General features: G+C 37.9%; 55 protein-coding genes and 1 pseudogene (2 of these 56 only partly in view). 32 read left to right on the forward strand and 24 right to left on the reverse strand.

Features of this window, described 5'->3' with window-relative positions; translation table 11 throughout:
• Together aroC and J690_RS07010 are read left to right on the forward strand one after the other, a co-directional pair.
• On the forward strand, positions 1-521 hold the 3' end of the coding sequence (gene aroC / locus J690_RS07005) for a chorismate synthase (protein ID WP_032034983.1). 571 nt of this gene lie to the left of the window's left edge; only the last 521 of its 1,092 coding nucleotides appear in the window; its start codon lies off the left edge, out of view; the stop codon is at positions 519-521.
• Positions 522-851: 330 nt separating this feature from the next.
• Positions 852-1,568 carry a hypothetical protein gene (locus tag J690_RS07010; RefSeq protein ID WP_025468409.1) on the forward strand — a complete coding sequence of 239 codons (717 nt, stop codon included), beginning with the start codon at positions 852-854 and terminating at the stop codon, positions 1,566-1,568.
• A 243-nt stretch (positions 1,569-1,811) separates the two neighbouring features.
• Here J690_RS07010 and J690_RS07015 read toward each other — a convergent pair whose 3' ends face one another.
• Positions 1,812-3,041 (reverse strand): GGDEF domain-containing protein, encoded by a 1,230-nt coding sequence (locus J690_RS07015; protein WP_017386898.1) that lies wholly within the window; start codon positions 3,039-3,041, stop codon positions 1,812-1,814.
• Positions 3,042-3,361: 320 nt separating this feature from the next.
• On the opposite strand from J690_RS07015, the gene J690_RS07020 reads away from it, so the two are divergent.
• A complete protein-coding gene (locus tag J690_RS07020; RefSeq protein WP_032034985.1) occupies positions 3,362-4,114 on the forward strand; it encodes an iron-containing redox enzyme family protein in 753 nt (250 codons plus the stop codon).
• Between the two features lie 48 nt (positions 4,115-4,162).
• Here the strand turns inward: J690_RS07020 and J690_RS07025 are convergent, their stop codons facing one another.
• Together J690_RS07025 and lipA are read right to left on the reverse strand one after the other, a co-directional pair.
• Positions 4,163-5,302: a hypothetical protein gene (locus J690_RS07025; RefSeq protein WP_017481196.1), complete on the reverse strand. Its 1,140-nt coding sequence runs from the start codon at positions 5,300-5,302 to the stop codon at positions 4,163-4,165.
• Positions 5,303-5,458: 156 nt separating this feature from the next.
• Positions 5,459-6,445 carry a lipoyl synthase gene (gene lipA, locus J690_RS07030; RefSeq protein WP_032034987.1) on the reverse strand — a complete coding sequence of 329 codons (987 nt, stop codon included), beginning with the start codon at positions 6,443-6,445 and terminating at the stop codon, positions 5,459-5,461.
• A 362-nt stretch (positions 6,446-6,807) separates the two neighbouring features.
• On the opposite strand from lipA, the gene J690_RS07035 reads away from it, so the two are divergent.
• The 6 genes from J690_RS07035 to J690_RS07060 are packed head-to-tail and all read left to right on the forward strand — an operon-like array spanning position 6,808 to position 13,654.
• The gene (locus tag J690_RS07035; protein ID WP_032034990.1) at positions 6,808-7,770 is read left to right on the forward strand and encodes a thiamine pyrophosphate-dependent dehydrogenase E1 component subunit alpha; all 963 of its coding nucleotides are present in this window, start codon (positions 6,808-6,810) and stop codon (positions 7,768-7,770) included.
• A gap of 13 nt (positions 7,771-7,783) precedes the next feature.
• Entirely contained in the window at positions 7,784-8,803 is a 1,020-nt protein-coding gene (locus J690_RS07040; protein WP_032034993.1) for an alpha-ketoacid dehydrogenase subunit beta, read from the forward strand.
• Position 8,804: 1 nt separating this feature from the next.
• Entirely contained in the window at positions 8,805-10,340 is a 1,536-nt protein-coding gene (locus J690_RS07045; RefSeq protein ID WP_032034995.1) for a 2-oxo acid dehydrogenase subunit E2, read from the forward strand.
• Between the two features lie 10 nt (positions 10,341-10,350).
• The gene (gene lpdA / locus J690_RS07050; protein ID WP_032034998.1) at positions 10,351-11,754 is read left to right on the forward strand and encodes a dihydrolipoyl dehydrogenase; all 1,404 of its coding nucleotides are present in this window, start codon (positions 10,351-10,353) and stop codon (positions 11,752-11,754) included.
• 26 nt (positions 11,755-11,780) lie between these two features.
• Entirely contained in the window at positions 11,781-12,566 is a 786-nt protein-coding gene (locus J690_RS07055; RefSeq protein WP_032035000.1) for an acetoin reductase, read from the forward strand.
• A gap of 29 nt (positions 12,567-12,595) precedes the next feature.
• The gene (locus tag J690_RS07060) at positions 12,596-13,654 is read left to right on the forward strand and encodes a 2,3-butanediol dehydrogenase (protein ID WP_032035002.1); all 1,059 of its coding nucleotides are present in this window, start codon (positions 12,596-12,598) and stop codon (positions 13,652-13,654) included.
• Positions 13,655-13,701: 47 nt separating this feature from the next.
• On the opposite strand, the gene J690_RS07065 is transcribed toward J690_RS07060, so the two are convergent.
• Positions 13,702-14,613 (reverse strand): bestrophin family protein, encoded by a 912-nt coding sequence (locus J690_RS07065; RefSeq protein WP_032035005.1) that lies wholly within the window; start codon positions 14,611-14,613, stop codon positions 13,702-13,704.
• A gap of 69 nt (positions 14,614-14,682) precedes the next feature.
• Entirely contained in the window at positions 14,683-15,954 is a 1,272-nt protein-coding gene (locus tag J690_RS07070; protein ID WP_032035008.1) for a sigma-54 interaction domain-containing protein, read from the reverse strand.
• A 191-nt stretch (positions 15,955-16,145) separates the two neighbouring features.
• Here J690_RS07070 and J690_RS07075 point away from each other — a divergent pair, with 191 nt between their 5' ends.
• The 4 genes from J690_RS07075 to J690_RS07090 all read left to right on the forward strand — a co-directional run bounded on the left by J690_RS07075 (position 16,146) and on the right by J690_RS07090 (position 20,587).
• A complete protein-coding gene (locus J690_RS07075; RefSeq protein ID WP_032035010.1) occupies positions 16,146-16,841 on the forward strand; it encodes an MBL fold metallo-hydrolase in 696 nt (231 codons plus the stop codon).
• 9 nt (positions 16,842-16,850) lie between these two features.
• Positions 16,851-18,506, forward strand: a complete 1,656-nt coding sequence (locus tag J690_RS07080; protein ID WP_032035012.1) for a bifunctional protein tyrosine phosphatase family protein/NAD(P)/FAD-dependent oxidoreductase — start codon at positions 16,851-16,853, stop codon at positions 18,504-18,506.
• 175 nt (positions 18,507-18,681) lie between these two features.
• Entirely contained in the window at positions 18,682-19,473 is a 792-nt protein-coding gene (locus tag J690_RS07085) for a sulfite exporter TauE/SafE family protein (RefSeq protein WP_032035014.1), read from the forward strand.
• A 109-nt stretch (positions 19,474-19,582) separates the two neighbouring features.
• A complete protein-coding gene (locus tag J690_RS07090) occupies positions 19,583-20,587 on the forward strand; it encodes a homoserine dehydrogenase (protein ID WP_032035016.1) in 1,005 nt (334 codons plus the stop codon).
• A gap of 32 nt (positions 20,588-20,619) precedes the next feature.
• On the opposite strand, the gene J690_RS07095 is transcribed toward J690_RS07090, so the two are convergent.
• Positions 20,620-21,537 (reverse strand): DMT family transporter, encoded by a 918-nt coding sequence (locus J690_RS07095; protein ID WP_032035017.1) that lies wholly within the window; start codon positions 21,535-21,537, stop codon positions 20,620-20,622.
• Between the two features lie 166 nt (positions 21,538-21,703).
• Between J690_RS07095 and J690_RS07100 the strand changes: the two genes are divergently transcribed.
• Entirely contained in the window at positions 21,704-22,558 is an 855-nt protein-coding gene (locus J690_RS07100; protein WP_032035018.1) for a helix-turn-helix domain-containing protein, read from the forward strand.
• Here the strand turns inward: J690_RS07100 and J690_RS23645 are convergent.
• Positions 22,555-22,950: a winged helix-turn-helix transcriptional regulator gene (locus J690_RS23645; RefSeq protein WP_005069321.1), complete on the reverse strand. Its 396-nt coding sequence runs from the start codon at positions 22,948-22,950 to the stop codon at positions 22,555-22,557. The two genes, J690_RS07100 and J690_RS23645, sit on opposite strands and share 4 nt — an antisense overlap.
• Before the next feature lie 95 nt (positions 22,951-23,045).
• On the opposite strand from J690_RS23645, the gene J690_RS07105 reads away from it, so the two are divergent.
• Positions 23,046-23,654, forward strand: a complete 609-nt coding sequence (locus J690_RS07105; RefSeq protein WP_032035021.1) for an FMN-dependent NADH-azoreductase — start codon at positions 23,046-23,048, stop codon at positions 23,652-23,654.
• Between the two features lie 77 nt (positions 23,655-23,731).
• Here the strand turns inward: J690_RS07105 and chrA are convergent, their stop codons facing one another.
• Together chrA and J690_RS07115 are read right to left on the reverse strand one after the other, a co-directional pair.
• Positions 23,732-25,078 (reverse strand): chromate efflux transporter, encoded by a 1,347-nt coding sequence (chrA, locus tag J690_RS07110; protein WP_032035023.1) that lies wholly within the window; start codon positions 25,076-25,078, stop codon positions 23,732-23,734.
• 183 nt (positions 25,079-25,261) lie between these two features.
• A complete protein-coding gene (locus J690_RS07115; RefSeq protein ID WP_002113740.1) occupies positions 25,262-26,548 on the reverse strand; it encodes an MFS transporter in 1,287 nt (428 codons plus the stop codon).
• Between the two features lie 516 nt (positions 26,549-27,064).
• On the opposite strand from J690_RS07115, the gene J690_RS07120 reads away from it, so the two are divergent.
• Entirely contained in the window at positions 27,065-29,281 is a 2,217-nt protein-coding gene (locus J690_RS07120) for a TonB-dependent siderophore receptor (protein WP_032035026.1), read from the forward strand.
• Positions 29,282-29,336: 55 nt separating this feature from the next.
• On the opposite strand, the gene J690_RS07125 is transcribed toward J690_RS07120, so the two are convergent.
• Positions 29,337-30,755 (reverse strand): aspartate ammonia-lyase, encoded by a 1,419-nt coding sequence (locus tag J690_RS07125; RefSeq protein ID WP_017399577.1) that lies wholly within the window; start codon positions 30,753-30,755, stop codon positions 29,337-29,339.
• 404 nt (positions 30,756-31,159) lie between these two features.
• Here J690_RS07125 and J690_RS23650 point away from each other — a divergent pair, with 404 nt between their 5' ends.
• From J690_RS23650 to J690_RS07140, 4 genes are all read left to right on the forward strand, one after another.
• Entirely contained in the window at positions 31,160-31,342 is a 183-nt protein-coding gene (locus tag J690_RS23650) for a hypothetical protein (protein ID WP_002113649.1), read from the forward strand.
• 110 nt (positions 31,343-31,452) lie between these two features.
• Positions 31,453-31,674 carry a hypothetical protein gene (locus J690_RS0104020; RefSeq protein ID WP_014206692.1) on the forward strand — a complete coding sequence of 74 codons (222 nt, stop codon included), beginning with the start codon at positions 31,453-31,455 and terminating at the stop codon, positions 31,672-31,674.
• Positions 31,675-32,221: 547 nt separating this feature from the next.
• Positions 32,222-33,115, forward strand: coding sequence for a LysR substrate-binding domain-containing protein (locus J690_RS07135; protein ID WP_002113716.1), 894 nt, complete (start codon positions 32,222-32,224; stop codon positions 33,113-33,115).
• Between the two features lie 233 nt (positions 33,116-33,348).
• Positions 33,349-34,242 (forward strand): LysR family transcriptional regulator, encoded by an 894-nt coding sequence (locus tag J690_RS07140; protein WP_003651675.1) that lies wholly within the window; start codon positions 33,349-33,351, stop codon positions 34,240-34,242.
• A gap of 49 nt (positions 34,243-34,291) precedes the next feature.
• On the opposite strand, the gene J690_RS07145 is transcribed toward J690_RS07140, so the two are convergent.
• The 6 genes from J690_RS07145 to J690_RS24450 all read right to left on the reverse strand — a co-directional run bounded on the left by J690_RS07145 (position 34,292) and on the right by J690_RS24450 (position 40,033).
• On the reverse strand, positions 34,292-35,464 hold the full coding sequence (locus J690_RS07145) for a thiolase family protein (protein WP_032035027.1): 1,173 nt from the start codon (positions 35,462-35,464) through the stop codon (positions 34,292-34,294).
• Between the two features lie 65 nt (positions 35,465-35,529).
• Positions 35,530-36,939 carry a short-chain fatty acid transporter gene (locus J690_RS07150; protein ID WP_032035030.1) on the reverse strand — a complete coding sequence of 470 codons (1,410 nt, stop codon included), beginning with the start codon at positions 36,937-36,939 and terminating at the stop codon, positions 35,530-35,532.
• Positions 36,940-37,054: 115 nt separating this feature from the next.
• Positions 37,055-37,696 (reverse strand): 3-oxoacid CoA-transferase subunit B, encoded by a 642-nt coding sequence (locus J690_RS07155; protein WP_014206696.1) that lies wholly within the window; start codon positions 37,694-37,696, stop codon positions 37,055-37,057.
• Position 37,697: 1 nt separating this feature from the next.
• Positions 37,698-38,402, reverse strand: coding sequence for a CoA transferase subunit A (locus J690_RS07160; RefSeq protein ID WP_002113873.1), 705 nt, complete (start codon positions 38,400-38,402; stop codon positions 37,698-37,700).
• A 245-nt stretch (positions 38,403-38,647) separates the two neighbouring features.
• A complete protein-coding gene (locus J690_RS07165; protein ID WP_002113536.1) occupies positions 38,648-39,529 on the reverse strand; it encodes a LysR family transcriptional regulator in 882 nt (293 codons plus the stop codon).
• A 114-nt stretch (positions 39,530-39,643) separates the two neighbouring features.
• Positions 39,644-40,033: a hypothetical protein gene (locus tag J690_RS24450; protein WP_025468408.1), complete on the reverse strand. Its 390-nt coding sequence runs from the start codon at positions 40,031-40,033 to the stop codon at positions 39,644-39,646.
• Between the two features lie 489 nt (positions 40,034-40,522).
• On the opposite strand from J690_RS24450, the gene J690_RS07170 reads away from it, so the two are divergent.
• From J690_RS07170 to J690_RS24705, 3 genes are all read left to right on the forward strand, one after another.
• Entirely contained in the window at positions 40,523-40,876 is a 354-nt protein-coding gene (locus J690_RS07170; RefSeq protein WP_078225433.1) for a hypothetical protein, read from the forward strand.
• A gap of 97 nt (positions 40,877-40,973) precedes the next feature.
• Positions 40,974-41,087, forward strand: a complete 114-nt coding sequence (locus J690_RS24245) for a hypothetical protein (RefSeq protein WP_107908721.1) — start codon at positions 40,974-40,976, stop codon at positions 41,085-41,087.
• A 56-nt stretch (positions 41,088-41,143) separates the two neighbouring features.
• Entirely contained in the window at positions 41,144-41,545 is a 402-nt protein-coding gene (locus J690_RS24705; protein ID WP_017403212.1) for a J517_1871 family lipoprotein, read from the forward strand.
• Here J690_RS24705 and J690_RS07175 read toward each other — a convergent pair.
• Entirely contained in the window at positions 41,522-41,797 is a 276-nt protein-coding gene (locus J690_RS07175) for a hypothetical protein (protein ID WP_017386926.1), read from the reverse strand. The genes J690_RS24705 and J690_RS07175 overlap by 24 nt on opposite strands.
• Before the next feature lie 16 nt (positions 41,798-41,813).
• Complete coding sequence (locus tag J690_RS07180; RefSeq protein WP_017481173.1) at positions 41,814-42,242, reverse strand: hypothetical protein; 429 nt, start codon at positions 42,240-42,242, stop codon at positions 41,814-41,816.
• An 81-nt stretch (positions 42,243-42,323) separates the two neighbouring features.
• Between J690_RS07180 and J690_RS23665 the strand changes: the two are divergent.
• From J690_RS23665 to J690_RS07195, 4 genes and pseudogenes are all read left to right on the forward strand, one after another.
• Positions 42,324-42,456: pseudogene (locus J690_RS23665) on the forward strand (hypothetical protein).
• Between the two features lie 397 nt (positions 42,457-42,853).
• Positions 42,854-44,275, forward strand: a complete 1,422-nt coding sequence (locus J690_RS07185; RefSeq protein WP_017481172.1) for a GntP family permease — start codon at positions 42,854-42,856, stop codon at positions 44,273-44,275.
• A 33-nt stretch (positions 44,276-44,308) separates the two neighbouring features.
• Positions 44,309-45,094 carry a 3-hydroxybutyrate dehydrogenase gene (locus tag J690_RS07190; protein WP_032003616.1) on the forward strand — a complete coding sequence of 262 codons (786 nt, stop codon included), beginning with the start codon at positions 44,309-44,311 and terminating at the stop codon, positions 45,092-45,094.
• A 327-nt stretch (positions 45,095-45,421) separates the two neighbouring features.
• A complete protein-coding gene (locus J690_RS07195; RefSeq protein ID WP_017481170.1) occupies positions 45,422-46,408 on the forward strand; it encodes an AraC family transcriptional regulator in 987 nt (328 codons plus the stop codon).
• 68 nt (positions 46,409-46,476) lie between these two features.
• Here the strand turns inward: J690_RS07195 and J690_RS07200 are convergent, their stop codons facing one another.
• Both J690_RS07200 and J690_RS07205 read right to left on the reverse strand, forming a co-directional pair.
• The gene (locus J690_RS07200; protein WP_032035035.1) at positions 46,477-47,820 is read right to left on the reverse strand and encodes an MFS transporter; all 1,344 of its coding nucleotides are present in this window, start codon (positions 47,818-47,820) and stop codon (positions 46,477-46,479) included.
• A gap of 16 nt (positions 47,821-47,836) precedes the next feature.
• Positions 47,837-49,048: an OprD family outer membrane porin gene (locus J690_RS07205; protein ID WP_228132994.1), complete on the reverse strand. Its 1,212-nt coding sequence runs from the start codon at positions 49,046-49,048 to the stop codon at positions 47,837-47,839.
• A 368-nt stretch (positions 49,049-49,416) separates the two neighbouring features.
• Here J690_RS07205 and J690_RS07210 point away from each other — a divergent pair, with 368 nt between their 5' ends.
• From J690_RS07210 to J690_RS07230, 5 genes are read left to right on the forward strand one after another with little or no spacing between them, the layout of a single operon-like run.
• Entirely contained in the window at positions 49,417-50,667 is a 1,251-nt protein-coding gene (locus J690_RS07210) for a dienelactone hydrolase family protein (protein WP_032035040.1), read from the forward strand.
• 12 nt (positions 50,668-50,679) lie between these two features.
• Positions 50,680-51,465 carry an SDR family oxidoreductase gene (locus J690_RS07215; protein ID WP_032035042.1) on the forward strand — a complete coding sequence of 262 codons (786 nt, stop codon included), beginning with the start codon at positions 50,680-50,682 and terminating at the stop codon, positions 51,463-51,465.
• Between the two features lie 43 nt (positions 51,466-51,508).
• Positions 51,509-52,747, forward strand: coding sequence for a styrene monooxygenase/indole monooxygenase family protein (locus J690_RS07220; RefSeq protein ID WP_032035043.1), 1,239 nt, complete (start codon positions 51,509-51,511; stop codon positions 52,745-52,747).
• A 26-nt stretch (positions 52,748-52,773) separates the two neighbouring features.
• On the forward strand, positions 52,774-53,304 hold the full coding sequence (locus J690_RS07225; protein WP_014206712.1) for a flavin reductase family protein: 531 nt from the start codon (positions 52,774-52,776) through the stop codon (positions 53,302-53,304).
• A 52-nt stretch (positions 53,305-53,356) separates the two neighbouring features.
• On the forward strand, positions 53,357-54,304 hold the full coding sequence (locus J690_RS07230; protein ID WP_032035044.1) for a SphA family protein: 948 nt from the start codon (positions 53,357-53,359) through the stop codon (positions 54,302-54,304).
• A gap of 56 nt (positions 54,305-54,360) precedes the next feature.
• On the opposite strand, the gene J690_RS07235 is transcribed toward J690_RS07230, so the two are convergent.
• The 4 genes from J690_RS07235 to antA form a co-directional block, all read right to left on the reverse strand.
• The gene (locus J690_RS07235) at positions 54,361-55,419 is read right to left on the reverse strand and encodes an AraC family transcriptional regulator (protein WP_032035046.1); all 1,059 of its coding nucleotides are present in this window, start codon (positions 55,417-55,419) and stop codon (positions 54,361-54,363) included.
• Positions 55,420-55,868: 449 nt separating this feature from the next.
• On the reverse strand, positions 55,869-56,903 hold the full coding sequence (gene antC / locus J690_RS07240) for an anthranilate 1,2-dioxygenase electron transfer component AntC (RefSeq protein WP_081405085.1): 1,035 nt from the start codon (positions 56,901-56,903) through the stop codon (positions 55,869-55,871).
• A gap of 5 nt (positions 56,904-56,908) precedes the next feature.
• A complete protein-coding gene (gene antB, locus J690_RS07245) occupies positions 56,909-57,400 on the reverse strand; it encodes an anthranilate 1,2-dioxygenase small subunit (protein ID WP_000076809.1) in 492 nt (163 codons plus the stop codon).
• Positions 57,401-57,402: 2 nt separating this feature from the next.
• Positions 57,403-57,671 carry the final stretch of an anthranilate 1,2-dioxygenase large subunit gene (gene antA, locus J690_RS07250; RefSeq protein WP_032035053.1) on the reverse strand. The gene runs 1,147 nt beyond the window's last position, so 269 of the gene's 1,416 nt are visible here — the last part of the coding sequence; its start codon lies beyond the right edge, outside the window — the gene reads right to left on this strand; it ends in the stop codon at positions 57,403-57,405.

Consider the following 57,671-nt stretch of genomic DNA (forward strand, 5'->3'; position numbering starts at 1 on the left):
CATTGGTTACGTCTTTACGTGAACAAGGCACAAGCTGCGGGGCTAAGCTAGAAATTTTAGCTGAAAAAGTTCCTGTAGGTTGGGGTGAACCTGTTTTTGACCGGCTAGATGCTGACATTGCTCATGCCATGATGAGCATTAATGCGGTTAAAGGTGTTGAAATCGGGGATGGTTTCGCAGTTGCTGGGCAGTTTGGTCATGAAACACGTGATGAGTTGACGAGTAATGGCTTCTTAGCGAACCATGCAGGTGGTATTTTAGGCGGTATTTCGAGTGGTCAGACGATTCGAGTTGCCATTGCATTAAAACCTACTGCAAGTATTACAACACTAGGTAAAACGATTAATTTAAGCCGTGAAGATACTGATGTGTTAACTAAAGGTCGTCATGACCCATGTGTAGGTGTACGAGCAACTCCAATTGCAGAAGCAATGTTGGCTATTGTCCTAATGGATCACTTCCTACGCCATCGTGCACAAAATGCAGATGTTGTTCCACCGTTTGCACCAATTGAACCATAGTCATAATTTTGACTATAGTAAATTAAGCCCCCATATTTAACTTAAACTTGGGGGCTTTAATTTTTTTATCATATTCGGCTCTATTAAATTTTAAATTATTTCCTTGTCTTATAATCTCTATATAAATATAATACCCGCGATTTATTTCTGAATATATTTATCTGCTTAAGTAAGAAATTAAAGTCTTATTAATTTTATACTTACTCAAGATATTTATATCTTAAAACTAATTTTATTCAGATTAGTTTTATATAAGTTTATTACATATTTAAATTTTATTACTTTAAACAAATAATTTTCAAAGTCATCATTGAAATTGGGGAAATATCAATGAATCAATGTACATATAGAATTGGCTGTATGTCAAAGGATAAACTATTGCCTAAAAACTTAGAGGCAATGATAAAAGTTATTCATGACTTATCTTTATCCTCTCAGCTATCTGAAAACTGGATATATAGTGATGATAATCCAGATATATATATTATTGATTTAGACAGTGGCTATACAAATATTCTTATTCCTAAAAAAATTAAAATTGTATTAAGTAATAATCCTGAGCTTTTAAAAGGTTATCAATATGGGTTAAAGAGGCCCTTAAGGTATCAGGAACTATTAAAAATTTTATTAGAAATTGAAAATAATGAATATTTTAAAAAATCTTATCGAGAACGAATAGAAAATATAACTGCTACAGATCCATTTGAGACAAAAATTCTATATAAACTTGTTTGTTATCCAAACTTTAAAAATATTCATGCAGAGCAGATTGTTAATGTCACTAGAGTTTGTGCTTTATTATCTATTGAATCAAAGACAGTCCAAGAAATTAAAAAATTCTTGAACTTATCTGTAGATGAAATACAAAAAATTATAGAGATTATTAAAAAAGAGGCTCATCCGAACTATGAAACGATACATGAGAATATTGTCTCGATATTGCCGTTTTCAAATGAAGTTGTTCAGACAACACCTCCAAGGATGGAGCAAAACTTATTGCTCTATCTTATAAATAAACTTTGGAAGAAGTTAAAAGGAGAATTCTGATGAACTGGAATTTTTTAGGTTAGAGCAGGTATGTATTAATCTTAACTAAACCATTCTTAATTTAATATTAAGAACTAAACAACAATATTTAGTACATATTAAATCTAGATTACATTTTAGCTTTACCACGGATGGAAAAGCTAAATAGAGAATTCTTTCATTATTTTAATTCAAAATGATAATATCAAAAACAAATAATGTAATCACTAGCCAAAAGTTATCCTCAATTGTTATTTGACATTATTAAGTTAAATCTACAATTTGTTCTTCGTTTACAGCAATCTTATATTGATTACGTCCATTGGTTTTTGCTTTATATAATGCATGATCAGCTCGTGCCACAAAAGCAGAAATAGAATCGTTTAGACGTGGAATTGTGGTTGCGACTCCTACACTAATAGTGACATGTGGTGAAACATCACTACATGGGTGTTTAATCGCAATTTTATTAATCGCATTCATTAAACGTTCGACTTGTATCAAAGCTTGCTGAGAATTTGTCATTGGGAATAGTAGTAAAAACTCTTCACCACCATAACGAGCAACTAAATCTCCACTACGAGCAGCAATAGAAGAAATAGCAATAGCGATTTCCTTTAAACATTCATCACCTTTGAGATGTCCTAGCGTATCATTGTAGGCTTTAAAATAATCGATATCGACCATCATAATAGTGAGTGGGGTTTCATGTCGTAATGCACGGCGCCATTCATTATCCAAAGTTTCATCTAGATAACGTCGATTGGCTAAACCAGTAAGTGCATCTTGCTGAGAAAGTAAGGATAACTGCTGCGCTTGTTGCATGAGCTCAATACGGTTCAGCTCAATCATACAGTTTTGTAGATAGTTTTCTCGATGTTGACGGTCCGTTGCATAGGCGAGGGTCATTCCCAAAAAACTACTAAAAGTGTAAGTTCGGTTTAAGAACGTCCAGTCGATCACACCATTTAAGTAGTTACTTACTAAAATTCCAACTAGTCCTCCCATCCATCCAGCAAATATGGCTGTATAGAAGCGCATACCAACAGCACCATAAATAATAACGATTGCATACATCATCGCAGCATGAAAAAGAACATTATCTTGTCCATTCTCAATAACGTTAATTAAAATAAAAGTAATTGCTACCGCTAAAGCCGAGCCAACTCCTACATAATAATCAAAATACTGATTTAATTTTTTAATAAATGATAAAATCCAAGCGATAAGAACAATTACACCAACCCAAGAATAATAGCTAAACCAGGATAAAACTTGTTCACTTGGTAAAACTTGATATATACCAAAGCTTAAAAATATATATAATATTAAAATAATAGGCGCTCTATAGCGGAACTCATAGGCAGCACCATTTTGGTATTGAAAACGATAAATCGTTTCAAGCTGCTTTGGAAACCATACAAAGTTTAATCCTCGTGTGGTTAATAAATCTATTTGTTCCTGTCCCAATATATTGGAACCCTGCAACTTCATAATTAATGCTCTCTATATTGGAAGTTGTCATAAAATGAGACTTATTTTAAGTAAAGTTCCATCTAAAAATATTGATTATATAATGTGTGGTTTATTCAAAATAATAATACAGATTTTTTAAAAAAGTAATGATTTTTATCTATGTTAAATGTGATAAAAATCACGACATTTCAATGATTAGCCTAATAATTATCTAAAGTTCCCCAATCCATCGAAAAAAGTTACAAATGGTCGATTAACGATTGTATCTTTATCATTTTCGGATAGACTTATAGCGTGAAATACAGATGATTGCTGTCATATAAATAGGAAAATTAGCAATGACTGCTCTAAATCAATATGGAATGAATTTAGAAATTACGCCGCATAATGGATGGTCACAACGGTTCTGGGACGACCTGTTACCAGCTAAAGAACGGGTGAGTAAACATCCGTTTTTTACGGAAATGGCCAATGGGGGATTGAGCCTAGATAGTTTCCGTTATGCTCTACTTAATTTCTATCCATTAGTCGCCCATTTCCCGTCATATATGGCTGGAGCATTGGGGAAAGCGACTGGGTTTTCTGAACCGGGAGTTACTGAAGCGCGAGATTGGTTAATCCAAAATATCAAGGTAGAAGAGCGGCACTTAAAATGGTATCGCGATTGGGCTGGAGGTTTTGGTTTAACTGTCGATGAGCTTGATCATGTACGTCCACCAGCTGCAATGAATGCGGTAAACCATTTTCTATGGAATATGAGTTATCGTGGAAATTTGGCAGAATGTCTTGCTGCAACAAATTTGGCAATTGAATGGGCAACCGGAGATTGGTCAATTCAGGTGTATAAAGGGATTCATACTTATACAGATCATCCTGAAGTTACGATTGATAAACGTTCTTTAGCTTGGTTACGCGCGCATGCACATTATGATGATCTTCATCCATATGAAGCTATGGAGTTGATTAAGCGCTTATGTAATGACCGTCCTGACTGGCAGCAAAAAGCATTTCATGCTGCTGAAGAAGGGCTGCGATATTATGAATTAGCTTTGGACGACTGCTATAGGGTACAGCTTCAAGCTACTGCTTGATCTAGCCTTAAAAAGGGAGAATATCGTATGGATATTCTCCCTTTTATTTTATTCGAGCAACTTTAAGAGTTTAGTTCGATAAGGTGTTTCTTCGGGTAATAATTCAAGTAAACGTTCAACAGCATCTACACGGTCTGGTACACGACTGACTACTCGCAATAATTGATCAATATCTTCAATTTGATAAATCACATGACTCAAACGAGCGTCAAAACAATCTCTCCATGCGCATAAAAAAGGACTTTCTGATTTAGCTAAGAAACTTCCTCTATAGAGTGTAAGTGTAGTTGATGTAAAACCTAGGTTTAAGGCTTGTTCGGCCATTAAAAAATCACATTGAATTTCGCAGTTAAGTCTATATGGTCGTGACTCGATAACGTCGGGGATTAAGTTTCTGAGTTGAGAAAGTTCTGCTTTTAAAGTGGTGGTACTTACAGGCCGATCACCATATAAAGCATAGTGAAGTTCTTCAAGATTAATCCCTTCGGGACAAAGAGTTAAAATACACAGAATCTCAATTTGACGTTGAGTCAATGTAAGGCTGTGTTGGTTATATTGAACTTTAGGAGTGCCGAAAGCTTTAATATATAGGATATTTTTCTGATGAAGTTGAATTGCTTGTTTAACAATGTCAGCACAACGCTCTACTGCTAAAACTCCCAGTGAATTATGTTTTTGATATTTAGTCGATAAATTCATAATTCCATAAAACTGACCTGTATTTGCATCAGTTATTGGGGCAGCATAACAGACCCAGTCTCTGACACTATTCATTTGGTTTTCATGTGAGTAAACACAGCTTGCAGAATGTGTATTTAATGCTAAACCAATGGCATTTTGGCCTACAGCCTGAGTAGACCACTGGCCACCTTCGACAAAGTGTACTTGCTCTGCCGATGAGCGCATAGGGTGACTACTCCATGTCCAAAGTAGAGTACCATGAGGATCAGTCACACCAATGGCCATATCGGCATCTTCGGCAATATGCATTAAGTTGCGATGGCACTCGTGAATCGAACGACCAAATAATGAGTGTTCCCATTCCTCACCCAGATCAAACAAAGGTGCTGCTTCAAGGTCAAGTGACGGCTTTTTTCCTAATTGTTTAGAATGAGATGAGGATTCCGGCCGAAATAAGGACGGACTAGTGTCTATTAAAGGCGATGATAATTGTTCTGACATATCCATATCGAAATTCCTTTATCATTGAAATGGCGTATCCGTAGCCGCTTAACAGTTATAACTTTCTTATTGTGACTATTTCCTAGTTATCTCCTTACCTTAAATAATTTTATAAGTCTTGACCATTATCCTATTGGATAAGTTTTGTTAATTGCCTAATTATTAAGATAAGACATCTTGTCGGCTGAAAGGCTTTGGCACTTCTTCTCCAAAATATTGTCGATCAGCAAAATAGCTAGAACGAACCATAGGTGCACTCCAAATATTTTTAAAACCTAATCGCTTACCGTGTCGGGTATATCGTTCAAATTCTTGTAAATTTACAAACCGATGAATAGGCGCATGTGATTTTGAAGGCTGAAGATATTGACCAATCGTGACAAGATCTACTTGATAGTCTTTTAAATCGTTGAGTAGGGCAAGCACTTCGGCCTCAATTTCTCCTAATCCAACCATCAGGCCAGACTTGGTTTTGATATCGGGACAATATGCTTTAAAACGTTTAAGTAACTCTAGTGAATGTTGATAATCTGAACCGGGGCGCATCGCTTTATATAAACGAGGAACCGTCTCAATATTATGATTAAACACATCTGGAGGAGATAAACTCAAAGTCGAAAGCGCTGTCTCTAAACGACCGCGAAAATCTGGTACTAAAATCTCAATCAATGTTTCTGGACAACGTTTCCTAATTTCTTCAATACACTTTACAAAATGTGCAGCACCGCCATCATGTAGATCGTCGCGGTCTACAGAGGTAATCACGACATACTTTAAGTTTAGATTTGCGACTGTTTCTGCCAAATGCTTAGGTTCATCTTCATCTAGCGGTTTTGGGCGACCATGAGCGACATCACAAAATGGGCAGCGACGAGTACAAATATCGCCCATAATCATAAATGTTGCCGTACCTCCACCAAAACATTCCGGTAAATTGGGACACGCCGCTTCTTCGCAAACACTGTGTAACTTCTGTTGGCGTAGCAAATTTTTTATACGGTTAATTTCTTCAAAATCGGTTATTTTGGCTCTAATCCAGTCAGGTTTAGTCGGTAACTCTTCTGTAGGTAAAATTTTAATCGGAATGCGAGCAACTTTATCCGCTCCTCTTAATTTAATACCAGTTTCTATTTGCCTTTTTAAGTCCATATATAAAATTCCATTTTATATTAAATAATATTTAACTAGACTCTATATAATAAAAATCCTTATAATTTAAATAAAGGACATAGAGTTTATTAATAAGCGTAGTACACAGCCAACATTATAAATTAATAAAGGTTGGTTAAAGGTTTGTTTCACAAGTCAATGAAATGTATTAAAATTTTTTAATTTTATTTTTGCTATACAAGTTTTTGAAAAATAAAAAATAATATCCATAAAAACCATTTAAAACTTTTTAGTCTAATAGCATATTAAATTAAATTGAGCTTTATTATTTATAGCGAAATATATAACTCTCGCTGAAACTTGGTTGATTTTTAATAATCAAGATAATAAAGGAAAAGGATATGCAATTAACGGAAGAGCAATTACTCGCAGCATATAAACGCATGCGCGATATTCGTGAATTTGAGGATCGACTTCACGAAGAAAATACCAATGGTGATATTCCTGGCTTTATTCACTTATACAGTGGTGAAGAAGCTGTAGCAGTCGGGATTTGCGAAAATTTAACCGACAAAGACTATATCACTTCAACACACCGTGGACATGGACACTGTATTGCAAAAGGTTGTGACATTCACGCCATGATGCTGGAAATTTTCGGTAAAGATGACGGGCTATGCCGTGGAAAAGGCGGTTCTATGCATATTGCCGATTTAGATAAAGGTATGCTCGGTGCCAACGGGATTGTGGGTGGTGGACCTCCTTTAGCAATTGGTGCGGCGTTGACAGCGAAAACCTTAAAGACTGGTGGGGTCGGACTGTCTTTTACAGGTGACGGTGGCTCAAACCAAGGCCTTACTTTTGAAGCGATGAATATGGCTGTTGTACTTAAACTTCCAGTAATTTTCGTTTTCGAAAATAACGGCTTTGGTGAAGGAACAGGGCATGATTACGCAGTAGGAAGCAAAGACATTGCTGGTCGTGCCGCAGGTTTTGGTTTACCTGCAGTTAAAGTTGATGGTACCGATTTCTTTGCCGTCTATGAAGCCTCTCAAACTGCCATTGAACGTGCACGTCGTGGTGAAGGTCCGAGTGTTATTGAAACCATTACAAACCGTTTTTATGGCCACTTCGAAGGTGATCCTGGCTTGATTCGTTCTAAAGAAGAAGTCGAGTTCATCAAAGAAAATAAAGATCCTTTGAAAATTTTCCGCGAAAAAGTCAAAGGCAAAATTGATGAAGCCAAACTAGACGAGATTGATGCAGCTTCTAAGGCAAATGTTGATGATGCCGTTGCTAAAGCTCGTGCTGCGGCTTATCCAAAACCAGAACAACTCCTTACTGACGTCTATGTCTCTTACTAAAGGAATAGTAAAGATGCCAAATAAAAGTTTTCGTAATGCAATTAAAGAAGCCATTGAATCAGAAATGCGTCGTGATCCAACCGTATTTGTTGTTGGTGAAGATGTTCGTGGTGGGCACGGCGGTAAAAATACCGAAGAGAACGAACTTGAAGGCTTCGGTGGGGTACTTGGTGTAACCAAAGGTTTATGGACGGAGTTTGGTTCAGAACGTGTGATTGATACACCAATTACCGAGTCTGCAATTATCGGTATGGCCGCTGGTGCTGCTGCAACAGGTTTACGTCCTGTTGCTGACTTAATGTTTATGGATTTCTATGGCGTGTGTCATGACATGCTTTATAACCAAGCCGCTAAATTCCGTTATATGTTCGGTGGAAAAGCAAAAGCGCCAATGGTTGTACGTGGCATGATTGGCGCAGGTTTTTCTGCAGCAGCTCAGCATTCTCAGTCGCCATATAACGTATTCGCAGCGGTTCCGGGCTTAAAAGTTGTGGTTCCATCTAGCCCATATGATGTGAAAGGGCTATTAATTCAGGCTATTCGTGATGATGACCCTGTGGTGTTCTGTGAGCATAAAATGCTCTATGACATTAAAGGTGAAGTTCCAGATGATGCCTACACCATTCCTTTTGGTGTAGCAAATTACACCCGTGAAGGGACAGACGTGACCATTATTGCTTTAGGCTTGATGGTACATCGTGCTAATGAAGTGGCAGACAAATTGGCAAAAGATGGCATTTCGGTTGAAGTGGTCGACCCTCGCACAATTTCACCTCTGGATGAGGAAGGAATTTTAGAGTCTGTTGCATCGACTGGGCATGTGGTTATTGTGGATGAATCAGCGGCACGCTGTGGCTTTGGTCATGATGTTGCTGCACTGATCGCCCAAAAAGGTTTCCACTATTTAAAAGCACCTGTTGAACTCGTAACGCCACCACATACGCCTGTTCCATTCTCTCCGGTTTTAGAAAAAGAATGGATTCCAAGTGTAGAGCGTATTGAGCAAGCTGTGCGAAAAACATTGGAGGCTTAGGATGAGCGAAATTAAAACGCTGGAGATCCCGAAATGGGGATTATCCATGGAAGAAGGCACGATCGCCCAATGGTTGATTAAAGAGGATGATAGCTTTAATAAGGGCGATGAAATTTGTGAAATTGAAACCACAAAAATCGTCAATGTATTAGAAGCGCCTTTTGCGGGAACTCTCCGTAAAATTTTAGCGAAAGATGGTGATACTTTACCTGTTGGTGGTCTTATTGCTATATGTGCTGAAAGCCAAGTTTCTGATGCAGAAATTGAGCAGTTTATTGCATCACTAGGTGGTTCAGCAGCTAAAGCCCCTGAAACACCTTCGGAGCAAAGTAAAGCAGAAACATCTGCACCTGTTGCTGAAAAAGCAGAACAGCCACAGACTTCAACAGCTAGCGCTCCAGTTCCTGTAAAGGTAGCTAAAGGTGACTACGCTGTACCCGAGTCATTACAAGGCTATCAAACATCTAATGAATTGTTTACAACACCGCATGCGTTAAAGCTTGCAGAAAAGCACAATGTTAACTTAGCGAAAGTCACAGGTTCTGGCCGTGAAGGACGTATTAGTGTTCAAGACATCCAGAAAGCTGTACAAGCTGCTGGTGGTCAGTGGCCTGATGTTAAGCAGCAAACTCAAGCTAAAGTGGTTAAATCTACAGCCGATGATAGCCAAGTTTTAGCGACACCTGTAGCACGTCGTTTAGCAAAACAATGGGGCATTAACCTAAATGACTGTCGTGTTTCAGGTACTCGTGGCCGTGTCTGTAAAGAAGATGTTGAGGCAGTTTACTATCGTAATAACCCAACGTCGGTAAATGAACAACCTGTGCAATGTGCAGCTCAACCACAATCGACCGTTACGACGGTGGCGATGAATGGGATGCGTAAAGCGATTGCTTCACGGTTACAGGCTGCAAAACGTAATGCACCGCATTTCCGCTTAGTGGTCGATCTCAACGTAGAGGCTTTGCAAAAATTACGTAAGCAGATTAATGAAACGGTTCCTCAAGTCAAACTTTCTATTAATGACATGCTAATTAAAGCAGCTGCTGCGGCACTGATTAAAGTACCTGAAGTGAATGTTCAATTTGATGAGGCGACTCAATCAATTTTACAGTTCTCTCAAGCGGATATTTCGGTGGCTGTAGCGATTCCAAACGGTTTAATTACACCCATTGTGAAAGCTGCAAATCAGAAGTCTTTAGCACAGATTTCCGATGACATGCGTGATTTGGCAACGCGTGCCAAGACTGGCAAGTTACAACCTGATGAGTTTCAGGGCGGCAGTTTTAGCATTTCAAATTTAGGCATGTTAGGCATTAAACAGTTCGATGCCATTATTAATCCACCGCAAGGTGCAATTATGGCCTTAGGTGCTTCTGAATCACGTGCTGTTGTTGAAAATGGCAATGTAGTGGTTCGTGAGATTGTCACAGCGACATTGTCATGTGATCACAGAGTCATTGATGGCGCAGTTGGGGCGAAATTCTTGGCCAGCTTTAAGCAGTTTGTTGAAAACCCTGCTTTAATTTTGGTGTAGGAGAACCCGCATGTCAGAAGCTCAATTTGATTTAATTGTGATTGGCGCGGGACCGGGTGGGTATGTGGCTGCAATTCGTGCAGCCCAGCTCGGGTTAAAAACCGCAATTGTAGAAGAGCAACATTTAGGCGGAATTTGCCTAAACTGGGGCTGTATTCCAACTAAAGCTTTGCTTGCAGGTGCAGAGCTCGCAACCCAGTTTAAACATGCAGGACAGTTTGGTTTTCAGGTATCGCAACTCGATTTTGATATTCAAAAGCTTGTGCAACATAGCAGACAAGTGTCAGCTCAGCTGGTACAAGGTATTGATTACTTGCTGAAAAAGAATCAGGTGACTGTTTTTAATGGTCGCGCTCAACTTACAGCTAAAGAAAAAATTGAAGTGACCGATGCTCAAGGTAACAGTCAGGCTTTGAGTGCGCCACATATTATTTTGGCAACTGGAGCTAAAGCTCGACATGTTCCTCAACTTCCTGTCGATGGAACGTACGTCTGGAGCTATAAAGAAGCACTGGTTCCAGAAAAGTTACCAAAAAGCTTATTGGTTGTAGGCTCAGGTGCAATTGGCAGTGAGTTTGCTAGTCTTTATCAAGACTTGGGTTGTCAGGTCACGCTTATTGATTTAGCCAAGCAGATTTTACCGACTGAAGATGCGGAAGTTGCTCAATTTGTCAGAAAGCAATTTGAACAAAAAGGAATGAAAGTCTTAACCGATGCTGTTGTTCAAAGTATTCAAATTGAAAATGAGCAAGTCCACTGTGTGGTTGAAACGGCAAATGATGTTCAAACGCTTGTTTTTGACCGTGTACTTTCGGCAATTGGTGTACAGCCGAATACCACGGGGCTAGGACTAGAACGTTTAGGTGTAGAACTCAATCCACAAGGTTTTGTGGCAATTGATGACTATTGTAAAACCAACGTAGCAGGGCTTTATGCGATTGGTGATGTGGCTGGAGCACCGTGTCTTGCCCATAAAGCAAGCCATGAAGCCATGATATGTGTCGAGAAAATCGCTGGTGTAGCAAACGTCCATTCACTCGACCGTAGCCAGATACCCGGTTGTATTTTTACACATCCACAAGTGGCGAGTATTGGTCTAACAGAAAATACAGCAAAAGCTAAGAATCTACCTATACGAATCGGCAAGTTTTCTTTAACTGCAAATGGTAAAGCTTTGGCAATTGGAGATGCGTCAGGTTTCGTTAAAACGGTGATACATGCAGAAACGGGTGAATTACTTGGTGCACATATGGTGGGTCATGAAGTGACCGAACATATTCAAGGCTTTGCGATTGCGAAATATCTAGAAGCAACTGATGAAAGTTTAGCTCAAGTGATTTTCCCACATCCAACCTTATCAGAAGCCATGCATGAATCCATTTTGGCTTCAATGCAACGAGCGATTCATATGTAGAAATTCTAAATTTACAGGAGTTGAACATGGTTAAGGGATTAAAAAATAAAGTCGTTTTAGTGACTGGGGCAGCTCAAGGCATTGGCCGTGGGATTGCCCTGCGCTTGGCGCAAGAAGGGGCACATACTGCATTAGTTGATATGAAACAAGATCAACTGAATGATGTGCAGCAGGAAATTCAGGCTTTAGGTGTAAATGCGAGCACTTTTATTGCTAATGTAAGTGACCGCGAGCAAGTGTATGCCGCTATAAATCATGCTGAGCAGACACTTGGTGGGTTTGATGTCATGATTAATAACGCTGGAATTGCACAAGTACAAGCGATTGCGGATATCACACCTGATGAATTCCAAAAAATTGTTGATATTAATATTGGTGGCGTGCTGTGGGGAATACAGGCTGCTGCTGCAAAATTTAAGCAACGTCAACATAAAGGAAAAATCATTAATGCTTGCTCAATTGCAGGCCACGATGGGTTTGCTTTACTCGGTATTTACTCGGCAACCAAATTTGCGGTACGAGCACTTACCCAAGCTGCGGCAAAAGAATATGCCAGTCACGGTATTACGGTAAATGGATATTGCCCCGGAATTGTCGGAACGGACATGTGGGTTGAAATCGATAAACGTTTTGCTGAAATTACGGGTGCAGCAATCGGTGAAACTTATAAAAAATATGTGGAAGGCATTGCTTTAGGTAGAGCTCAAACACCAGACGATGTAGCCGCATTAGTTGCTTTTCTGGCAAGTGAAGATTCGGACTATATTACGGGTCAATCCATTTTAACGGACGGCGGAATTGTCTATCGCTAAAACAACATCCTGATTTGAGGGAGATAATAATGAAAGCAGCGCGTTTTTATGACAGAGGCGATATTCGTATTGAAGATATCCCTGAACCAGAAGTGACTCCCGGCACTGTAGGCATTAAGGTAACTTGGTGTGGAATCTGTGGTACAGATTTGCATGAGTTTATGGAAGGGCCAATTTTTATTCCACCGTGTGGACATCCACATCCTATTTCAGGTGAATCTGCGCCGATTACCATGGGACATGAATTTTCAGGTGTAGTCTATGCAGTTGGTGAAGGTGTTGATGATATTGAAATTGGTCAGCATGTAGTCGTAGAGCCTTATATTGTGGCCGATGATGTACCGACCGGACCGGGCGATAATTATCATCTTTCCAAAAATATGAACTTCATTGGTTTAGGCGGTCGTGGCGGTGGCTTATCGGAGAAAATTGCGGTTAAGCGCCGTTGGGTGCATCCAATTTCCAATAAAATTCCACTGGATCAGGCGGCCTTAATTGAACCGTTATCGGTAGGTCATCATGCCTATGTGCGCAGTGGTGCAAAGGCTGGTGACATTGCACTGGTTGGCGGAGCCGGCCCAATTGGTTTATTGCTTTCGGCAATTTTAAAAGCGAAAGGGCTTAAGGTCATCATTACCGAGTTAAGTGCAAAACGTAAAGAAAAAGCCAAAGAGTCGGGTGTTGCAGATTATATTTTAGACCCGTCAGAAGTTGATGTTGTTTCTGAGGTCATGAAAATTACTAATGGCGATGGTGTTGATGTTGCATTTGAATGTAGTAGCGTTAACAAGGTATTAGATACTTTGGTTGCGGCAGTGAAACCAACAGGTGTTATTGTTATTGTTTCGATTTGGAGCCATCCAGCATCAATTAATGTGCATAGTGTAGTAATGAAAGAGCTTGATGTACGAGGCACAATTGCCTATGTAAATGACCATCAAGAAACCATTAAACTGGTTGAAGAGGGTAAAATAAATCTAGAACCTTTTATTACGCAGCGCATTCAACTTGATGATTTGATTTCACAAGGTTTTGAAACCTTAATTCATAACAATGAATCAGCCGTTAAGATTATTGTACATCCATAAATAGACACTTAAGCCTATAAAAAAGAGCGATGATTCGCTCTTTTTTATTAAAGTAAGTTGTTGTTTTGAGCTTCAATAATAGGGGGTAATGGCTGTCCTAAAGAACTTAGAGACTCACGTTCAATCAAACGTACAATTGAATCGAGCGGTAAATCATTTTCTTGCAAACCAAAAGGTTCTTCAATTTGAGCGCTTAATGCATCTAGTCCTAAAAACATATAAGCGATTAAACCCACAATAAGCGGTGTCCACATACCTAAAGCCGCTTCAAGGCTAAAAGGTAAGATGAAACAGAAACAGTAAACAGCACGATGTAAAAGTACTGAATATGAGTAGGGTAAAGGTGTTCCAGCAATACGGTCACAACCTGCTTGAATATTGCCTAGCTCAACAATATGTCGATTTAAGGTGCTATAGATAATGTCACTAATTTCGCCGTCTTTTAGAGCTTTGACTAAATCTTTTTGAATATTTTCGAGTACAAACTGAGGGGCATTAATATGCTCATTTAAATAATTAAGTGAAGAATTATTTAAATAGGCATGTTCAAGAAATTTTGTGGGTTCGACTGTTTGTTGACGCAGTCGATCACGCAACAAGTTACTAAAAATTAAGACCTGATGAATTAAATGTTCACGTTGTTCATTGGTTAGAACATAACTATCTCTAACAATATGTCTAGCATTGGCAATTAGTGCGCCCCAAAGTTTGCGACCTTCCCACCATCGGTCATAACACGCATTATTTCGAAAACCCGTACAAATCGAAAGAATCACACCAAATATTGTAAATCCAATCGCGGGTACGGTAGGAATTTGAATCCAATGATAATAAGAGAGCCAGACCACACAGGCTGAAATAAGTACAACAAAACTCAGTGCAGGCAACACCTTTGGCAAAATTGTTCCTTTCCAAGCAAATAAGAGTTTAAATACATTGCTTTTATCACGAACAATCATATAAAGCCTTTGAACTAACGAACCTAACCAAATGCAATATGATACGCCTTAGACGAGCCAAATACCTAGCTAAAGCTTATGCTTTTGTCTGTATCTCCAAAGAGTAGTGCGGCTAATTCCAAAAATACACGCGACCATATTCAGGTTATGGTTATATTTTTCTAAAGCGGCTTGTACATTTTCAGGACTAAGCTCTGTATTTGTTTCGGGTAATTTAACGTAATCATCTGCATTTAAGAGCTCATTTGGTAAGTCTTCGACTTCAATTTCGTCCTTACCATTTGCCATGGTTAAAGCATAAAGTAGGGTGTTTTTAAGCTCACGAACATTTCCAGGCCAGTCATAGTTAAGCAAAATCTGCATAGCTTTTTGATTGACGTGACGAGGCATCGTGTCGAGTTGAGTTGAGCTTTCTTTTAAAATTTGATCAACAATAAGAGGAATATCGACTTTCCGCTCTCTGAGTGGTGGTATAAAAATTGGAATTACGCGTAAACGGTAGAGTAAATCATGACGGAAACGCCCAGCCTTAGCCTCTTCGCGTAAAGCTTTATGTGTTGCGGTAATAATTCGGACATTGGCTTGAATCGGTTTTTCACCACCTACCGGCGTAAATTCACCTGTTTCTAACACCCGTAATAATTTAGCTTGTAGCTCTAAAGGAATCTCAGCAATTTCATCCAGAAACAGAGTTCCACCTGCGGCACGTTCAAACACGCCTTTATGGTCACGAATTGCTCCTGTAAAAGCACCTTTCACATGCCCAAATAGTTCACTCTCTAAAATATTAGAATTTAAAGCTGCACAGTTAATGGCAACAAAGATCTTATTTTTACGTTGGCTATAATCATGAATTGCTTTTGCCACAAGTTCTTTACCACTACCAGATTCGCCGCGGACGAGCACTGGAAACTCAGTAATTGCCACTCTTTGAATAATTGAAAACATACGAGTCATTTCTGGTGAACAACTATTGAAAACTTTAGCCAAGTCTTGCAATTGTTCTGTTAGCTCTACTTGATCAGCAATATCATTCTCTATGCTAATGGGCTGTAGAATATGCAATTTCCCGATAATGCGATGCTCGGCAATATAAATATCATGTTCTTGATAGATAAATCGCTTTCTCATTTTAGGAGTATTGATTTCGAGATATTGATTGTGATGGTCTTGAGTAAGCGCTGCCATACTCTCAACAGAAATGTCATCTGTATTAAATTTATAGTGAATTGCTTGAGTCGTTGTGTCAGCGAGAAACAGACTCGCATTTGGGAGTAAAGCTTTTAATTGCTCAAATAAAGTAAAAAAATCTTGTTCTGACTCAAAATTTAACTTTGCCATTTCATGTGTTTCACAATCGTTTCATTGAAACATACTTGAGTTTCATAGGAACATCAAGCTGAGTTTGTTTTCTAGCTTAAAATTTACTTATTATTATAAATATTTGATTTTTATATTTATTATTTAATTTTAAATAATTGGCATCTTATTTGCAAAATATAGGAAAGAAATAAATTATTAGGGTATAAATCATGTTCTTTAAGCAGTTTTTTGAAAAAGAAAGTTCGACTTATACATATATGCTTGGATGTGAAGAAACACGAGAGGCTGTTTTAATTGATCCAGTCGCATCAGATATTGAGATTTATGCAAAAGAATTAGAGCAGCATCAATTTACGCTCATCTATACCTTAGATACCCATGTCCATGCAGACCATATTACTGCTGCGAATTTGCTTCGTGAACGGTTTCATTGCAAATCAGTTTTACATCGAAACTCAGATGTAAGTTGCGGAGATATTTTAATTACTGATGGTTGCATGCTTAAAGTTGGCAACCTCAGTATTGAAGCGCGTTACACACCAGGTCATACCAATGCTTGTACGAGTTACCTAGTTGGAAACATGATTTTCACTGGTGATGCATTATTAATTGACGGCTGCGGTCGAACTGACTTCCAGCAAGGTAGTGCGGGCACACTTTATGACAGTATTCATAAACAACTTTTCAGCCTGCCTGACGAGACTATTGTATATCCGGGACACGATTATAAAGGTCGTTTGTCTTCAACAATTGGTTATGAACGCTTAAATAACTCACGTCTAGGTCAGAATCGCTCGCGTGAAGATTTTATTGAATTAATGAATAACTTAAATCTGCCATATCCAAAACAAATCGATAAAGCACTTCCTGCTAATCAGGCCTGCGGCTCAATTTCACAATTATAAGGTGGCAATATGGAACTTAAACGAGTTAATCAAGATTTTTATGTTGCTGGCCAGATTACTGCCAACGATATTGCAAAAATTGCAGACCAAGGAATAAAAACTCTGATATGTAACCGTCCAGATGGAGAAGGTGCAGATCAACCCAATGTGATTGAAATTGAAGAAGCAGCTCAGCGACACGGCCTAAACGTAATCTACCAGCCCGTTATCAGTGGCAAAATTACTGATCAACAAGTTACCGAGTTTAAGCAGCTTTATCAGAATGCTCAGAAGCCCGTTTTAGCATATTGTCGCTCTGGTATGCGTGCAATCAGTTTGTGGGCTTTGACTGAAGTTGCTCCACAAGATGCAGCACTGTTAGTTGAGTCGGGTAATAAGCTTGGGTTTAACTTAAAAGGCTTGGTGCCACGCATTTTAAAACGTGATCATGAACCAGCCACAATTCCTTGTTATAGCGTTGTGATTGTTGGCGCTGGGGCAGCAGGAATTTCTGTAGCGTCGAGTCTTTTATGTCGTGAACCTCATTTAGATATTGTCATTATTGATCCCGCAGATACACATTATTATCAACCGGGCTGGACCATGGTTGGTGGCGGTATTTTCAAACCACAAGTAACCGCACGCTCAATGACAAGTGTGATACCTTCAAAAGTAAAATGGATGAAAGCTGCGGTTGCTGGATTCGACCCAGAGCATAATCAGGTTATTTTGGAAGGATGCCAACCTATTCAATATAAAGCTTTGGTCGTCTGTCCTGGTTTAAAACTGAATTGGCATGGAATTGAAGGTTTAGTTGAAACCTTAGGTAAAAATGGGGTGACGTCTAACTATCGTTATGATTTAGCGCCGTATACATGGGAACTGGTGCAACAATTAAACGGTGGAAAGGCAATCTTTACCCAACCGCCTATGCCGATTAAATGTGCCGGAGCCCCACAAAAAGCGATGTATCTTTCAGCCGACTACTGGTTAAAGCAAGGCAAACTTAAAGATATCTCTATCCATTTTTATAACACTGGTGCTGTCTTATTTGGCGTGAAGGAATATATACCTGCACTAATGCAATACGTTGAAAAATATGGCACTGAACTTCATTTTAATCATCAACTTGTTAAAGTAGACGGGCCTGCAAAGAAAGCATGGTTCAAAGTCGTGAATGATGAAAATGCAGCATTGGTCGAGACTGATTTCGATATATTACATGTTGTTCCACCGCAACAAGCGCCTGATTTTATTCGTGCAAGCACACTCACTGATGAAGCAGGCTGGGTGAGCGTGAATCCTCAAACCTTACAACATACACAACATGCCAATATTTTTGCTTTAGGTGATGTGATGAATGCGCCTAATGCCAAAACTGCTGCTGCGGCACGAGCACAAGCTCCGATCGTTGCAGTAAATGTTCTCGCACAACTGAACGGTGAGCAAAATTTATGTGAATACAACGGCTATGGCTCATGTCCACTGACCGTAGAACGTGGAAAAATCGTTCTGGCTGAGTTTGGCTACGGCGGTAAATTACTTCCAAGTTTTCCAAAATGGGTGATTGATGGGCAAAAGCCATCTCGTTTGGCTTGGCTGCTTAAGGAGCAGATTTTGCCACCGATTTACTGGCAAGGCATGCTCAAGGGCCGCGAGTGGATGGTCAAACCTGAGCGAGGATAAGTAAAGCAACGCTTTACCCGAGCGCAAGACGAGAACTATGTTCGAGTGGAAGAGGATAAACAAAGCAATGCTTTGCCCTGAGAAGCGGCTAAAGCTCCGCAAGAAGACGAGATCTATTCACTCATTAACCAGCAGTCTACTGCAAATGATGTATATGCAATTTTAGGCTTTTGATATGTTATTACTTGTCGTTGAAGGCATCGTGATTGGCTTTTTACTTGGTCTTACTGGTGCAGGTGGCGGTATTCTTGCTGTACCCGCGCTTATGACCAGTCAAGGCTGGAGCGTGGCTCAAGCTGCGCCGATTGGGTTATTGGCGGTTGCGCTATCTACACTCATTGGAACCATTGAAGGCTTATTTAAAAAGATAGTTCGTTATCGTGCTGCGATCTGGATTGCCTTAATTGGTGCTCCTATGGCACATATCGGCATTTTAATAGCTAACACGATTTCACCTATTTGGCTCATGTTAATGTTTAGCTTGGTCATGTTTACAGTGGGTTATCGACTTATTAGTAACCGAGTTTCAGATTTTCATACCCCGCCGTGTCAGGTTAACCCAAGTACGGGACGCTTTATCTGGAATTTTAAAACTGGTGGTGTACTTGCCGGCATTGGAATTATTGCGGGGCTTTTAACTGGGATGCTTGGTGTGGGTGGCGGCTTTGTAATAGTGCCAGCGCTTAGAAAAGTCACAAATTTGGATATGCATAGCATTGTTGCAACTTCACTTATGATTATTTTTCTCATCAGTGGAATGAGTATTGTGATGCATATTGCAGAGGGCTTTCACTATCCAGTAGGCATTACTAGTGCGTTTGCGCTCGCATGTGCAGTTGGTATGTTATTAGGGCGCAGAGCCATACGTTTTATTCCGTCTGCAATTGTGCAAAAAGTCTTTGCTTTAATGGTTTTTGCTGTCGCAATTTATATGGTCATTAAGATAGTTAATCTAACAAATATCTAAGTAATATAGTATCTTAACTATCTCTGTAGTTAGCAATTTTCCAAAGACAAGAGGTTAAAATTATCTTGGGAAATTTGATTTAAACGATATAAATTTTTGAGAAAGTGAAATGAAGCGAGTTAACGTGGCAATTTGTGGTTTTGGACGGATTGGGCAACAAATTGCAGAGCTCCTTTTAAATCGAACGACCTACTATAAACAAAAATATCAAATTGATGCCCGTTTAGTGGGTGTCTGTAACTCATCATCAGGTTTAATTGACCAAGAAGGTTTGCAGGCTTCAAAGTGGCTAGATAAAACACAATTTCAAGCAGGCTTAACAGAGCAAAAGTTTTTAGAACAGGTTCAAGCAGATGTCATTATTGAGACAGGGCCAAGTGAATATGTGACAGGTGGAAAAGGCCTATTTTATTTAGATTATGCTTTAACACATAGCATGAATGCGATTGCGGTATCTAAAGGTGCTTTAGTCGTAGATGGTAAAAAATTAGTTAACTTGGCACATCAGCACAATAAAAAACTATTTTTTAGCGGTGCGACAGCTGCTGCCTTACCAACTGTTGATTTGTTTGAATATAACTTAGCTGGCTGCCAAATTTTAGAAATAGAAGGTGTGTTTACAGGCACCACGAATTTTATTTTGAATGATATGTTGCAACATGAATGTGCGTTTGCAGAATCTCTTGAAAAAGCTCGAGCAAAAGGTATTGCAGAACCTGACAGCTCTTTCGATGTAGATGGATGGGATACCGCTGCTAAAATTACGATATTGGCAAATACTGTTTTGGGGGCTGATGTAAAAATTCAAGATATTCCAAGACAAGGAATCAGTCACGTTACGGTTGAACATATTCGTGGTTGGAAAAAAGAAAATGTAGCTCCTCGTCTGGTCGGTTTTATTCATCTGAAAAATCAGCAAATTCACACAGGTGTCGAATTAAGGTTAGTCCCAGCAAATCATCCTTTTGCTCATCTGCAAGGTTCTAATAAATGTATTCGGGTGTTAACTCAAGAAATGGGTGAGCTTGTTGTAAGTGGAGGGGCATCTGCGCCTTTAGCCACAGCAGCCGCGGCTTTAAAAGATTTCGAGTTGATGCTAAAAACGGGCTGCTAAAATTAATTATGATTTATAAAAAAAGCAGGCTTTTATGCCTGCTTCTCACAACTTTTTTGACTATTAAATAGCTTCTTTCCAATTTCCAACTTACTAAACATTAAGTAGTTGCCGAGTAAAATTAACAAAATTCCAAAGACAGCATTTAAAGTCCATACATATCCTTCAAAGAAAGTAGAAACTGTTAAAGCAACTAAAGGGAAGAGCAACGTGCTATATGCTGCTTTGGCTGCACCAATTCGTCCAACAAGAGAAAAGTAAGCAGAGAACCCAATAACCGTACCAAATACAGCCAAGTAAAGTACCGAACTTAAAAATGGGAAATTCATTGGCGGCATTAAATCTTGGCCAGTAAATAAAGCTAGACTTAACATTACCAGTGCGCCATACGTCATGGCATAACAGTTTGTTGAAAAGATATTTAGACCACGTTTTTGGTGTCTAACACTAATCATGTTCCCTAAAGAAAAACCGTAAGTGCCTACTGCACATAGCCCAATACCCATCAATAACTGCGCATTAAACTGACTATTAATCAGGTCATGCCAAAACAGTAAAACAATACCACTTAGGCCCAAAAGTGCAGCCGGGGCAAAGTTTGGCGATGGTTTTTGCTTAAAAAAGATAAGCGCATTAATGGCATTAAAGAAAACGGCCATCGAAAAAATAACAGACTCTAAACCGCTATTTACATATTTAACTGCGGTATAAAAACAAATAAAGTTTAGACCAAAAACGCAAAGGCCTTGCAGCATACAAAACAAATGATCTTTTAAAGCAATTCGCTGTAATTTTCCTGAAAATAGTAAAACCACCCAAAGTAATAAGGCTGAAATGGCAAAACGCCATAAAATCGCGACAACGGGTGTTGCATAATGGCTTTGAACGGCAATTCCAATCCATGTTGTTCCCCAAATCAACACCACCGCAACATAGAGTAAAATATTCATAACTTCATCCTCGATTACCAAGCTTAAGTATCTAGGAATGCTTCATTTTTCACGTATATATTCTTGTGTTGTACATGCAAGATCTTGCGTTTTTTATATGACTGAACTAGCTGAATTTTGCTGAATATGGTTAACTTAAGCTCAATGATATTCGTTTTAATTTTGCATGGCCTATCAAACTTTAGAACAGCTACAGCAATCTAAAGCCAAGCTTCACGAAACTGTGGTGCTTGATGAAAATATGCAACTTGCATTTTGGTCTAATCAGCAAGATCGTGTAAGTGTCTGTAGCGATCACCACACTCTAAGTCTTTATATTCAAGATGGCTATGAAAGCTATCAAAAAACCCCTGCAGGCTGGAAAAACGGCGGTGGGCCGGGGCGTTTTTGCTTATTGCCTGAACATCAGGAGTCGACTTGGGATATACGTGGTGGGCTTAAATTCGTTCACTTATATTATACAGATCAACATTTGCGTGATGTTGCCGAAAAAATATGGGACAAAGAGCCGAACCAAATTGAACTAAACGAAGTTGTTTTTAACGATGACGAAAAGATTCGAGCGCTTTATCAGTTTTTCTTGCTAGATTGTGATTGGAAAGATTCAGCAAACCATTTACAAATGAGTACAACTGCCAGTTTATTGCTGAACCATTTAATTCGAAGATATAGCAATGTTAAGTGGCAGCAACCTATCATTAAAGGTGGGCTCGCTCCTCATAAACTCAAATATATTCAAGACTGGATTGAAGGGCATCTAGATCAAGCACTTACCTTGTCTGATTTGGCAAATGTTGTAAATTTAAGCGAATACCATTTTGCTCATATGTTTAAACAGTCCATGAATATGGCGCCTCACCAATATGTCATGCAAAGACGCTTAACCAAGGCCAAGGGGCTAATTCAGTCATCTCAGCTTTCTTTGCAAGATATTGCCCTAGTATGTGGGTTTAGTTCAGCAAGCCATTTAAGTCATCGCTTTAAACAATTTTATGGCATAAGTCCTTCGCAGTTACGTTAAGTGTCTAATGTAATTGGTTTATCTTGAGCTGCATCAAACGCAGCTCTTGCCGCATCAATATCCGCAATGTGCTGCTGAGCCCATTGGCCTAAAGCAATTACAGGTTCTGTAAGTGAATGACCGAGTGGAGTTAATTCATATTCAACATGAGGGGGAACTACAGGATAAACCGTACGTTTAACCAACCCATCTCTCTCTAAACCACGCAAACATAAGGTAAGCATACGCTGTGATATTCCATTGATACTTCTTTTAATTTCAGAAAAGCGATGAGAACGTGATGCAAGTGTCATTACAATGAGTATACTCCATTTCTCGCCAACTCTAGCCAACACTTGACTGACTCTTTGACAATCTGAACTCTGGATATCGTGAGGTATGGTTACAGTCATATTACTTGGTTCCCTAAATGTGCCTTCTTGTGCATAAGCATAATAGTAGTAACATAATTAGTTCAAGTAACAATTTTATACTGTGGGTATAAACGATGAAACTACTTCAAATTGACACAAGTATTTTAGGTGAGCATTCTGTTAGCCGCCAACTCACCTCATCTGTTATTGAAAAGCTCAGCGCAGCTTATCCAGATGCAGAAATTATTCATCACGATTTTGCTTTAGAGCCAATTCCTCATTTGTCTGATGCGGAATTTTTGGCATGGCAAGGAATTGAACCTAATAATGAAACAGCGCAGCAACGTGTTGCACGAAACACCCAATATTTGGACGAGTTCTTATCGTCAGATATCGTTGTAATTGGCGCACCTATGTACAACTTTAGCTTTCCATCACAGTTAAAAGCGTGGCTTGACCGACTATCTGTTGCTGGAAAAACATTCCGTTATACGGAAAACGGCCCTCAAGGTTTAGTAGAAGGTAAACGTGTCATTATTGCTTCTTCGCGTGGTGGTGTGTACTCAGAAGGTTCACCAGCCGAAGCTTTAGACTATCAAGAAACTTATATCAAAGCGTTTTTCAATTTTATTGGGGTGACTGATATTACTTTTGTGCGCGCGGAAGGGATTGCTTTCGGCCCAGAAGCACGTCAAGCAGCCTTAGATAATGCAGCAGCGCAAATCGCACAACTAGCGGGTTAAAAATATAAGCAGCCGAACAGTAAAGAAACTGTTCGGCTGTGTTTATGAGTAATTAAAAAAGTTAAATCAATAAATAACTAAAAGAAAGTGACAGCGAGTCCAACCAGCGCTGATGCAAAAATCACATATAGCACGTTCACGTTAAAGCGAAATAAAGCAATAAATGCAGCCACAGTAATGAGGGCTGCAACTATATCAAAATGCCCTGAAAAGCCTTGTGGCCATAACACGTGATAACTAAAAAATAGTGCGAGATTTAAGATTACACCCACCACAGCCGCGGTAATTGCAGTGAGTGGCGCAGTAAATTTAATTTCATTATGTGTAGATTCAATAATGGGTGCACCCGCAAAAATAAAGACAAATGAAAAGAGAAAGGTAAACCAAGTCACAATGACCGCACCAAGTGCTCCAGCAAAAAATAGATGCTCAGAGCCAAGTAGTGAATGATTAACGCCTCCTAAAAAGCCAACAAAGGCAACTATCATAATCAGTGGACCTGGTGTAGTTTCACCTAAAGCGAGTCCATCAATCATTTGCGTAGGTGAAAGCCATCCAAAATGATTTACAGCCCCTTGATAGACATAAGGTAAAACCGCATAAGCCCCCCCAAACGTAAGTAAAGCAGCCTTGGTGAAGAACCATGCCATTTGAGTATAAGAATGATGCCATCCAAAATATGCGCCTAAAGCTAAAATTGGCAATAGCCATAAAGCGATTGCTACAAAAATAAGTTTAGCTAAACGCAACCAATGGAATTTAGCGTGCTCTGGTGTTGGAGTCTCATCATCAATAAATGCCGGACCATAATCTTTTTGACTGGCTTTATGTCCAGCCGCGGAGGAAAATAGTTCTGGGTACTTTTTACTCGCTAAATAGCCAGCAATACCAGCGGATAAAACGATAAGCGGGAAAGGAAGCTTTAAGACAAAGATGGCAAAGAACGCCGCAATCGCGACGATCCATAAAAACTTATTTTTAAGCGAACGACTACCTATACGGTACGTTGCATGGAAAACAATTGCGGTAACGGCAGGCTTAATTCCATAGAAAATACCTGCAATAACGGGAACATCTCCAAATTTTATGTAAACCCAAGACAGCCCAATTAAAATAAATAAGGAGGGTAATACAAATAGAATACCTGCAACTAATCCTCCAGCAGTTCTATGCATGAGCCAACCAATATAGGTTGCTAATTGCTGTGCTTCAGGGCCGGGTAACAACATGCAGTAGTTCAGGGCATGCAAAAATCTTTTTTCAGATATCCAGCGCTTTTGTTCAACCAGTTCCTGATGCATCACAGCGATTTGTCCAGCGGGCCCCCCAAAGCTAATAAAGCCAAGCTTGAGCCAAAATAAGAAGGCTTGCCAGAAGGTGACTTGAATAATACTTTCAGGTAAAGGGGATTTTTCGTTTTCCATTTTTTATCCCATCAAAAAATTGATTCATACGGATCAAGAACATCAAAAACTAGTAACTTTTAGTTAATTGAATAAGTTAGATGTGCTAGGCAGCTATAGCATACAGAACAAAAATGACTTTCTTATTATTTTAAAAAGATATTCTTCTAAAAAATCTCTAGAAGAATATCTATCTTTTACTTTTTAATGATCATGTTCTAAATAATCTGGTTTTTTCGGAAGCGCAAGGCTACATAAGAAACAGATAATCAGCATGACAATGACATATATAAAGAAGGTATTTTCAATTCCGGCAGCTTTAAACTGTAAGGCAACTGAAGGTGCAGAACCACCAAACAGCGCATTACCTACCGCATAAGAAAATCCTACACCTAAAGCTCGCACATGAGGTGGGAACATTTCAGCTTTTACCAAGCCACTGATAGATGTATAGAAACTGAGTAACATCATCATAAAAATAAGTAGCAAGGCAATAATGATCGGCGAATCAATATAGGCACGCATCCCGATCACCATGACTGGGTAGATAAAAATCGCAGACAATAAGCTAAAGGCCAGCATTGAAGAGCGTCGCCCAATACGGTCGGAAATAGCACCAAATACAGGTTGAGCACACATATAGACAAATAGGGCGAAGGTCATGATATAACCAACGGTTTTTCCATCCATCCCTAAATTGGTTAAATAGGTTTTTGAATAAACGGTCTCTACATAAAACGTTAATGAACCAGCAGAAGTGTATCCAACCACCAATAAAAAGGTTTTCCAGTGCTTTTTAAAGAGTTCTCTTAAGCTACCAGACTCTTTTCGTTCGCTGTCTTGATGAGAAAGCGTTTCTTCTAAACGACTACGTGCAAGCAAAGATAAAATTGCTGCAATACCACCAATAACAAACGGAATACGCCATCCACCATCATGTAATTGTTGTTCACTTAAGAACGTTAATAAAATTACACCAAGTAAGCTTGCGAGTAACTGACCACCAGAGAGAGTGACATATTGGAAAGATGAGTAAAAACCACGTTGGCCTTTTAATCCTAATTCACTCATATATGTTGCTACTGCACCATATTCACCACCAACCGATAAGCCTTGAAGTAAGCGCACTACCAGTAAAAGAAAAGGGGCAAATAAGCCAACTTGGTCATAAGTAGGTAGGGCTGCAAATAGAAAAGAACTCAAAGCCATCAGACAAATTGAGATGACCATCGACTTTTTTCGACCATGCCGGTCTGCAATTCGTCCAAATACCCAACTACCAATAGGACGCATAAAAAAGCTTGCAGCGAATACGCCCCAAACATAGATAGATTTAGTCGTACTATCCATATCAGGTGCTGTTAATGCTTGAGTAAAGTAGGCAGCAAATACTGCATAGATATAAAAGTCGAACCATTCAACTAAATTACCAGAGGCTGCGCCTACAATCCCACGTATTCTGCTACGTTTTTCTTCCTGAGTGTATGTCATATTTCTTCCATCATTTTGCAGACAAAAATGAGGAATTTTTAGATATGCTGGATAGAAAATAGAATGAAACTTTAAATATCACTCAATCCTGAGCACTTCCTTAAATTCCTAACCATTCATTTTTTCTAATTTTAAAATTCGTTTCTAGTAAAATTACGTCCTTTTGTTCGATTTAAAGATAATTTTACCAATGATCGAACACTTCCTTTCATTTAACTTAATAATTAATTCTATTTAAAATCAGTGAGCTAATTTACAACGGTACTTTTCTATTTTATTTCTCCTTTTAAGTTTCATTTCGAGCTTAAGTTTATTTCGAATATTTGGTAATACTTAAAAAGTTATAGCGTCAATTCCTAATAAAATAAATGAAATTTATATAATGATAAGTTCATAAAATTTGTATCAAATACACTTAATCGAAAAAGTACAGAATGTATTGTTTCTCAATATATGTAGCTGTATTCTTGCGTGGCTAAAAATAGACTCCGCACTCATTTCTAGCGCTTTAGAATTATGCACGGTATGGCAGGGAGTTATTCAATGGAAAGACGTTCGATAAATCTTCACTTCATGACATGCTCTAAAACAGCATTGGCTTCATCTATTGCACTCATAACATCTGTCGTCTATGCAAATGAAGCGGAGGTTTCGCAGCTCCCAACCATTACTGTGAATGCTACACAAAATAATGATGCACTATATACGTCTAAAAAAGTTATTTTATCTGGTTTTCAAACTGATGATTTAAAGAAAGTTCCTGCATCTATTACAACCATTACCTCTGAGCGTATAGCAGACCAACACGCAAAAACTTTAACTGATGTTATTAAAAACGATCCTTCTTTAGGGGATGGCTACGCTGCAATTGGCTACTATCCAAATTTTGTAGCACGTGGTTTTGCGCTTGATTTAGGCTCAAGTTATCTCATTAATGGCCATACTATACGTGGCGAACAAAACGTGGCTTTAGAAAATAAAGAACAAGTTGAAATCTTAAAAGGCATTTCTGCAATTCAATCTGGAATGTCGACGCCGGGTGGTGTGGTTAACTATGTAACCAAAAGACCAGCCGATGTTAAAAACATTACTGTAGATGCAAATTCAGAAGGTGGCTATACGCTGGCAACAGATGTTGGCGGCTTTGTTAATAATAGTTTTGGTTATCGAATCAATTTAGCCCATGAAAGCATCCATCCAAATGTTGATCATGCAAATGGTAAACGAGAGTTTGGTTCAGTTGCTTTAGACTGGAAAATTAATGATCGTTCTAAATTATTGTTTGATATTGAAGCTCAGCATCAAAGTCAACGTTCAGTACCAGGTTATCAACTGCTTGATGGGCAAGAAGTACCAACAAATGTAGATCAAGACCGTTTATTGGGTTATCAGTCTTGGAGTAAACCTGTTGTAAATAACAGTGTAAATGCAAGTTTGAAATATCAATATGCATTTAATGATCAATGGAATGCTAGCTTAAGTGCATCGCAAAGCCGTGTTGTGATTGATGATTATATTGTGTTTCCTTATGGAAGTTATTATTCATCGGGTAATCCACTTGCAGTATTTGACAAAGATGGAAACTATGATCTTTATGACTATCGTAGCCCAGATGACACACGTATAACTAATCAGTTTTCTGCTGGGTTAGAGGGTCAATTCAATACTGGGAATATTGAGCATCAGGTAGCTTTTGAATTGCAAAATACACGTAAAAACCTGAAGCGTTATGATCCGAGTAATCAACTTATTGAGAATGAAATTGGCAATATTTATACTGATTCATCAGATTTTAAAATGCCACCTGAAAAATTAGGCAATCGCTTTAAAGCTCTAGAAAGCGATCAGACTGCTTTTACCATATCTGACCGAGTTCAGTTTAACGATCAATGGTCAACTTTATTGGGTGGAAAACTTATTCATCTTGACGAACAAGCCTATAAGCCAGATGGCCAGCAAAGCCGAGACACAGATTTAAATAAGTTCTTACCACAATTAGCGCTTATGTATAGCCCAACTGCTAAGACTAATCTTTATGCTTCATATGCCAAAGGATTATCGGATGGTGGTGAAGCACCTTGGTATACAAAAAATGTCATGTATGGCACTGGTCCCCAGATATTATCACCTAGAAATTCTGAACAATATGAAATTGGTGTTAAGCAACAAATACGAAACTTCTTATTAACAGCAGCTATTTTTGATTTAAAACAAGACAATCAATATAGCAAAGTAAATGCTGATGGAACTTTCGATTTTATTGAACAAGGTAAACAGCACAATCAAGGTATTGAATTAGGTTTAACTGGTGCATTAACCGATACAGTTGACGTAAGCTCTGGCATTACCTATACCAAATCTCGTCTAGTTGATATTGATAGTGACAGCTATAAAGGTCATCAAACTCAAAATGTACCGAAAGTACGCGCAACTGCACAGTTATCTTATAAAGTTCCGTCAGTTGAAGGATTAAGATTATTGAGTGGCATGCAATACAGTAGCAGTAAATATGCAAACAAAGAGGGAACTGCAAAAGTAGGCGGTTACAGCGTTTTTAATATTGGTGCGGCCTATAAAACAAATTTTGCTGGGCATGACACAACTTTTAGATTCAATATTGATAACTTGTTTAATAAGAAATATTGGCGTGATGTAGGTGCATTTATGGGTGATGACTATTTATTCTTAGGTAATCCACGTACAGCCCAGTTCTCTACAACTTTCAGTTTTTAGAATATAGAACAAATAAAAAAGGAGCTTATAAAAGCTCCTTTTTTATTTTCAGGAATTAAGCCGACATTTTTGGTTTAACCATATTATTAATCGACAAGATATCATCAAGCACTTGTGCCGATAATAAACCTTCATTTTGAACTAAAGCCAATACGCTTTGTCCAGTTTCGTTTGCAGTTTTAGCAATACGAGTTGTAGTTTCATAACCTAGATATGGGTTAAGTGCAGTCACGATACCAATCGAGTTTTCAACCAAAGCCTTACAATGCTCAGGGTTCGCCGTAATTGTATCAATACACTTACTTTGGAACATTGCCATTGCCTTACCAAGCAAATCCATAGATTCAAACAGTTTGAATGCAATAAGTGGTTCCATTGCATTTAACTGTAATTGGCCCGCTTCAGCAGCTAAAGTTACAGCCAAGTCATTTGCAATGATCTGGAAACAAGCAAGGTTCATTGCTTCAGGTATAACTGGGTTTACTTTACCCGGCATGATCGAGCTACCTGGTTGGCGAGCTTCTAAATTAATTTCATTAATGCCAGTACGTGGACCACTTGAAAGTAAACGTAAGTCATTAGCAATTTTTGAAAGTTTAGTTGCGGTACGCTTTAATAAACCAGATAAAAGAACAAAGTCACCCATATCTGAAGTTGCTTCGATTAGATCAGGAGCAGACTTAATTTTCTTACCAGAAATTTTTGCAAGCGCTTGAATCGCAAGTTCACGGTAACTATATTCAGTAGTAATTCCCGTACCAATCGCCGTACCACCAAGGTTCATATACGCTAAAACATTTGGAATAAGCGTATTAATTTGCTCAAGGTCTTTTTGTAAAGTTACTGCAAAAGCACCAAACTCTTGACCTAATGTCATTGGCACAGCGTCTTGTAACTGTGTACGGCCCATTTTTAGGATGTGAGCAAATTCTTGAGATTTATTGCGGAAACTTAAGATTAAATTGTTAAAAGGAAGATTTAGTTCATCTAAGCTTAATAACAAACCTAAGCGAATCGCAGTAGGGTACACGTCATTTGTTGACTGTGACATGTTAATGTCATTATTAGGATGCAAATATTGATATTGGCCTTTTGCGTGTCCCATATATTCTAAAGCGACGTTTGCTAATACTTCATTTGCATTCATATTGGTTGAAGTACCAGCACCGCCTTGCATCATATCAATTGGGAACTGATCGTGAAAATTACCACGAATAAGTTGATTACAGCTATATTCAATCGCTTCAAATTTAGTCTGATCTAAGCTTTTAAGATTATAGTTCGCTTCAGCACAAGCAAGCTTTACCATTGCTAAAGCTTTAATAAGGTGAGGGAAATTTCCGACCTTGCTTTGAGTTAAATTAAAGTTTTCTAGAGCACGTAATGTTTGAACTCCGTAGTAGTCGTTATTATTGATCTCTCTATAACCAATAAGATCCTTCTCAATACGGGTGGTAATTTCAGCGTTCATCATTAAACTTCGAATTAGTAAAGAAGATAATTCATATTAGATTTCGAAATGCTTCACTTCTAATGCATTTATCAAGTTAATTATGCATTTTTTGCATATCAGTTTTTTAATTTTATAGTCAACTAACTAGGAGAGTTCATTTTAAACTATTAGTTTAACTATATAAATTAATAACTTAATAATTAGATGAAGTTATTTTAAAAATTTGCTTGATACAGTGAATGGTCATCTAATTTTTAAAAGCAACCCATTGCAAAAATTAAGACTAGTTAATTTAAGTGAAATATCAACTTAATTATCTTTATTATTAGCTTTTAAAGTGAAGCCTATCTAACAAATTCATATAAAAATGTGATGCATTTCACATAAAAAACACTATAATACGAAAAAATCTTAGTTTTAAGTTTATGTTAAAAGTCACAGCCGCATTAATTATTTTGGGAAGTTTTACATACTATGTGCTTTTCCACGGTGAAGAGAAAAGTGAGTCTAAAACTTCTCGTCTGCTTAAAGAAGCAGAGCAATCAATCGCTTCTGCTGAAACCTCGGTAAACAAGGCTAATAGTATTGTGCCCATATCTTACAAGTAGCCTTAGTTCTTAGGTTAACCATTCCATATTATCCATCAAAATATTGTTTTATCTAGATTTTCTTAAAATTTGGGTAAAAGACTGTATGTATAGAGACAAAATTCATGAGAATGAAGTTTATCGCCTATGATCCCAATTCTGGGGAAAAATTAAGCTTAAAAGAGCATATCCACCATATGGATAAATACACCACTTATATCTTTTTTAGTGATGAAAATGACAATATGGTGTTCAATCCACAGAAAAAGCAAGTTTTTGAAATTACTCAATATACTTCTAATATGATGGTTGAAATTTCAAGAAAGTTATATTACCTCATTGGTGAATATTAGAAATTCGGTTTTTATTCAATCTTAAGTTAAATACTTTAGTAGAATAGTCAGGTTTTATGGACTGAGCTATACTACAAGTATATCTTCTGATTTAAATGAATTTATTGAGTCAGAGAGTTTAATTCCTGAAATAAGCAAGATAGTCATTTTCAGTTTTACAGTCCGTATTCTTCCCCAAGGTGCGGACTTTTTTTATAAAAAATAAAACATGAGTAAAGCATAGGATTATTTCTATTTTTTATTACCTTAAAATTTGTTATTTACTTGCGTTATATGCTCCTTACTTTTTGATTTAAAATAATTTTTAGAGTAATAATTTTATATTTGTATGAGTTATTGAGTTAAATCAAAGTCTTTTATTCTCTTACGCTCTTTTCTATGTCAAAATTATTTAAATACTTACTTTTATTGTTTGGCTTTGCCAACCCTCCATCGCATTTTTGCAGGTACTCCCATGTTTTATAGTTTTTATTCATCTATTCAGCTATTTATTCAGCTTCCCAACCAGACAGATTAAGGACATAAATATAAAAAGGGAATGCATAAAATGAACTTAGAAGTACGTTGGGTAGAAGACCTTTTGACACTTGAGCGTGAGCGTTCTATTTCAAAAGCAGCCGAAAAACGATTTATTAGTCAATCCGCATTTACGCGTAGAATTCAGCAAATAGAAGAGATGATCGGAGCTGAAGTTATTATTCGAAATAATAAAAATAATATTGAATTTACAGACATTGGGCGGATTATGCTGGTGATGTCTAAAAATATTGAGAAGCAGGTAGAAGAAACAGCAAAGCTGATTAAAAACATCAAAAATGAAACCGAATCTACGATTCGTTTCTGTGTTGTCCACTCATTAGCATCAGGTTTTTTAACCACTTTTTTAAAAAAATTCCCAACATTTATGCGTGATTTAAAAATCGAAATTGTCGCGACGAATAGTGGTGAAGGCTTATCTCTTTTAAAAGAAGGTGCCTGCGATTTTATGATTTGTTATGCAGATCGATCTAATATTAATCGAGTTGGTGATGATATTTTAAGTGGCATCAAGATCGCTGAAACAGAGATTGTTCCAGTGTCAGCTACCGAAGCAGATCATACGCCTAAGCATACAATTCAGAGTAATTTTTCATTACTTGCTTATAGTAAACATGCTTATTTGCGCAAATTGGTCGATCAATTGATTGAAGGTAAACTGATCTATAAAACCTTATATGAAACTGACAATGCCACCAACTTGAAAGAGCTTGTATTACAAGGTTTAGGTGTAGCATGGATTCCAAAAATTAATGTAGAGGAAGATCTCGCTACTGGAAAATTGGTCATGTTGGACCATAACGAATATTGTCTGCCACAAGATATTTATATTTTTAAAAATAACTTGAGTGATAACAAATCAGTTCAGCAAATCTGGAAGGGCTTCCAAACTCAGCATGATTAAAATTTATAATGATATGTGATGTCCTCAAGATATTTACATACAAAGTAATCAATTAAAGAGCTCATACCTTTGTCTTTATGATGAAAGGCTTTATAAAGCATTGCTCATGGTCTAGATTCTTTGTTAATTTAGACCATATATCAATAATTCAGAAATCTAGTGAGCATTTTTAGACATGCTGTGCCTGATTTTATTCCTTTTGAATGGATTATTTGATCCAGACGGAGACAATTTTGTTTGATCTAGATAGTAGATTACTAAATATTTTTTATCATATTTATCGGTTTAAAAGTGTTTCAATGGCTGCTGATGCTATTGGCCTTACACAACCGAGTGTTAGTAATGGACTGAACAAAATCCGTCAGCATTTTAATGATCCACTTTTTATTCGTGTTGGGAATGAGATGATCCCAACCGAATTAGCAAAAGAGATTTTTCCACTCATTAGTGAAGTTATTGATAAAGTAGAAAGCATTAATAATTTTAGCGTGAATTTTGATCCGCTAACTTCAGATCAGCTTTTTACAATTGCCATGACAGATGTATCTCATCTGGTTTTATTACCGCAATTAACAAACTATTTAAAAGAAAAAGCCCCTTTAATTCGCTTGAATATTAGGCCGATTACACCAGAAACCAGCTATCAAATGGCAAATGGTGAGATTGATCTTGCAATTGGCTTTTTACCGCAGTTAGAAGAAGGCTTTTATCAACAAAAGTTTTTTAAACAGCATTATGTGGTGATTAGCTCTAAGAGCCATCCTCGTTTAGACCCAAATAATTTTACTTTAGATGATTATATGCGCGAGTATCATATCGATATTGACGCGGGAATTGGGCATTACCATATTAAAAATGAATTACAGAATAAAGGATTGGATCGAAATATTTTAATTCGATTACCGAGCTATCTTGGAGTGGGATTAGTCGTACAAGAAACAGATGCGATCGCAACGGTACCGTATTATTTAAGCCAAGTCTTATTGGTGAGAGAAAATTTACAGATTTTACCTGCACCTCTAGACTTTCCAACTTATGATGTTAAACAACATTGGCATATGTCTTGCCATCATAAAAGTAGTCATAAATGGTTCCGTCAAACCTGCTATGAACTTTTTAAAGTCTAAAAAAAGAAGATGTAAGAAAAATGCTTACATCTTCTTGGTAGTTTGATTTTTAGATTTCAATCGCGACAGCTGTAGCTTCACCACCACCGATACATAATGCAGCAACACCTTTCTTTTTACCAAGGCGTTTTAAAGCATAGATAAGAGAAAGAATAATTCTTGAACCAGTTGCGCCAATTGGATGGCCTAAAGCACAAGCACCGCCATGTACATTTACTTTTGCTTCATCAATGCCGAGTTCATGAATTGGCGCCATTGCCACCATTGCAAAAGCTTCATTAATTTCCCAAGCATCTACTTCATCAACAGACCAGCCAGCGCGCTCAAGTACTTTTTGAATTGCACTAATCGGAGCAATGGTAAATTCGCTTGGATGTTGTGAGTGAGTAGAAGTTGCAACAATTTTTGCCAAAGTATTTAAACCATGACTTTGAGCATATTCTTCAGTGGTGAGTACTAAAGCAGCAGCACCATCAGAAATTGAGCTTGAGTTAGCAGCTGTAATTGTCCCATCTTTAGTAAAAGCTGGACGTAATGTTGGGATCTTCTCAAGATTCGCTTTTAGTGGTTGCTCATCTTGATCGATAACTTCAACACCTTTACGTGTTTTTACTTCAACAGGAACAATTTCTTCTTTGAAGTAACCTTCCGTAATCGCAGTTTGCGCTTTTTTAAGTGAAGAAATCGCAAAGTTATCCATTTGCTCACGGGTAAAGCCTTTGGTATTTGCCATGTCTTGAGCAAAAGAACCCATTAAGCGGCCTGTTTCTGCATCTTCAAGGCCATCTAAAAACATATGGTCCTTAATCTCACCGTGACCCATACGGTAACCACCGCGAGCTTTAGGTAAAATATAAGGCGCATTGGTCATAGATTCCATACCGCCAGCTACAATAATATTGGCACTGCCTGCTTTTAAAGTATCTGATGCCATTAACACCGCTTTCATGGCAGAGCCACATAGTTTATTAATGGTAACTGCACCGACATGATCAGGTACACCAGCTTTACGCATCGCCTGACGAGCAGGACCTTGGCCTATGCCTGCACTCAATACACAACCAAAAATAATTTCATCTACTTGTTCAGGTGCAACACCTGCACGTTGGATCGATTCACGGATAACAGCAGCGCCAAGTTCTGGTGCAGTTAAAGCCGATAGACTGCCTTGAAAACCGCCCATTGCAGTACGGCTACCTGAAACTATAACAATTGAACTCATCTTAATATCTCTTATTGATGTATTTGCTAAATTTGCCTTTAGCCGAAACTAAAGGCGCCAGTAAATTAAAAAGTAGGTGGGGTGTAGCTAAGTGTTCTTCCAAAGAACCATAATAAAAATAAAACTAATGGAAAATGCACAACGAGCTGAGTGACTGTAAAACCAATCACATCTTTTGCTTTTAGTTTTAGAATGCCTAACATTGGAAGCATAAAGAACGGATTGATTAAGTTCGGTAAAGCTTCGGCTGCATTATAAATTTGTACAGACCAGCCTAAATGAACTTTCAAATCATTTGCTGCCTGCATGACATATGGGGCTTCAATAATCCATTTTCCACCGCCAGATGGCACAAAGAACCCAAGGATGGCAGAGTAAATTCCCATCACAATTGCAAAGGTTTCTTTTGAGGCGATTGAAACGAAAAACTCAGCTATATAATGCGACAGCGATAAATCTTGACTGTTTAAAGCTTGCGTCATAATAAAAGCGATGCTTCCGTAAAGTGGAAACTGAATTAAGATTCCTGAGACAGCCGGAACTGCCTTTGAAACAGCATTTAAGAAGTTTCGTGGTGTGCCATGTAACGCTAAACCAAGCATTAAAAACACAAAGTTATAGGTGTTAAGGCTTGAAATGGCAATGATTGGATTACTTTTTGAAAACTCAAAAAACATCCAGATTAACCCTAATGCGACCACAATAATCGTTAAGATAGGCGAGTTTTCTAACCAGTCACCTGGACGATTAGATTTCTCATCATGGGGTTTGTCTTCTTCAAATTGAACATCAAAACTATCAATCGTTTTAACATTATTACCTTTTGGAGCTGACCAGTAAGCGATTGCGATTGAAACAATCACCAAAATAATGGTCATCGCAATTGATTGCCAAAGGAAAATCGTTTCAGTAAATGGAATAACGCCAGTTAGGTTGTAAATTGACTCAGGTAAACTGGTTTTATTCGCTTGAAGCTGTGCTGCCGAAGAGCTGATTCCAAGTGCCCAAGTTGCCCCCATACCAATAATTGCAGCCGCTGCCGCTGCACGGTAATCCATATTCAGCTCTTTACGTTTTGCTAATGCAATCACTAAAAGTGCAGTAAGAATCGTGCTTACTGCCCAATTGACCAGTGAAATTAATAAACTAACGGTTGCAACTAAAACAATAGCACCACGTCCCGAATTTGGAATACGTGCCATTTTTTGGATTAGGAACTTTACGGGCTTAGATACAGAAACGACATAACCTACAATAATGAGCATCGTCATTTGCAGGGTAAAGGGAATAAGACTCCAGAAACCGTTACCGAAGGAAGTCGCAACATCGTGAATAGGCGCACCAATACCTAAAGCGGCAATAGACACAATAATGACGCCAAGTAATGCAAAAATATATGAATCAGGAAACCATTTTTCAGACCAGTCACTAATCCGAAGAGCAAATCTTTCAAAAATTCCTTGCTGTTTTTCCATAGCTGAAAAATCCTTCTCGTTCTTATTTATAAACAGCACATCCGGTGCTTAAAAGGGCTAAGACTCAAGCTCACTTACTAACTTGAGTCTTGTACAGCTAACTAAATCTTAGAATTTACGCGACTAAGGTTTTATAAAACTCAACGCCAGTAGCAGCTTGAATCTGTTCAAGCGTGACATCTTTAGCAAGCTCAATCAGCTCTACGCCTTGTGGTGTAATGTCCATTACACCTAAGTCAGTAATGACGCGATGAACCACGCCTTTACCTGTTAAAGGTAAACTACAGTTTTTCACAATTTTTGGCGTACCATCTTTTGCGCAGTGTTCCATAAGCACTACAACTTTTTGGACACCAACAACCAAATCCATGGCACCGCCCATACCTTTGACTTTCTTGCCAGGAATCATCCAGTTCGCTAAGTCACCATTTTCGGAAACTTCCATTGCGCCTAAAATTGCAATGTTGACATGGCCACCGCGGATCATGGCAAAAGATTCTGAGCTTGAGAAAAATGCTGCGCCAGGACGAGCAGTAACCGTTTGTTTACCGGCATTAATTAAATCGGCATCGACAGTTTCTTCGGTTGGAAACTCACCAATACCTAATAGGCCATTTTCAGACTGAAGCCAAACATTAATATTTTCAGGAATATAGTTAGCAACTAGAGTAGGTAAGCCAATACCTAAATTGACATAAAAACCGTCTTCAAGTTCTTTTGCAGCACGTTGTGCCATTTCATTGCGTGACCAAGCCATTTTATACTGCCTCCGTGCTTAAAGTTTTATGCTCAATACGTTTTTCAGGTGACGCATTAAGTACAATGCGGTTTACATAGATACCCGCTAAATGGATCTCATCCGGATCTAATTCACCAATTTCAACAACCTGTTCAACTTCGGCGATTGTAATTTTTCCAGCCATTGCACATTCAGGGTTAAAATTCTGAGCAGTTTTACGGAACACTAAGTTACCAGCCTTGTCTGCCTTATAGGCTTTAACAAGAGCCACGTCTGCTGTTAAAGATTCTTCTAAAATGTAGTTTTTGCCATTAAAGGTACGTTCTTCTTTACCTTCGGCAATGAGTGTACCGACGCCAGTCTGAGTATAGAACGCCGGAATACCAGCACCGCCAGCACGTAACTTTTCAGCTAATGTACCTTGTGGAGTAAGTTCTACATCAAGTTCACCATTTAAATATTGGCGCTCAAATTCTTTGTTTTCACCAACATAAGAAGAGATCATTTTTTTGATCTGTTTTGTTTGAAGCAAAATACCTAAACCAAAATCATCTACACCAGCGTTATTTGAAATACATGTGAGACCAGTCACACCACTTTGCTTAACTGCAACAATCAGTTTTTCTGGAATTCCACATAGACCAAAACCACCTACGGCAAGTGTTTGATTATCTGCAATAACGTCTTTTAATGCTGCCTCAGCATTGGCATAAACTTTATTCATTCTATTGTTATCCTATATCCCTTAGTAATCTTAGTTTTAGCATCACATTTTGCGTTATAGAAGTTAATTTTTTTAAATGATTAATAAGTATAATCAATGAATAGTTTCAAATCGTCTACAAAAGATCAGACGAACATAAAGAAAAATACTTTAAAAAATCACCTCATATCATTGAAAATTATAATAATTAATAATTTTAGCTTAAGCGTGTGCTTAGCTCATCCTAAAAAGCAGTCTTTAATTTTTTAAAATTTATATTGAATCAAAGCTTCAATAAATTGAGTCGAAATATTTGAAATTTCAAAGTTCTTTTTATAAACAATTCCTACAGTCTTATGAATAGATTCATCCTTTAACTCAATGAGTACGTTATGTTCTTTATCAATGTGTTTAGCAAAATGCCTTGGAATTGCACTCACCCCAATTCCATAAGCCACAAAGCTTGAGAGTGATGAAATTTGATGACATTCAACTTTCAAATCGAGCGTTATATTATTTCGCAAACAATTCTGCTCAACCAAATATCGAACAATTGAAGGTTTTTGCAATGTCACGAATGGATTTGAACAAAGCTCTTGCCATGTAATAGAAGATGATTGAGCAAGTGGGTGAGTCTTTGGTAATAGAGCTAAGAAATCTTCTTCAAATAGTGGTTTGAACTCTAGGCCTTCGGTGAGATCAGGTTCAAAGCAGATACCAAGCTCAAAAATACCGTCTTGTACTTTTTCTATAATGGTCTCATTTGGAATATCTTGAATTGAAAAGTTCAAGTTGGGATGAAGTTCTAAAAATTGATGAATTACTTCAGGCAGAATCGCATGAGTCACGAAGGGCATTGAAGCGATACTTAAGGTTCCACGATTGAGCTTAAAACGTTGTTTAACATCGTTTTCCATTTCATCCCAATTGGCGAGTAATTTTTTAGCGTAGGGAATAAGGGATTTACCTTCTTGGGTAAGCTCAACACGGCGAGTATTACGGTTAAATAGTTTTCCGCCTAATTCTTCTTCTAAGCTTTTGATAGTAAGACTTAAAGCAGACTGGCTGAGATGTAGCTCTAATGATGCATTAGCATAGTTGAGTGTACGCGCAAGGGCTAAAAAAGCTTTTAATTGTTTAAGCGTCATTTCTATCCTTTAGATTGCCCAACTCATCTAGAAGGGTAATTTATACGAAAATTTGTCTAATATGATGTTTTTTTGACAAAAAAATAAAAATAAAGCAGGGGACAATAGGCTGAGCTACTTCAGTAAATTTTCCCAACAAAACTCATCTGTGTTATTAGCAAAGAATAGAGCCATTCCAACTACATGGAAAAACAAATAACCTAGCCAAATTGCTTGAGGAGCAACTTTTAAGCCTTCTAATAAAATAGTTGTTGAATAGATTGCTAACAAAAAGGTGAAGAGAATAATGTATGTAGCACTCGCTACAAATTTATATTTTGGTGCTAATTGAGGGATTTTATAACCAATCAAAATTTGCATACCGCAATTTATGATCAATGAAAGTATAGCTACAATGACTTGTGGCGTATTTAGGTATGTTAAAGAGAGTTGCGTAATTATGAAAATAATTTGCCACAGTACAAACATCCCCAAAGGGTATATTATAAATTTAATCCATATCATATTTTGTTTTCTTATCAAGATTTTATATTGTTATTCTATTGAATAATCTAAATTAAATAAATGCTATTTTTAAAAATAAAGAGTATAAATTTGTCCCCCCCCATAAAGATAAAAAGATGAATAAAGCTAAAAATTAGACGTCAAAAAATTAAATGTGCATCCTTAATGAGTGAACGGCACTTTTATAATTTAATTAGTAAGTATCCAAAAGAATATATTAATTTTTACTATTTTGAGATAAGGCTTTATAAAAATCATATGAAAGGTTTGAACATGTCATTGCCATTGGTTTTTGATTCATTTGAGTAAGGCCTAAATTGAATATTTTTTACTATCAATTAAACTATCATTTTGTATATAAATTACTGTAATTAGATGGCTACAACTACACATAGTTCAATATATATTTCACGTCCAAGTAATTACGAGGGAGATGGAACTGACGATAAAGAAGAATTTATTGAGACATGCAATATCCGTTTTAAAGATATGTTTAAAGATCAAAAATCAATCTCCACACTGTCTGAAATTGAAAAAAAATACTTTGAAAAGTGTGTTTCAGCTTCAAATGATAAATATGCTGCTGAGGAAGTTATTTATGATATTGGAGTTGGTTTTGCGGTACTAATTGTTTTGCTGGGTATAGGCTGGGGATTCTATGAGGCAAAAAAATCTTTAAATACCCCAATGATAATTAATCCCAAGGAAAACACTGAGAATGGTACCAATGGAGACCATATCACTAACGGAGTCATCATAGTCCTTTTTTCCATAATTATTGCTGCATTTATTTATCTAATTTTTAGTTTTGTTTCCGGAATATGGATATCAATTAAATATTAAAGTTTGCAGAGATGTATATGGGCTTGAAAAGGATAAGCCGATTAGTTCTAGTCTTGGTGTGGCAAAATAAGTAGAAGATAAGGTAAAGAAAATCACTATGGAGGTTGTGCAATCTTTTGTGGTCTCTATTGTAGGTATTGATGCATATCAAACATCTCATATTGGTTCAATCAGGTCTAGTGTGTATGGGGTAGGGTGCTATATGAACTGATAGTTTTTTATTTTCTGAACTGTTAAGTTTTAGTCATAATTAAAAGGAGTAATTTCATGAAAAAGATAATTTCATTAAGCTTAATTTTTTCATTAAGTGGATGTGTAAGCCCAACTACCCAAATGACTAATAATAAATTTAGCGAAATACAGCCTTCTATACCTTTAGTGTCAGGGGTATGGACGATTTCAATCGGCCCAAGCATATCAACCATAAAACTTGACGCAGATGGTAATGGAATACTTTGCGACGATACTAGTGGACATGTAGTATTCAATAAAGTTAAGTATTTTAATAATATAATTTATCTTCAAAATGGTATGGTTTTAGAAGTTAAGTTTCTTAACAAAGATATACTCGAAGCTAGAACAATTTTAAGTGCCTCTAATTCGAATATGATTTATAAAGCTGATAACGACTTAAAGGCAGCTTCACTAAAATGTGTTAAAGAAATATAGATACCACTTTATAAATTTGCTGCCATAAGGCCAAATAATCAACGGACCTTTTTCATCGCCCAGTCTGATACATCCATTTTTATCTGCTATAAGCTTTCCATGTGCTGAAGCCATCATTGAAATATTACTTTTCATATTGCTTGTAATAAGTATCGGTTGAATAGAAACCTCTTCATGGTTAGTTATAGTAGGCTTTACCATGCAAGATGTTAGGCTAAAAGCAGTTAAAGAAGCTAAGAGTTGAATTTTCATATAGGGCTTTTTTTATTTACTTTTTAGTAAGAGGTTCTATAAATTGATTGATAATAACGCCTTTACTTAGATCACATGTAGTATCAGGTTTAATTATCCATTTGTAGTTGTTCAAATTAATGGGATAAGCTTCTCCGCTGCCGTAAGCAATCGTATCCCCATCTTTATATTCTTTTGAGTCAACAATTAAAAGATACTTATTGCTATCCCAATGAGCATCTTTAGTTGCAAAAATAGGAATCACTCGATCATTTGTATTCATTAAATAAACACAAGAGCCTTCAATCTTGATTTTTGCCTCACTATAGCTTGCATTATCAGCATTACCAGAGTAACCAATTTTTGGAACAATAACCTTATTTTGAGCCAGAGAAGTATCGGTACATCCATTAAGTAGGATGATCAATCCAGTTTGAAGAGTGAACAAAATATTTCTTTTATTCATAACTTATATACTAGTGAAAAGTCTAAATTATAAATTCTATCAGTAGACATGTAATAGTATTCATTACATTGTCTAACTCTAGTGACAGAAGTAGAAGTTATCTTTAATAAACAAGCGCCGTTTTCGAGTAAAGATGAGAATATTAAAAACCACGACTCTATATTTCTGTTCTAATCTTTTGATGATTAAGCTTCAAATTGCTTTATTCAAATAAAGATAAAAAATTATCTGCGCAATATTTCAAAAGAATAAGATGAATTATATTTATCAAATTAATTTAAAAAATATATTATTTAATTATCTTTATTAAATAATATAGAGATATTAATTTAATTTACTCAATAATTAATAAGTTTTATTAAATAATAATAGTTTCTAAATAATTGAATTTTTCTAATGAAGCAACTTAACTATTTGTATTGCATGTATATTTTAAAATTTAAATAAATTGCATTGTTTTTAAATATTTTAGTGATATTTTATTTTTAAGCTCATTTACCTATTACCACTCATAGATACTGTGATTTTTATCATTTTAGGTTTGGGATAACCTAAATATCTTTTGGTAATTTTATTGAACCTAATATCTATTCTTTAGGGAGAAGGAATATATGTGGGAATTATTTGTAATTCTACTTTCGCTTGGGCTGTTGATGTATACAGCTTACAAGGGCTTTTCAGTCATTCTCATGGCACCAATTTGTGCCTTACTCGCTGTTCTTCTCATTAACCCTGCCAATGTCTTACCGTTTTATTCGGGTGTATTTATGCCCAAAATGGTGAACTTTATTAAAGATTACTTTCTTGTATTTTTACTCGGGGCAATTTTCGGTAAAGTCGTTGAAATGTCAGGAATTGCTGAGTCTATTGCACGAACTATTGTGAGATGGATTGGAGCAAAAAAAGCAATTTTAACCGTTATATTGTTAGGTGCAATTTTAACCTATAGCGGTGTAAGTTTATTTGTTGCTGTATTTGCCATTTATCCTTTTGCAAACCAGCTATTTAGACAAGCCAATATTCCAAAACGTTTAATTCCGGGGACCATCGCGCTTGGTGCATTTACATTTACCATGGATGCATTACCGGGTACGCCACAAATCCAGAACGTAATTCCAACTACATTCTTTGGCACCAATATTTATGCTGCACCATTTCTAGGAATTATTGGCGCTATTTTTGTTTTATGCATGGGTTTGGCTTACTTAGAATGGCGTCGCCGAGCTGCTGCAAAAGCAGGCGAAGGGTACTCTGGTTTTGGCGCAGACAATACACAGCCTCAAGAAATTGAAGCCGATATGAACTTACAAAATAACGGAAGTACGGCGCGTCAGTTTTTAGCTTTTGTACCTCTTATTCTTGTTGCTGTAATGAACAAATATTTGTCTAAAGCAATCAAAGAGTGGTATCCAAATGGTTTTGATTTTGCCGCAGTTGGATTAGCGGATTACACAGTGGATGTTGCGAAAACTGGTGCGATCTGGGCGGTGGGCCTTGCGCTGATTGTTGGGATTATTTCTGCAATTTTGTTTGATTATCAGCGTGTAGTGACGAACTTCAAAGAGGGCATTAATGCCAGTATTGGTGGTTCACTTTTAGCGGTGATGAATACGGCTTCTGAGTATGGTTTCGGTGCAATTATTGCGTCATTACCGGGCTTTGCACTGATTAGCCATGCAATGAGTAGTACCTTCACAAATCCATTAGTCAATGGGGCTGTGACCACAACCGTTTTAGCGGGTATTACCGGTTCAGCTTCAGGTGGTATGAGTATCGCTTTAAGTGCGATGGCTGAACAATATAACGCCGCGATTTTAGCTGCGGGTATTCCACCAGAAGTCATGCACCGTGTGGTTGCGATGGCATCGGGTGGTATGGATACACTTCCGCATAATGGTGCTGTTATTACTTTACTCGCTGTTACTGGGTTAACTCATAAACAGTCGTATAAAGATATTTTTGCAGTCACGGTAATCAAAACGTTAGCGGTATTTGTGGTAATTACAGTCTTTACCGTAACGGGTATTGTTTAAATCAGCGCGTTATAAGTATTAAGGAGTAAATAAATGACAAAACTTTTAGACGGTAAGGTCGCTTTTATTACAGGTTCTGCAAGTGGTATCGGTCTAGAGATTGCTAAGAAATTTGCTCAAGAAGGTGCCAAAGTTGTTATTTCTGATATGAATGCTGAAAAGTGTCAAGAAACGGCGCACTCACTTAAAGAGCAAGGTTTTGACGCATTATCTGCACCATGCGATGTGACCGATGAAGACGCTTATAAACAAGCCATTGAGCTTACTCAAAAGACCTTTGGTACGGTTGATATCTTAATTAATAATGCTGGTTTCCAACATGTTGCACCTATTGAAGAATTTCCAACGGCTGTTTTTCAAAAGTTAGTTCAAGTCATGTTAACTGGTGCGTTTATTGGTATTAAACATGTTTTTCCAATTATGAAAGCTCAAAAATATGGTCGTATTATTAATATGGCCTCAATTAATGGCTTGATTGGTTTCGCTGGAAAGGCAGGGTATAACAGTGCTAAACACGGCGTAATTGGCCTAACAAAAGTTGCGGCATTAGAATGTGCACGCGATGGTGTTACGGTAAATGCTCTATGCCCGGGTTATGTAGATACACCGTTGGTTCGTGGGCAAATTGCAGATTTGGCTAAAACCCGTAATGTAAGTTTAGACAGCGCACTTGAAGATGTGATTTTGGCAATGGTTCCTCAAAAGCGTTTGCTCTCTGTTGAAGAAATTGCTGACTATGCGATTTTCCTTGCGAGTAGCAAAGCAGGTGGGGTAACAGGCCAAGCTGTGGTTATGGATGGTGGTTACACCGCTCAATAATTTAAGTATTTTATAAAAGCCGCTTATTTAAAATAGGCGGTTTTTTTATTCGTTAAAAATTTATGATAGTCTGCTGTTCAAAATAATGATTTATCTCTACTCTATTTGCTTATAAAAAATCTAATAAAATAAGTTTATTAAAGTATGAAATTATACTTTAAAGGTATTTAACTTATTTCCATTTTTAAAATCTAATAGAGTATGAGAAAGTAATCTTTACTCTCTTTCTTGATTCGGTATTTTCAGGAAAATTCGTCAATTAAAGGATATTAATTGGCATACAAGTTGCTTTTTAAGCAATAAGTTATTTAGCTAGGTGAAAAGGATATGATATCACTCAGCCAACAGACGGAACTCAATCATTATTCACGCAAGGCTGAATTTGCGCAGAATCTGATGTCCACAATTTGTGGTGAACACCGTTTAGATACAATTTACAAAGACACTCTCGATTTTCACTATGACGGAATGCGTTTGCCTAATAAAAAAATGGCAATCGGTACAATCAGTTATGGTGCAAACGTTGCCATTAACATCTCAAATTTAAAAGCGTATAGCATTAGTTTGCCTATACAAGGTCGACAAGCTCTCAACATTCGTGGCGCTCATTATCAGTCTGATGAAAACAGAGGCCTTATTGTTTCAAATAACGATCAACAAGATTTGATTATTGATAAAGATTGCAGAAAATTTCAGGTGGTTATTCCTGAGCGAAGTATGCAGATTGTCCTTGCAGATCTACTGAATAAACCTATAGAAACGCCTATCATTTTTAACCCTGAAATGCATCTGGACTCGGAGCAACTGATTGGTGCATGGTGGAAGAATATTCAGAATTTTTTACAGCTAAAATCGCAATATAGTAATTTTTATGGTTTGCAGATGTTATCTGAAGACTATGAAAATTTTGTAATTAAAGCCTTACTATTGTCTCAAGAAAATAACTACTCTGAAGCCTTAAAGTCACTCTCACATCAAGATGAACCAGCTTATATCCGTAAGGTTCGTAATTTTATTATTGAACATGCGCATGAAGAAATCTGTGCAGAAGACTTGCAGCGTCTTGCAGGAGTTTCAAAATCAAAATTGTATGATGAATTTCAACAATACTATGGCACCAGCCCAATGTCGTATTTAAAAAAATATCGTCTCCAACAAATTTATAAGATTTTGAGCACTACCGGAGCAGATAGAAAGGTTTCTATTTCAAAGCTTGCCTATGACTGGGGCTTTAACCATTTAAGTCGTTTTTCTCAAGAGTATCGTGAAGAATTTGGAGAAAATCCAAGTGAGACTAAAGGGAAAATTTTCTAATATTTAATTTTTCGCAATAAAAAACCGATTTAGGCAACTAAATCAGTTTTTTATTTATTGCCTAATATTTATAGACTTTCTTCGAGCTTTAACACTTGTTTGTTTTTAGATTTCTCATAAATTACTTTCAGGCTAAGTGCAATAAATGAGATGAAGGTTGGTAGCGCAAGAATAAAGAAAATACCGCTTAAGCTTAGGTTAAAAGTAAAAATGAGTGAGCCAAAGAAAGCACCTAAAATTGCACCGATACGGCCAATACCATGCATCCATGAAACACCAACTGCACGGCACACTGCTGGATAGAACATAGCTGCAAGTGGCAGTAATGAGGACTGAGCACCAGCGAGTAAAGCACCAATTAAGAAAATAGTAAGACCTAACAAGAAAATATTTGAGCTTACTAGACCTGCAACAATGAATAGGCCGAAAGCAATGAGATATGAATATTTAATCACTGTGGTTGGGTTCAGTTTATCCATGTACCATCCCATAATGGTGGCGCCAATTACACCACCAAAAGGGAAAATCGCGGCAATTAAACTAAACTGTTGGGTACTGAAACCTGCTGTTTTTAAAATCGTTGGCATCCAGCTTGTTAAAAGATAGAATACCAACAGACTAGTAAAGCAGCAGAGCCAAAGCATGCTTGAACCCCACAGGTATTTTCCTAAAACCACTTTAACCGGATTTTCATCTGATACAGTTTCTGCTTGAGTTAAAACAAGTTTTACAGGTTCTTGAAAAGAATGGCCTTGAATATTTTCTAATATACGCTGAGCTTTGTCTTGTTGATGACGTGTAATTAAGTATTGCGTTGATTCAGGTAATTTAAGCAATAAAGCAACCACTAAAATAAGCGGAATGCTTCCACCAATAATAATCACCTTAGCCCAGCCATAACTTTCTAATAGATAAGCTGATAGCACACCGCCGCAAGAAATACCGAGCATGAAACCACAGCCAGCAAGGCCTGTGAGGAATGCTTTACGTTTTACAGGCATATATTCAGAGACAATCGTACTGATGTTTGGCATGGCTGCACCTAAACCAACACCTGTAATAAAACGATAAATCATTAAATCTTGGGTCGAGTCGGCAATGCCACACAAAATTGTAAATATTGAAAATAAAAGGCTTGTAAAAACAATGACACCTTTACGTCCAAATTTATCGGACAAAGGCCCAGAAATGATTGCACCGATCGACATCCCGACTAAGGCAGCACTTAAAACAGGAGCGAGTTGAGGCTTGGTAATTCCCCAATCATCCAGCAATGCTGGAGCAATAAAACCAATAATTCCTGTGTCTAGACCATCACAGAAAAAGACAAAAAAGCCTAGGATAAAAACCATCCACTGTAATGGAGACAGTTTCTCGCGGTTGATAATCGTGTTTGCGTCTATCGTTTTCATATGTATTCCTTATTCATTAAAATTTTTTGCTGTAATTGACGAAGAAACGGTTTTCAGAGAAATCGTTTCCATGCTTAACGTCGTAATTGATGAAGATGTACTGAAGAGCTAAGCCTTTGAGGAATGGCTGTTGAAGGGCATAATTGACAATAACGTTTGCTTCACTTTCTTTATTTTTTAAGCCATCTGCTGTCTTAAAGTGATTGCCATATACATATTTGAAAGTGGTATTTAAACCAGGCACATAATCTTTAAAGTCATAGCCATAGATGAAGTGATAAGACTTTTCATCTTGTTTGAAGAAACCAGTCGTGTTCCAGTTAATGAAATAAGTTTCAGGCAAGAAACCATCTGGTAATGGGTAAGCAGACTCACCAATAATTTGCTGATAACCCACACCAAAGCTGTGATTTTTTACTTTAAGTGTTTCTAATAACCCTACATTTTGTGCGTCGATGTCAAAAAGATTTCCATTATCTTTAGCATTGAAATATTTGAATTTTGAATTAACTGAAAAATTAGAATTTTTCCATATATGATCAACGCCGACATAGTGTTTGTTATATAAATCCTCCATATTTCCAAAGTAATATTCACCCTTCAACGTAGGCGTAAATTGATAGCGAAGATCTATATAGTTAAGGCCATCAGAGTAGCCAGTCACACCTTTTGAAGTAAAAGAAAATCGATGGAAATCTTCTTCATTTCGCGGTGATACTTTTTCAATACGGCCAATTTCTGCAAAAAGCTTATCGTTTAGCTGACTTTTAAGATTAGTTCCCCAATAAGACGTTAGAAGTTGTCGACTTGCATCTACAGTGGTTACGGGTAAATCCAGCCATAATTCACCAATGCTGAGTAGTGTCTTGTTATAGCCTAACTTTAAAGTCGCGCCATATTTTAGATAATCAGGTGTTTGGGACTGTGTGGCTTTATCAAAAGGTAATACTGTATCTGCAACATGTTTATCTTGGCTTAAACGAACCGCATATTGTGCTGAAGCATTTGCGCCAATTTGAATCGGGGTTCCTCCAATTTCTAACGGCGTATCATGCATATTTGAGTTGTAAAATAGAGAAACCGATTGTGACCAGCTACCTGTATCTTTTACATCTGGATTGTCATAATTTCTGTCTATATATGCATTTTTTGATGTAAATTTCCATTCTTCATCCGCTGAATAAGCCTGAGTAGAAAATGCACTACAACATAAAATATTGATGAGCATTAACGTTTTTTGTTGTCCATAAAGTGGCCATGGTCGATGCATAAATAAACGCCTTAATTTAGAAAATGACTGGGCTTTTTTTATGTAATCAAACGAATTACATGACTTGATTGAACTATTTTTAGCCAATCGTCACTATCCAATAAGTCCTAATCTTCATCCATTTTTTCCAAATTAGATAAAAAGCATTAATTTAATTTTTTAGTTTAAGATTTTGAAATATAGATGTTTCTTGTTTTTAAAGTTTTTATCCAGTTTGATGAATTTTGATAATTGCGCAGAGATTGGATAGTGCTTGCAGCTTTTGGACAGCCTAAAAAAATATTCGGATAGAAGATAAAGCCATAACAATGTCAGGAGTTGACACTATGGCTGGGCAAACCGTTCAAATTAAAACAGCATCTGGAAAGCAGTTCAGTGCATATCTAGCAACACCAGAAATAGGAAAAGGGCCTGGAGTGGTGCTTTGTCAGGAAATCTTTGGGGTGAATGCAGCTATGCGAGAAAAAGCAGAATTTCTTGCAGAAGAAGGCTATACCGTTTTAGTTCCTGATCTATTTTGGCGTGTAGCACCTAATATCGAACTGGGTTATACACCAGATGATTTTCAAAAAGCTTTTGAACTTTATCAGCAATATGATGAAAACCTAGGTGTTGAAGATATTCAGGACAGCTTAGTTTTTTTAAAGACACGACCAGAATGTGATACCACTACAGGCCTCGGTGTGGTGGGGTACTGTTTGGGTGGAAAGCTTGCTTATCTTGCGGGTTGTCGACTTTCGGAAGTGGCATGTGCTGTAGGTTATTACGGTGTAGGCATTGAAAAGGCGTTAGATGAGTTAGCCAACGTAAAAGGACGTTTGGTTTTACATATTGCAAAACTGGACCAATTTACACCGCCAGATGCGAGACAAACGATTGTCGATGCAGCCAACCAATATTCAAATGTACAAGCTTATGTTTATGAAGGTGTTGATCATGCTTTTGCACGACCAAAAAGCAACCATTACCACAAACCTTCAGCGCGCTTTGCCCATGAACGTACAGTAACAGCTCTACATGAAACGATTGGGCCGAAATATGACCTAGTTGCACTATGGGAAGAGCATATTCGGCATGAGTTCGATACGCGTGACGTACCAGCTACCATGGCAACGATGGTTGCTGAACCTTATGTCAACCATATTCCAACCTTAACTGGCGGTGTAGGCCAAAGCCAGCTTGCCCGTTTTTATCAATATCACTTTGTGCATCAAAACCCGAAAGATATGAAGATCACTTCGATCTCTCGTACGGTTGGCTCAACGCAAGTGGTTGACGAATTCATTATGAGCTTTACCCACGACGCTGAAATTGACTGGTTATTACCAGGTGTAAAACCGACTGGTAAATATGTCGAAATTCCAATGTTAGGTGTGATCCAGTTTAGAGGGGCAAAGTTGTGCCATGAGCATATTTACTGGGACCAAGCGTCTGTACTTGTTCAAATTGGTTTATTAGACCCAACAGGCTTACCAGTTGCAGGTGTCGAGACAGCTCGAAAACTTCTTGATGAAGATCTTCCTTCAAATACGTTGATGCCATCTTGGTCAAGTAGTGAAGGCAAGCCAGTCAATTAAGGAGTATTTGCAATGAATATAAATTTAAAAGGAAAAGTTGCTGTGGTGAGTGGTGGTGCAACACTCATTGGCAAAGCCGTTGTGCAAGCCTTGGTGAGTGCAGGTGCTCATGTCGCTATTTTAGATATCAATGCCAAAGGCAAGGCAATTGCAGAAAGCTTTAATCATGATGTGATGTTTATTCAAACCGATTTAACCAGCGATGCGGCTATTCAACAAGCTGTGGCCGATATTCACCAACATTTAGGTGAAGTGAGTTACTTGGTAAATTTGGCATGTACCTACTTAGATGATGGTTTTAAATCTTCACGTCAGGACTGGTTACAAGCACTCGATATTAATTTGGTCTCCACAGTTGAGCTGAGCCGTGCTTTATACACTGACCTAAAAAAGCAGCAAGGTTCAATCGTTAATTTTACTTCAATCTCGGCCAAAGTGGCACAAACAGGGCGCTGGTTATATCCAGTGTCTAAAGCCGCGATAGGTCAACTCACACAAAGCATGGCAATGGATTTTGCTGCCGATGGTATTCGCGTCAATTCGGTTTCTCCGGGTTGGACATGGTCTCGTGTCATTGCAGAAGTCAGCGGTAATAACCGTGAAAAAGCCGATAGCGTGGCAGCCGATTATCACTTACTAGGCCGATTGGGTCATCCCGAAGAAGTCGCCAACGTGGTTTTGTTTTTATTGTCACCCGCTGCGAGTTTTGTCACCGGAGCAGATTATGCAGTCGACGGTGGCTATTCAGTGATGGGCCCTGAAGGATCACAGCCCGCTATTCCACGTTTAGCCGAATAGCACAGCGTTTTAAAAGCACATTTAGAAAATTATGGAGAATATTATGCGCCGTATTGCAATTGTTGGAGCAGGACAGTCTGGTTTACAGCTTGGTTTAGGCTTATTAGATACAGGCTATGACGTGACAATGATCACCAACCGAACTGCCGATGAAATCCGCCAAGGCAAAGTCATGTCAAGCCAGTGTATGTTTCATACCGCTTTACAAACTGAACGTGACTTGGGACTGAATTTTTGGGAAGAACAATGTCCAGCGGTAGAAGGTATTGGGATGGCTTTAGTCAATCCTGAAAATGGTGGTAAAGCATTTGAATGGAGTGCTCGTCTTGAGCGCTACGCTCAATCGGTCGATCAACGCGTCAAAATGCCATATTGGATGGAAGAGTTTGAACGCCGTGGTGGTCGATTGGTAATTCAGGATGTGGGAATAGAAGAGTTAGAACAACTCGCAAACGACTACGAACTTGTATTACTCGCGGCTGGTAAAGGTGAAGTCGTTAAACAGTTTGAGCGTGATGATGTACGAAGTGTTTTCGATAAACCGCAGCGCGCTTTGGCATTGACCTATGTCAAAAACATGAAGCCAATTTCGCCATACTCTCGTGTGACTTTTAATATTATTCCAGAAGTGGGCGAATACTTTTCATTTCCAGCACTTACAGTAAATGGTCCTTGCGACATTATGGTGTTTGAAGGTATTCCAAATGGGCCAATGGATTGCTGGCAAGATGTCAAAACACCTGAACAGCATCTGCAATGCAGTTTGGATTTACTCAAAAAATTTGTGCCTTGGGAATATGAACGCTGCGCGAATGTTGAGTTAACCGATGCTGGTGGATATTTAGCAGGACGTTTCCCGCCGACAGTACGTAAACCCGTTTTAACCTTACCATCTGGCAAGAAAATTTTTGGTATGGCAGATGCCTTGGTGGTGAATGACCCAATTACTGGTCAAGGCTCAAACAACGCTGCTAAGTGTAGCAAAATCTATTTCGATGCCATTTTAGCCAATGATAATCAAAGCTTTAGCGAACAATGGATGGTTCAAACCTTTGAACGTTATTGGGCTTATGCAGAAAAAGTGGTGGCTTGGACCAATAGCCTGTTAGTACCACCGCAACCCCATGTTGTTGAGCTATTAGCAGCCGCAAGCCAAAACCAGAGCATTGCTTCCATTATGGCCAATAACTTTGATGATCCGCGTGCTTTTGCTCCTTGGTGGTTTGATGCAAATCAGGCTCAAGCATTCATGACCTCAAAAACCGCAGCAAAACTAGCCTAGGTCATAGTCAAAGGGAGATATGAAAAATGGACACAATTGAAACTTTAGCTTTACAAGCGATTAATGCTGAAAACCCAAGAGAAATCCGTAATTTGCTTGGACAGTTTGCAACTGGCGTTACCGTGATTACAACTCGTGGTAAAGATGGTCGAAAAATAGGAATGACAGCCAATTCATTTTCGTCGCTGTCTTTAGACCCACCATTAATTTTGTGGAGTCTTTCAAAAACAGCGCCAAGTTTGTCTGATTTTGTAGAAGCTGAATATTTTGCCATTCACATGTTGGCACAAGAGCATCATCAGCTTTCTGGACATTTTGCTCGGGGTGCTGAAGATAAATTTGCAGGTATTGCCCATCAACAATGCAATGCAGGCGTTCCAATTTTGTCCGATGCACTCGCAACCTTAGTTTGCCGCAATGTAAATCAGTATGAAGGCGGCGATCACCTGATTTTTATTGGTCAGATTGAACAATACCAACAACGCCAAGGTGAACCATTGGTATTCCACGCAGGAAAGTATCGGATTGCCGCAGAGCATCCAGAATTAGCACATTAATTCACCACAATCACGATCAATCCGGTCGTGATTTTTTATAGGAAATAAGAAGATGAAAAGTACTTTAATTAAACATGGCTTTTTAGCAGGGACATTATTAGGTTTGCCGTGGGTTACACATGCCTATGATTTACCGACCGTAAATTTAGGCATGACCAGCTTTCTCGATGGTGGATTACCTGCAGGGTCCGGCTGGTATGCTCAAACCTATTTTCAAAATTATGATAGCAATAAACTGGTTGATGCCAATGGACAAAAACTTGGTTTACCTAAAACAGATTTAAATTATCAAGTACTGGTTGAACAGGTTAGTTATTTATCGAATGTTCGAGTAAAAGATAAAGCCAGTCTAGGCATAAATTTTTTAATTCCTTTTGTCAGCAAAATGGACATGGATGATGGCTTGAATAATGCTGCAATTAAGGCCCAAAGCGGCTTTGGGGATATCATGATCGGACCTTTTATTCAGTTCGATCCAGTCATGGGCGCGCAAGGGCCGAAGTTTGTACATCGTTTTGAGTTTCAGGTGAATTTACCTACGGGCGAATACGATCAACAAAAAGATATTAACCCAAGTAATAATGCTGTTTCATTTGATCCTTATTGGGCTGCCACATATTGGTTTAATCCCAAATGGACTGCTTCAACACGCATCCATTATCTCTACAACTTTAAAAATGATGACCCGAGCTATGCGTTTGCTGGAGCAAATGATATGCAAGCTGGGCAAGCAATTCATGCAAACTTCGCAACAGACTATGCTATTACTGAACAGTTCCGTTTAGGACTAAATGGTTATTGGCTAAAACAAGTCACTGACACTGAAGTCGATGGTGAAAAAGTCAAAGGTAGACGTGAGCAAGTCTGGGCAATTGGCCCTGGTGCGATGTATAGTTTTTCTAAAAATGATCATTTGGTTGCAAATGCTTATTTTGAGCAAGATGCAGAAAATCGTCCAGAGGGAACACGACTACAAGTTCGCTATGTTCATCATTTTTGAGTCATAAAAAAAGCCTTTTATGTTTATTGATATAAAAGGCTTTATCTATTTTTAGTTTACGAAAAAATTGAAGTAATTAAGCCTAAGCCTTCACTGTGCCCAGAGCGGCGAGTCGAAGAAGGTAATTCACCATAACGACGTTTATATTCTTGAGAAAAACGACCTAAGTGAGTAAATCCCCATTTAAATGCAACGTCTGTGACCGATAGATTTTCATTATGCATCAGCTCTAAATGAGCTTGTTCAAAGCGTAATTCTTTAAGATAAGACATTGGGGTAGTACCCAAATAGTTTTTAAAACCAGTAAATAGGGTTCTTACGCTCACGCCTGCATGTTCAGCCAAAATTTCGACATTAAGCGGCTCATGTAAATGTTCTTTAATATAGGCTTCTGTACGCTTCACGAAATAAGGAGAGATTGTTTTTTCTTTATAATGATCAAACTTATGTAATGCGTTATTGGGTTGACCATAAATGAGCGCATTAAACAAATTTGACTCAAACTGTTTAAAAGCTAAAGGATGATGGAGTGGATGTTGCTCACATGCTAAAGCATCCATTAATGTTCTAACGAGCTGTAAAAAGTAGGCTCCACTTTGTGTAGAAAAGTCTAATTTTGGGTCGAAAACGAGTAAGTTATTTTCTGAATCGGCAATGTGCTGACGGCAGTGGTAAGTAAAATCATCCTTTGAAACTTTTAGAATGAGCTGTGGTGAGTTTGCGTGCCAGCGCATACGTAAAGATTGCTGAGGAGAAATAAGAGATGCAACTTGAGAATAAGAAATAAACTTTTGAGAACCAAACTCGATTTCTGCGTAGCCTTGAGTTGGAATTTGAATTAAGTAAAAGCTATCAAGGTGATCTGGTTCAATAATGACATCCGCACCATATTCCAAGCGACTAATAGACAGTGCGCCTGTTTTAACATGGTGCATGGTTGCACTGAAATCTCGCTTCTGCTGAGAGATTTTAAGATCATGCGGTTTAAAAATTTGGCCTACATTTCGGCAAGTTTCGCTTAAATCGTGATGATCAAACACCAGATTATGATTGGTAAAGATAGACTCATTTTGAAAATGACGTCCACTGAGTTCGGGGGAGTTGGCTTGGCTCATATATATCCCTTTTGGCTCACTCCTGTATTTACCTGTATTGCAAAAGCTTTAAACTTTCACTGCACAGCAAGTAAATACGGTACTTAAAAAATTAAGTTACTCGCAAATTACAATGAGATATAAGCAAAATACAGACCAATTTATCCGTTAATTAATGTGATTTCCTCAAATTTTTAATTCGGATTTTGTCCATCAATTTAATACATTCGAGAAATAGAATAGGGGGATATAAAAGGCGCTATAAGTTAATCTCATCATGATCTTATTCCTTAAGATCTATCAAAATTTATAGCAAATCCGAGTGAATTGGTCAATTTATTTTGTCGGAATTTATTGTTTTATATTGTTGATATATATTAACTTTTAATTTTTATGCAAAAATTCAATATACCCCCTACAGAGTATATTGAATCATTTCAGGTTTTAGTGGTTTTTAAATTATTTATACTTCAACGTGATGTATTACTCTGTAAAAACTTCTCGCTATAAATACGGTAGTTTTGCAAAGATTGTTCATCTAACCAATTTTTAACAGCTTCAATCATTGGCGGTGGACCACATAAATACATATCAAAAGCCTGCTCGGCCAATTGTTCTTTATTTAAGTGCTCATGAATATAACCCGCTTTGCCTTGCCAAGCTTCGGTTGCTTTAGTCACAATCGGGTGATAACTAAAGTTTGGTAGCTGTTCAGCATAGGCATGTAAACGCTGTTGTTCACACAAGTCAGTTTCATTATTTACGCCGTAATACAACTGAACTGCAGGTGAGTTAGGTTGTTCGACCAAGTTATCTAGCATTCCCAAGAAAGCTGATAAACCTGTTCCACCCGCCACAAAAACCAGTGGTCGTTCTACTTCACGTAAGTAGAAACTACCAAGTGGCGCTTCGATGAGTAGGGTCTGTCCAACTTTACAGCGATCACGCAAGTAGTTACTCATAACACCATCTGGCAAGAGACGAATTAAAAATTGCAATTGATTGGTTGCATTTGGTCTATTTGCAAAAGAATAAGAACGCCAATCTTCAGTATCTGGAATTTGCAAACGAGCATATTGACCCGGTAAAAACTGAAGTTGTTCAGCGTGACTGCTTGCATCAAGATGTAAGATTGCTGTCGTTTCAGAAACTAGCTCAACCGCAGTCACTTTGGTTTCAATTTTTAAGGTATCACCAGCGTTACAGATAGCAGAATCATGATCGAAATAAAAAGCTGCATCTGATTTCACACGCGTCTGGCAAGCTAACATTTTACGCTCAGCCAAATCACGTTCACTTAATGCATCTTCATCAACATATTCTTGTTCATAAATGCCGGTTTCACACTGACCCTGACAGGTACCACAAACACCTTCACGGCAATCTAGCGGGAGGTTAATTCCTTGGCGAACTGCTGCATCAAGCAGCAATTCATCGTTATTTACCGAAATGAAAAAGGTTTTGCCATCGGCAAAGTTAAGTGCAACTGAATGTCCCATTTTCATTCCCCTTAAACGTGATAGAAGTCTAAAACGGAATCAATTTTGTCATTCAGCAAAATGCTATGCTGACGACGAATGCGGAAACCATCTGCTGTTTGGCGTAAAAGATAAGTAGCGTGTCCGTAAAAACAGCCTTCTAAACCTTGACGGTTATAAAGCGTTTGCCATGCAACTTTTGCTTCAATTAATCCATCATCCAATGTTTTAACTCGGATGTTGTTTATGCTATGCAAAGTACGTGGTAACGGTGTTGCAGATGCTGCTTTACCTGTACGAATACGGAATACTCGGTCTTCAAGGCCTGTACGGTCAGCATAATAAATATAAGACAAACCCTGATTTGGATCTTGAACATAGTTATGGTCATCAATCCACTGTGGAATATGATATTCGCTATCTTCATCGTAAAGCTCTAGATAGGCATCCCAGTCATAAGCATCACAAAGCTCTGCCTTTTTGTACAAAAACTGAGATACAGCAAAATGTAGTTCTTGTGACATGGTTACACCTCATCCATTACGGCATTATTTTCAAAAGTAATATCCTGCATTTTCAAGGCTTTCTTGTTTAAGCCGTCGAGCATTAGGCGTTGCCAGTGCCCATGTTGATTTACATAGAGTCCTTCATGGGTAAATTCACGGCCAGTAATGACGGGTTGAATGCCTAAGTCTTGCGAGTTTTTGGTCGCGCCATATTCCCAAGACTGACAACCACGCGAAATATCGCTCCAACGTTCAAGACGTGCTTGGAAACCTTTTTGCTGTTCACGGA

This window comes from Acinetobacter sp. 742879, assembly GCF_000588535.1.
GTDB classification, from domain to species: Bacteria; Pseudomonadota; Gammaproteobacteria; order Pseudomonadales; family Moraxellaceae; genus Acinetobacter; species Acinetobacter pittii.

Coding starts and splice junctions, on each gene's coding strand:
- J690_RS07010 (WP_025468409.1), top strand. CDS start 852: ATGAATCAATGTACATATAGAATTGGCTGTATGTCAAAGGATAAACTA.
- J690_RS07015 (WP_017386898.1), bottom strand. CDS start 3,041: ATGAAGTTGCAGGGTTCCAATATATTGGGACAGGAACAAATAGATTTA.
- J690_RS07020 (WP_032034985.1), top strand. CDS start 3,362: ATGACTGCTCTAAATCAATATGGAATGAATTTAGAAATTACGCCGCAT.
- J690_RS07025 (WP_017481196.1), bottom strand. CDS start 5,302: ATGGATATGTCAGAACAATTATCATCGCCTTTAATAGACACTAGTCCG.
- lipA (WP_032034987.1), bottom strand. CDS start 6,445: ATGGACTTAAAAAGGCAAATAGAAACTGGTATTAAATTAAGAGGAGCG.
- J690_RS07035 (WP_032034990.1), top strand. CDS start 6,808: ATGCAATTAACGGAAGAGCAATTACTCGCAGCATATAAACGCATGCGC.
- J690_RS07040 (WP_032034993.1), top strand. CDS start 7,784: ATGCCAAATAAAAGTTTTCGTAATGCAATTAAAGAAGCCATTGAATCA.
- J690_RS07045 (WP_032034995.1), top strand. CDS start 8,805: ATGAGCGAAATTAAAACGCTGGAGATCCCGAAATGGGGATTATCCATG.
- lpdA (WP_032034998.1), top strand. CDS start 10,351: ATGTCAGAAGCTCAATTTGATTTAATTGTGATTGGCGCGGGACCGGGT.
- J690_RS07055 (WP_032035000.1), top strand. CDS start 11,781: ATGGTTAAGGGATTAAAAAATAAAGTCGTTTTAGTGACTGGGGCAGCT.
- J690_RS07060 (WP_032035002.1), top strand. CDS start 12,596: ATGAAAGCAGCGCGTTTTTATGACAGAGGCGATATTCGTATTGAAGAT.
- J690_RS07065 (WP_032035005.1), bottom strand. CDS start 14,613: ATGATTGTTCGTGATAAAAGCAATGTATTTAAACTCTTATTTGCTTGG.
- J690_RS07070 (WP_032035008.1), bottom strand. CDS start 15,954: ATGGCAAAGTTAAATTTTGAGTCAGAACAAGATTTTTTTACTTTATTT.
- J690_RS07075 (WP_032035010.1), top strand. CDS start 16,146: ATGTTCTTTAAGCAGTTTTTTGAAAAAGAAAGTTCGACTTATACATAT.
- J690_RS07080 (WP_032035012.1), top strand. CDS start 16,851: ATGGAACTTAAACGAGTTAATCAAGATTTTTATGTTGCTGGCCAGATT.
- J690_RS07085 (WP_032035014.1), top strand. CDS start 18,682: ATGTTATTACTTGTCGTTGAAGGCATCGTGATTGGCTTTTTACTTGGT.
- J690_RS07090 (WP_032035016.1), top strand. CDS start 19,583: ATGAAGCGAGTTAACGTGGCAATTTGTGGTTTTGGACGGATTGGGCAA.
- J690_RS07095 (WP_032035017.1), bottom strand. CDS start 21,537: ATGAATATTTTACTCTATGTTGCGGTGGTGTTGATTTGGGGAACAACA.
- J690_RS07100 (WP_032035018.1), top strand. CDS start 21,704: ATGGCCTATCAAACTTTAGAACAGCTACAGCAATCTAAAGCCAAGCTT.
- J690_RS23645 (WP_005069321.1), bottom strand. CDS start 22,950: ATGACTGTAACCATACCTCACGATATCCAGAGTTCAGATTGTCAAAGA.
- J690_RS07105 (WP_032035021.1), top strand. CDS start 23,046: ATGAAACTACTTCAAATTGACACAAGTATTTTAGGTGAGCATTCTGTT.
- chrA (WP_032035023.1), bottom strand. CDS start 25,078: ATGGAAAACGAAAAATCCCCTTTACCTGAAAGTATTATTCAAGTCACC.
- J690_RS07115 (WP_002113740.1), bottom strand. CDS start 26,548: ATGACATACACTCAGGAAGAAAAACGTAGCAGAATACGTGGGATTGTA.
- J690_RS07120 (WP_032035026.1), top strand. CDS start 27,065: ATGCACGGTATGGCAGGGAGTTATTCAATGGAAAGACGTTCGATAAAT.
- J690_RS07125 (WP_017399577.1), bottom strand. CDS start 30,755: ATGATGAACGCTGAAATTACCACCCGTATTGAGAAGGATCTTATTGGT.
- J690_RS23650 (WP_002113649.1), top strand. CDS start 31,160: ATGTTAAAAGTCACAGCCGCATTAATTATTTTGGGAAGTTTTACATAC.
- J690_RS0104020 (WP_014206692.1), top strand. CDS start 31,453: ATGAAGTTTATCGCCTATGATCCCAATTCTGGGGAAAAATTAAGCTTA.
- J690_RS07135 (WP_002113716.1), top strand. CDS start 32,222: ATGAACTTAGAAGTACGTTGGGTAGAAGACCTTTTGACACTTGAGCGT.
- J690_RS07145 (WP_032035027.1), bottom strand. CDS start 35,464: ATGAGTTCAATTGTTATAGTTTCAGGTAGCCGTACTGCAATGGGCGGT.
- J690_RS07150 (WP_032035030.1), bottom strand. CDS start 36,939: ATGGAAAAACAGCAAGGAATTTTTGAAAGATTTGCTCTTCGGATTAGT.
- J690_RS07155 (WP_014206696.1), bottom strand. CDS start 37,696: ATGGCTTGGTCACGCAATGAAATGGCACAACGTGCTGCAAAAGAACTT.
- J690_RS07160 (WP_002113873.1), bottom strand. CDS start 38,402: ATGAATAAAGTTTATGCCAATGCTGAGGCAGCATTAAAAGACGTTATT.
- J690_RS07165 (WP_002113536.1), bottom strand. CDS start 39,529: ATGACGCTTAAACAATTAAAAGCTTTTTTAGCCCTTGCGCGTACACTC.
- J690_RS24450 (WP_025468408.1), bottom strand. CDS start 40,033: ATGATATGGATTAAATTTATAATATACCCTTTGGGGATGTTTGTACTG.
- J690_RS07170 (WP_078225433.1), top strand. CDS start 40,523: ATGTTTAAAGATCAAAAATCAATCTCCACACTGTCTGAAATTGAAAAA.
- J690_RS24245 (WP_107908721.1), top strand. CDS start 40,974: ATGGAGGTTGTGCAATCTTTTGTGGTCTCTATTGTAGGTATTGATGCA.
- J690_RS24705 (WP_017403212.1), top strand. CDS start 41,144: ATGAAAAAGATAATTTCATTAAGCTTAATTTTTTCATTAAGTGGATGT.
- J690_RS07175 (WP_017386926.1), bottom strand. CDS start 41,797: ATGAAAATTCAACTCTTAGCTTCTTTAACTGCTTTTAGCCTAACATCT.
- J690_RS07180 (WP_017481173.1), bottom strand. CDS start 42,242: ATGAATAAAAGAAATATTTTGTTCACTCTTCAAACTGGATTGATCATC.
- J690_RS07185 (WP_017481172.1), top strand. CDS start 42,854: ATGTGGGAATTATTTGTAATTCTACTTTCGCTTGGGCTGTTGATGTAT.
- J690_RS07190 (WP_032003616.1), top strand. CDS start 44,309: ATGACAAAACTTTTAGACGGTAAGGTCGCTTTTATTACAGGTTCTGCA.
- J690_RS07195 (WP_017481170.1), top strand. CDS start 45,422: ATGATATCACTCAGCCAACAGACGGAACTCAATCATTATTCACGCAAG.
- J690_RS07200 (WP_032035035.1), bottom strand. CDS start 47,820: ATGAAAACGATAGACGCAAACACGATTATCAACCGCGAGAAACTGTCT.
- J690_RS07205 (WP_228132994.1), bottom strand. CDS start 49,048: ATGCTCATCAATATTTTATGTTGTAGTGCATTTTCTACTCAGGCTTAT.
- J690_RS07210 (WP_032035040.1), top strand. CDS start 49,417: ATGGCTGGGCAAACCGTTCAAATTAAAACAGCATCTGGAAAGCAGTTC.
- J690_RS07215 (WP_032035042.1), top strand. CDS start 50,680: ATGAATATAAATTTAAAAGGAAAAGTTGCTGTGGTGAGTGGTGGTGCA.
- J690_RS07220 (WP_032035043.1), top strand. CDS start 51,509: ATGCGCCGTATTGCAATTGTTGGAGCAGGACAGTCTGGTTTACAGCTT.
- J690_RS07225 (WP_014206712.1), top strand. CDS start 52,774: ATGGACACAATTGAAACTTTAGCTTTACAAGCGATTAATGCTGAAAAC.
- J690_RS07230 (WP_032035044.1), top strand. CDS start 53,357: ATGAAAAGTACTTTAATTAAACATGGCTTTTTAGCAGGGACATTATTA.
- J690_RS07235 (WP_032035046.1), bottom strand. CDS start 55,419: ATGAGCCAAGCCAACTCCCCCGAACTCAGTGGACGTCATTTTCAAAAT.
- antC (WP_081405085.1), bottom strand. CDS start 56,903: ATGAAAATGGGACATTCAGTTGCACTTAACTTTGCCGATGGCAAAACC.
- antB (WP_000076809.1), bottom strand. CDS start 57,400: ATGTCACAAGAACTACATTTTGCTGTATCTCAGTTTTTGTACAAAAAG.